The organism is Sediminimonas sp., from assembly GCF_024637375.1.
Taxonomy (GTDB): Bacteria; Pseudomonadota; Alphaproteobacteria; order Rhodobacterales; family Rhodobacteraceae; genus Sediminimonas.
Window position 1 is genome coordinate 57672 of the sequence record NZ_JAGXFK010000051.1, and the last position, 49813, is coordinate 107484.

Annotated in this window: 71 protein-coding genes and 2 tRNA genes (2 of these 73 only partly in view); 34 read left to right on the forward strand and 39 right to left on the reverse strand. The window is 64.3% G+C overall.

Annotated features, from left to right (window positions below; all coding sequences use genetic code 11):
* The 18 genes from Q0L89_RS08130 to Q0L89_RS08215 all read right to left on the reverse strand — a co-directional run.
* Positions 1-313: the 5' portion of a DUF4214 domain-containing protein gene (locus Q0L89_RS08130; RefSeq protein ID WP_296763703.1), read on the reverse strand. Its footprint begins 1463 nt before the window's first position; the window shows 313 of its 1776 coding nt (coding positions 1-313); its start codon is at positions 311-313; its stop codon lies beyond the left edge, outside the window.
* Positions 314-323: 10 nt separating this feature from the next.
* Positions 324-977: a hypothetical protein gene (locus Q0L89_RS08135; RefSeq protein WP_296763705.1), complete on the reverse strand. Its 654-nt coding sequence runs from the start codon at positions 975-977 to the stop codon at positions 324-326.
* A 26-nt stretch (positions 978-1003) separates the two neighbouring features.
* On the reverse strand, positions 1004-1717 hold the full coding sequence (locus tag Q0L89_RS08140; RefSeq protein ID WP_296763706.1) for a DUF6682 family protein: 714 nt from the start codon (positions 1715-1717) through the stop codon (positions 1004-1006).
* A 24-nt stretch (positions 1718-1741) separates the two neighbouring features.
* Entirely contained in the window at positions 1742-2194 is a 453-nt protein-coding gene (locus Q0L89_RS08145) for a hypothetical protein (RefSeq protein WP_296763708.1), read from the reverse strand.
* Positions 2195-2278: 84 nt separating this feature from the next.
* Positions 2279-2719, reverse strand: a complete 441-nt coding sequence (locus Q0L89_RS08150; protein WP_296763709.1) for a hypothetical protein — start codon at positions 2717-2719, stop codon at positions 2279-2281.
* 80 nt (positions 2720-2799) lie between these two features.
* Positions 2800-3903: a N4-gp56 family major capsid protein gene (locus tag Q0L89_RS08155; protein ID WP_296763711.1), complete on the reverse strand. Its 1104-nt coding sequence runs from the start codon at positions 3901-3903 to the stop codon at positions 2800-2802.
* Between the two features lie 81 nt (positions 3904-3984).
* Positions 3985-4203: a carbon storage regulator gene (locus Q0L89_RS08160; RefSeq protein ID WP_296763712.1), complete on the reverse strand. Its 219-nt coding sequence runs from the start codon at positions 4201-4203 to the stop codon at positions 3985-3987.
* A 20-nt stretch (positions 4204-4223) separates the two neighbouring features.
* Positions 4224-5249, reverse strand: coding sequence for a hypothetical protein (locus Q0L89_RS08165; RefSeq protein WP_296763714.1), 1026 nt, complete (start codon positions 5247-5249; stop codon positions 4224-4226).
* A 60-nt stretch (positions 5250-5309) separates the two neighbouring features.
* The gene (locus Q0L89_RS08170; protein ID WP_296763715.1) at positions 5310-5561 is read right to left on the reverse strand and encodes a Gp49 family protein; all 252 of its coding nucleotides are present in this window, start codon (positions 5559-5561) and stop codon (positions 5310-5312) included.
* Between the two features lie 40 nt (positions 5562-5601).
* A complete protein-coding gene (locus Q0L89_RS08175) occupies positions 5602-6129 on the reverse strand; it encodes a RyR domain-containing protein (protein ID WP_296763717.1) in 528 nt (175 codons plus the stop codon).
* Between the two features lie 3 nt (positions 6130-6132).
* Complete coding sequence (locus tag Q0L89_RS08180; RefSeq protein ID WP_296763719.1) at positions 6133-8475, reverse strand: hypothetical protein; 2343 nt, start codon at positions 8473-8475, stop codon at positions 6133-6135.
* The gene (locus Q0L89_RS08185; RefSeq protein ID WP_296763720.1) at positions 8468-8908 is read right to left on the reverse strand and encodes a hypothetical protein; all 441 of its coding nucleotides are present in this window, start codon (positions 8906-8908) and stop codon (positions 8468-8470) included. Before Q0L89_RS08185 ends, Q0L89_RS08180 begins: the two co-directional genes overlap by 8 nt.
* Entirely contained in the window at positions 8905-10533 is a 1629-nt protein-coding gene (locus tag Q0L89_RS08190; protein ID WP_296763722.1) for a hypothetical protein, read from the reverse strand. The genes Q0L89_RS08185 and Q0L89_RS08190 overlap by 4 nt, the downstream gene beginning before the upstream one ends.
* A 14-nt stretch (positions 10534-10547) precedes the next feature.
* Complete coding sequence (locus Q0L89_RS08195; protein ID WP_296763723.1) at positions 10548-11012, reverse strand: hypothetical protein; 465 nt, start codon at positions 11010-11012, stop codon at positions 10548-10550.
* Positions 11009-11341, reverse strand: a complete 333-nt coding sequence (locus tag Q0L89_RS08200; RefSeq protein WP_296763725.1) for a hypothetical protein — start codon at positions 11339-11341, stop codon at positions 11009-11011. The genes Q0L89_RS08195 and Q0L89_RS08200 overlap by 4 nt, the downstream gene beginning before the upstream one ends.
* Entirely contained in the window at positions 11325-12260 is a 936-nt protein-coding gene (locus Q0L89_RS08205) for a terminase small subunit (protein WP_296763726.1), read from the reverse strand. The genes Q0L89_RS08200 and Q0L89_RS08205 overlap by 17 nt, the downstream gene beginning before the upstream one ends.
* Positions 12261-12309: 49 nt before the next feature.
* Positions 12310-12564 (reverse strand): hypothetical protein, encoded by a 255-nt coding sequence (locus Q0L89_RS08210; protein WP_296763728.1) that lies wholly within the window; start codon positions 12562-12564, stop codon positions 12310-12312.
* 55 nt (positions 12565-12619) lie between these two features.
* Positions 12620-12826, reverse strand: coding sequence for a hypothetical protein (locus Q0L89_RS08215; RefSeq protein ID WP_296763729.1), 207 nt, complete (start codon positions 12824-12826; stop codon positions 12620-12622).
* An 86-nt stretch (positions 12827-12912) separates the two neighbouring features.
* On the opposite strand from Q0L89_RS08215, the gene Q0L89_RS08220 reads away from it, so the two are divergent.
* The gene (locus tag Q0L89_RS08220) at positions 12913-13398 is read left to right on the forward strand and encodes a hypothetical protein (RefSeq protein WP_296763731.1); all 486 of its coding nucleotides are present in this window, start codon (positions 12913-12915) and stop codon (positions 13396-13398) included.
* Between the two features lie 168 nt (positions 13399-13566).
* Positions 13567-14076: a hypothetical protein gene (locus Q0L89_RS08225; protein WP_296763733.1), complete on the forward strand. Its 510-nt coding sequence runs from the start codon at positions 13567-13569 to the stop codon at positions 14074-14076.
* A 24-nt stretch (positions 14077-14100) separates the two neighbouring features.
* On the opposite strand, the gene Q0L89_RS08230 is transcribed toward Q0L89_RS08225, so the two are convergent.
* The 11 genes from Q0L89_RS08230 to Q0L89_RS08280 form a co-directional block, all read right to left on the reverse strand.
* Complete coding sequence (locus Q0L89_RS08230; RefSeq protein ID WP_296763734.1) at positions 14101-14262, reverse strand: hypothetical protein; 162 nt, start codon at positions 14260-14262, stop codon at positions 14101-14103.
* Between the two features lie 12 nt (positions 14263-14274).
* Positions 14275-14649, reverse strand: coding sequence for a replicative helicase loader/inhibitor (locus Q0L89_RS08235; protein WP_296763736.1), 375 nt, complete (start codon positions 14647-14649; stop codon positions 14275-14277).
* Positions 14636-15598: a DUF1376 domain-containing protein gene (locus Q0L89_RS08240; protein WP_296763737.1), complete on the reverse strand. Its 963-nt coding sequence runs from the start codon at positions 15596-15598 to the stop codon at positions 14636-14638. Before Q0L89_RS08240 ends, Q0L89_RS08235 begins: the two co-directional genes overlap by 14 nt.
* Entirely contained in the window at positions 15595-16005 is a 411-nt protein-coding gene (locus Q0L89_RS08245; protein WP_296763739.1) for a hypothetical protein, read from the reverse strand. Before Q0L89_RS08245 ends, Q0L89_RS08240 begins: the two co-directional genes overlap by 4 nt.
* 60 nt (positions 16006-16065) lie before the next feature.
* A complete protein-coding gene (locus Q0L89_RS08250) occupies positions 16066-16269 on the reverse strand; it encodes a hypothetical protein (RefSeq protein ID WP_296763740.1) in 204 nt (67 codons plus the stop codon).
* A 65-nt stretch (positions 16270-16334) separates the two neighbouring features.
* The gene (locus Q0L89_RS08255) at positions 16335-16748 is read right to left on the reverse strand and encodes a DUF1064 domain-containing protein (protein WP_296763742.1); all 414 of its coding nucleotides are present in this window, start codon (positions 16746-16748) and stop codon (positions 16335-16337) included.
* Complete coding sequence (locus Q0L89_RS08260; protein ID WP_296763743.1) at positions 16745-17455, reverse strand: hypothetical protein; 711 nt, start codon at positions 17453-17455, stop codon at positions 16745-16747. The genes Q0L89_RS08255 and Q0L89_RS08260 overlap by 4 nt, the downstream gene beginning before the upstream one ends.
* A complete protein-coding gene (locus tag Q0L89_RS08265; protein WP_296763745.1) occupies positions 17448-17768 on the reverse strand; it encodes a hypothetical protein in 321 nt (106 codons plus the stop codon). Before Q0L89_RS08265 ends, Q0L89_RS08260 begins: the two co-directional genes overlap by 8 nt.
* Positions 17769-17948: 180 nt before the next feature.
* Positions 17949-18773, reverse strand: coding sequence for a DNA cytosine methyltransferase (locus Q0L89_RS08270; RefSeq protein WP_296763746.1), 825 nt, complete (start codon positions 18771-18773; stop codon positions 17949-17951).
* Positions 18774-18849: 76 nt separating this feature from the next.
* A complete protein-coding gene (locus Q0L89_RS08275; protein ID WP_296763748.1) occupies positions 18850-19155 on the reverse strand; it encodes a hypothetical protein in 306 nt (101 codons plus the stop codon).
* Between the two features lie 133 nt (positions 19156-19288).
* Entirely contained in the window at positions 19289-19543 is a 255-nt protein-coding gene (locus Q0L89_RS08280; protein WP_296763749.1) for a hypothetical protein, read from the reverse strand.
* 74 nt (positions 19544-19617) lie between these two features.
* Between Q0L89_RS08280 and Q0L89_RS08285 the strand changes: the two genes are divergently transcribed.
* The 26 genes from Q0L89_RS08285 to Q0L89_RS08410 all read left to right on the forward strand — a co-directional run bounded on the left by Q0L89_RS08285 (position 19618) and on the right by Q0L89_RS08410 (position 31741).
* Positions 19618-19986, forward strand: a complete 369-nt coding sequence (locus tag Q0L89_RS08285) for a helix-turn-helix transcriptional regulator (protein WP_296763751.1) — start codon at positions 19618-19620, stop codon at positions 19984-19986.
* A gap of 175 nt (positions 19987-20161) precedes the next feature.
* Positions 20162-20461 (forward strand): hypothetical protein, encoded by a 300-nt coding sequence (locus Q0L89_RS08290; protein WP_296763752.1) that lies wholly within the window; start codon positions 20162-20164, stop codon positions 20459-20461.
* Complete coding sequence (locus tag Q0L89_RS08295) at positions 20458-20676, forward strand: hypothetical protein (RefSeq protein WP_296763754.1); 219 nt, start codon at positions 20458-20460, stop codon at positions 20674-20676. The genes Q0L89_RS08290 and Q0L89_RS08295 overlap by 4 nt, the downstream gene beginning before the upstream one ends.
* Complete coding sequence (locus Q0L89_RS08300; protein WP_296763755.1) at positions 20666-20932, forward strand: hypothetical protein; 267 nt, start codon at positions 20666-20668, stop codon at positions 20930-20932. Before Q0L89_RS08295 ends, Q0L89_RS08300 begins: the two co-directional genes overlap by 11 nt.
* On the forward strand, positions 20932-21303 hold the full coding sequence (locus Q0L89_RS08305; RefSeq protein ID WP_296763757.1) for a hypothetical protein: 372 nt from the start codon (positions 20932-20934) through the stop codon (positions 21301-21303). The genes Q0L89_RS08300 and Q0L89_RS08305 overlap by 1 nt, the downstream gene beginning before the upstream one ends.
* Before the next feature lie 8 nt (positions 21304-21311).
* Positions 21312-22073: a hypothetical protein gene (locus tag Q0L89_RS08310; RefSeq protein ID WP_296763758.1), complete on the forward strand. Its 762-nt coding sequence runs from the start codon at positions 21312-21314 to the stop codon at positions 22071-22073.
* Between the two features lie 32 nt (positions 22074-22105).
* Complete coding sequence (locus Q0L89_RS08315) at positions 22106-23308, forward strand: hypothetical protein (protein ID WP_296763760.1); 1203 nt, start codon at positions 22106-22108, stop codon at positions 23306-23308.
* Between the two features lie 524 nt (positions 23309-23832).
* On the forward strand, positions 23833-24105 hold the full coding sequence (locus Q0L89_RS08320; RefSeq protein WP_296763827.1) for a DUF2312 domain-containing protein: 273 nt from the start codon (positions 23833-23835) through the stop codon (positions 24103-24105).
* A 2-nt stretch (positions 24106-24107) separates the two neighbouring features.
* A complete protein-coding gene (locus Q0L89_RS08325; protein ID WP_296763761.1) occupies positions 24108-24299 on the forward strand; it encodes a hypothetical protein in 192 nt (63 codons plus the stop codon).
* Positions 24296-24460: a hypothetical protein gene (locus Q0L89_RS08330; protein WP_296763763.1), complete on the forward strand. Its 165-nt coding sequence runs from the start codon at positions 24296-24298 to the stop codon at positions 24458-24460. Before Q0L89_RS08325 ends, Q0L89_RS08330 begins: the two co-directional genes overlap by 4 nt.
* On the forward strand, positions 24457-24693 hold the full coding sequence (locus tag Q0L89_RS08335) for a hypothetical protein (RefSeq protein ID WP_296763764.1): 237 nt from the start codon (positions 24457-24459) through the stop codon (positions 24691-24693). Before Q0L89_RS08330 ends, Q0L89_RS08335 begins: the two co-directional genes overlap by 4 nt.
* On the forward strand, positions 24690-25016 hold the full coding sequence (locus Q0L89_RS08340) for a hypothetical protein (protein ID WP_296763766.1): 327 nt from the start codon (positions 24690-24692) through the stop codon (positions 25014-25016). Before Q0L89_RS08335 ends, Q0L89_RS08340 begins: the two co-directional genes overlap by 4 nt.
* Positions 25013-25489 (forward strand): hypothetical protein, encoded by a 477-nt coding sequence (locus Q0L89_RS08345; protein WP_296763768.1) that lies wholly within the window; start codon positions 25013-25015, stop codon positions 25487-25489. The genes Q0L89_RS08340 and Q0L89_RS08345 overlap by 4 nt, the downstream gene beginning before the upstream one ends.
* Positions 25486-25668, forward strand: a complete 183-nt coding sequence (locus tag Q0L89_RS08350; RefSeq protein WP_296763769.1) for a hypothetical protein — start codon at positions 25486-25488, stop codon at positions 25666-25668. Before Q0L89_RS08345 ends, Q0L89_RS08350 begins: the two co-directional genes overlap by 4 nt.
* On the forward strand, positions 25665-26051 hold the full coding sequence (locus Q0L89_RS08355; RefSeq protein WP_296763771.1) for a hypothetical protein: 387 nt from the start codon (positions 25665-25667) through the stop codon (positions 26049-26051). The genes Q0L89_RS08350 and Q0L89_RS08355 overlap by 4 nt, the downstream gene beginning before the upstream one ends.
* Positions 26048-27727 carry a DEAD/DEAH box helicase gene (locus tag Q0L89_RS08360; protein ID WP_296763772.1) on the forward strand — a complete coding sequence of 560 codons (1680 nt, stop codon included), beginning with the start codon at positions 26048-26050 and terminating at the stop codon, positions 27725-27727. Before Q0L89_RS08355 ends, Q0L89_RS08360 begins: the two co-directional genes overlap by 4 nt.
* Positions 27724-27975 (forward strand): hypothetical protein, encoded by a 252-nt coding sequence (locus Q0L89_RS08365; RefSeq protein WP_296763774.1) that lies wholly within the window; start codon positions 27724-27726, stop codon positions 27973-27975. The genes Q0L89_RS08360 and Q0L89_RS08365 overlap by 4 nt, the downstream gene beginning before the upstream one ends.
* A complete protein-coding gene (locus Q0L89_RS08370; RefSeq protein WP_296763776.1) occupies positions 27972-28238 on the forward strand; it encodes a hypothetical protein in 267 nt (88 codons plus the stop codon). The genes Q0L89_RS08365 and Q0L89_RS08370 overlap by 4 nt, the downstream gene beginning before the upstream one ends.
* A complete protein-coding gene (locus tag Q0L89_RS08375; protein WP_296763777.1) occupies positions 28235-28498 on the forward strand; it encodes a hypothetical protein in 264 nt (87 codons plus the stop codon). Before Q0L89_RS08370 ends, Q0L89_RS08375 begins: the two co-directional genes overlap by 4 nt.
* A 346-nt stretch (positions 28499-28844) precedes the next feature.
* Positions 28845-29138 (forward strand): hypothetical protein, encoded by a 294-nt coding sequence (locus Q0L89_RS08380; RefSeq protein ID WP_296763779.1) that lies wholly within the window; start codon positions 28845-28847, stop codon positions 29136-29138.
* Positions 29139-29152: 14 nt separating this feature from the next.
* Entirely contained in the window at positions 29153-29299 is a 147-nt protein-coding gene (locus Q0L89_RS08385; protein ID WP_296763780.1) for a hypothetical protein, read from the forward strand.
* A 17-nt stretch (positions 29300-29316) separates the two neighbouring features.
* Positions 29317-29523, forward strand: coding sequence for a hypothetical protein (locus Q0L89_RS08390; RefSeq protein WP_296763782.1), 207 nt, complete (start codon positions 29317-29319; stop codon positions 29521-29523).
* A 247-nt stretch (positions 29524-29770) separates the two neighbouring features.
* A complete protein-coding gene (locus Q0L89_RS08395) occupies positions 29771-30058 on the forward strand; it encodes a hypothetical protein (RefSeq protein WP_296763783.1) in 288 nt (95 codons plus the stop codon).
* A 404-nt stretch (positions 30059-30462) separates the two neighbouring features.
* Positions 30463-30894 (forward strand): hypothetical protein, encoded by a 432-nt coding sequence (locus Q0L89_RS08400; protein ID WP_296763785.1) that lies wholly within the window; start codon positions 30463-30465, stop codon positions 30892-30894.
* Between the two features lie 2 nt (positions 30895-30896).
* Entirely contained in the window at positions 30897-31550 is a 654-nt protein-coding gene (locus Q0L89_RS08405) for a hypothetical protein (protein WP_296763786.1), read from the forward strand.
* Positions 31547-31741: a helix-turn-helix domain-containing protein gene (locus tag Q0L89_RS08410; protein WP_296763788.1), complete on the forward strand. Its 195-nt coding sequence runs from the start codon at positions 31547-31549 to the stop codon at positions 31739-31741. Before Q0L89_RS08405 ends, Q0L89_RS08410 begins: the two co-directional genes overlap by 4 nt.
* Before the next feature lie 144 nt (positions 31742-31885).
* On the opposite strand, the gene Q0L89_RS08415 is transcribed toward Q0L89_RS08410, so the two are convergent.
* Positions 31886-33127: an N-acetylmuramoyl-L-alanine amidase gene (locus Q0L89_RS08415; RefSeq protein ID WP_296763789.1), complete on the reverse strand. Its 1242-nt coding sequence runs from the start codon at positions 33125-33127 to the stop codon at positions 31886-31888.
* A gap of 199 nt (positions 33128-33326) precedes the next feature.
* Here Q0L89_RS08415 and Q0L89_RS08420 point away from each other — a divergent pair, with 199 nt between their 5' ends.
* Genes Q0L89_RS08420 through Q0L89_RS08430 form a run of 3 tightly spaced genes read left to right on the forward strand, consistent with a single transcriptional unit; the run spans position 33327 to position 35948 of the window.
* A complete protein-coding gene (locus tag Q0L89_RS08420; protein WP_296763791.1) occupies positions 33327-34664 on the forward strand; it encodes a M48 family metalloprotease in 1338 nt (445 codons plus the stop codon).
* 3 nt (positions 34665-34667) lie between these two features.
* On the forward strand, positions 34668-35417 hold the full coding sequence (locus Q0L89_RS08425; protein ID WP_296763793.1) for a DsbA family protein: 750 nt from the start codon (positions 34668-34670) through the stop codon (positions 35415-35417).
* Positions 35418-35948 carry a glutaredoxin family protein gene (locus Q0L89_RS08430; protein ID WP_296763794.1) on the forward strand — a complete coding sequence of 177 codons (531 nt, stop codon included), beginning with the start codon at positions 35418-35420 and terminating at the stop codon, positions 35946-35948.
* 189 nt (positions 35949-36137) lie between these two features.
* On the opposite strand, the gene ispG is transcribed toward Q0L89_RS08430, so the two are convergent.
* The 3 genes from ispG to hemA all read right to left on the reverse strand — a co-directional run bounded on the left by ispG (position 36138) and on the right by hemA (position 39893).
* Positions 36138-37268, reverse strand: a complete 1131-nt coding sequence (gene ispG, locus Q0L89_RS08435) for a flavodoxin-dependent (E)-4-hydroxy-3-methylbut-2-enyl-diphosphate synthase (protein WP_296763796.1) — start codon at positions 37266-37268, stop codon at positions 36138-36140.
* Between the two features lie 76 nt (positions 37269-37344).
* Entirely contained in the window at positions 37345-38556 is a 1212-nt protein-coding gene (locus Q0L89_RS08440; RefSeq protein ID WP_296763797.1) for a helix-turn-helix domain-containing protein, read from the reverse strand.
* A 113-nt stretch (positions 38557-38669) separates the two neighbouring features.
* Complete coding sequence (gene hemA, locus Q0L89_RS08445; protein WP_296763799.1) at positions 38670-39893, reverse strand: 5-aminolevulinate synthase; 1224 nt, start codon at positions 39891-39893, stop codon at positions 38670-38672.
* A gap of 250 nt (positions 39894-40143) precedes the next feature.
* On the opposite strand from hemA, the gene Q0L89_RS08450 reads away from it, so the two are divergent.
* Both Q0L89_RS08450 and Q0L89_RS08455 read left to right on the forward strand, forming a co-directional pair.
* Positions 40144-41517: a M20/M25/M40 family metallo-hydrolase gene (locus tag Q0L89_RS08450; protein WP_296763800.1), complete on the forward strand. Its 1374-nt coding sequence runs from the start codon at positions 40144-40146 to the stop codon at positions 41515-41517.
* A complete protein-coding gene (locus Q0L89_RS08455) occupies positions 41514-42389 on the forward strand; it encodes an alpha/beta hydrolase (protein WP_296763802.1) in 876 nt (291 codons plus the stop codon). Before Q0L89_RS08450 ends, Q0L89_RS08455 begins: the two co-directional genes overlap by 4 nt.
* Positions 42390-42588: 199 nt before the next feature.
* Here the strand turns inward: Q0L89_RS08455 and Q0L89_RS08460 are convergent.
* A tRNA-Asp gene (locus tag Q0L89_RS08460) sits at positions 42589-42665 on the reverse strand.
* 106 nt (positions 42666-42771) lie between these two features.
* On the opposite strand from Q0L89_RS08460, the gene Q0L89_RS08465 reads away from it, so the two are divergent.
* Positions 42772-44013 (forward strand): leucine-rich repeat domain-containing protein, encoded by a 1242-nt coding sequence (locus Q0L89_RS08465; RefSeq protein ID WP_296763803.1) that lies wholly within the window; start codon positions 42772-42774, stop codon positions 44011-44013.
* Positions 44014-44237: 224 nt separating this feature from the next.
* Here Q0L89_RS08465 and Q0L89_RS08470 read toward each other — a convergent pair.
* From Q0L89_RS08470 to soxA, 5 genes are all read right to left on the reverse strand, one after another.
* Positions 44238-44314, reverse strand: a tRNA-Asp gene (locus Q0L89_RS08470).
* Positions 44315-44539: 225 nt separating this feature from the next.
* Positions 44540-45748 carry a c-type cytochrome gene (locus tag Q0L89_RS08475; protein ID WP_296763805.1) on the reverse strand — a complete coding sequence of 403 codons (1209 nt, stop codon included), beginning with the start codon at positions 45746-45748 and terminating at the stop codon, positions 44540-44542.
* A complete protein-coding gene (soxC, locus tag Q0L89_RS08480; RefSeq protein ID WP_296763807.1) occupies positions 45732-47003 on the reverse strand; it encodes a sulfite dehydrogenase in 1272 nt (423 codons plus the stop codon). The genes Q0L89_RS08475 and soxC overlap by 17 nt, the downstream gene beginning before the upstream one ends.
* Positions 47004-47127: 124 nt before the next feature.
* Positions 47128-48825 carry a thiosulfohydrolase SoxB gene (gene soxB / locus Q0L89_RS08485; RefSeq protein WP_296763808.1) on the reverse strand — a complete coding sequence of 566 codons (1698 nt, stop codon included), beginning with the start codon at positions 48823-48825 and terminating at the stop codon, positions 47128-47130.
* Between the two features lie 141 nt (positions 48826-48966).
* On the reverse strand, positions 48967-49813 hold the 3' portion of the coding sequence (gene soxA / locus Q0L89_RS08490) for a sulfur oxidation c-type cytochrome SoxA (RefSeq protein WP_296763810.1). It continues 5 nt past the right edge of the window; the window shows 847 of its 852 coding nt (coding positions 6-852); the start codon falls outside the window, past its right edge; the stop codon is at positions 48967-48969.

Consider the following 49813-nt stretch of genomic DNA (forward strand, 5'->3'; position numbering starts at 1 on the left):
GATACTCGGTCCCGGCCGGCATTACCTTGAGATATGGATCAGCGCCGGCCTTCGAGATATACAGCCGGTCCGCGACGGTTGGCCCGGGCACGACATCAACGCTTGCGGTGAAGGTCAGCCAATCGGTTCCCTTGTGCAGGTAGAAATCGGCCGGCACTGTTGCTGCGGTATGAGCGGTCACATTCTTCCGGATCGGCTCGATTGCCCCGGACGAATGATCGGCATCGACAGACGCCTGTGCATGCCCGTCTGGCAGCAGGGTCTTGTTGACCCTCGGTATCTCGCCTTTGAAGGTGTTGAGGCGCAGTCGCATTGTGTCTCCCTCAGACGTAGTGCCCGCGGGTGCGAACCGGCGCGCGCTGCTGTCCTCGGATGCTGTGCCCGAAGTGGCTGTTGCATGCCGACTCGAACCGCTCGTTGAACATCGTGGCGAGTTGCGGGTTCGTGAAATCCTGACCGGGCATGGTGAGGATGCGCACGAGCGCGCCGGCGGCGATGGTTTCAGCGTGGTTGGTGTAGAGGAAGCGCGGCACCTGGTCGTAATCGTCGGCCGGGTATTCGCCGGACTCCGAGTAGATCGCGTGCCCCTCGACGGGCTTCAGGAACAGGGTCAGGTCCAGTTTCCCGGCTGCGAACGGCAGCAATCGCACGGTGTTGGGGGCTTTCTGGGTGATGTAGCGCGGCGGCGCGCCGGTCTCGTCCATCATGCCCTGCCCGTCAGTGAATTGCAGCGGCGTCAGCGGTTCGCCGTCGAACTCCGCAGTCTCGAACTCATGGATGGCGGCATAGAACGGCGCCACGACGATGCTGTCCTGATCGGTGATCGGCATCGACACGACATGGCGCCAGCACCGGGTGCGCTCACAGAACTCGATCGCGGCACGGCGCAGTTGCGCCATCATGCTGGGCCACGGTGCGCTGGCAGCGTAGACCTGCACCAGGGAGGCGAATTCGGACAGGTTGACCGTTCGCGTCATAATGGGCTCTCCCTTTTCTGGTCAGATCACGAATCCGGCTGCGATTGGGTCGTGTTGACGTTGGCGCCCGCTTCGATCTGCTGGCGCAGGTTGAGCGCGTTCATGAAGTTCTGGTAATGCGCGACGCTTCGCTGCGCGCTGCCAGCCATCTGCATGTCCTTCGAGAAGGCGCGATACAGGATGAAGTCCAAAAGCGGGTCCATGTAGATGGGGCTGATCGGCAGAGCGATGTTGTAGGATGCGATGTCGTTGACGTCGTCGCCGCCTTCCACGGCAATGGTGGTCGGTTCCCTCGAGACTGTGGCCTCGATTTTGCCGGTGCCGTCGTTGCCCGGGTAGACGTAGAAGATCCTCGGGTCCATGATGTCGGACATGATGTGCCGTACCGTGGCGCTGAACGGCACGGCCGTCGTGTCGTGCCAGTTGGGCTGCTGGGCGTCGAGGATTTCACGCGCGATCGGGGTGATTACCGGGCCACCAACGCGCGGCGTGGCCGCGACAAGGCTGGTGATATTGCGGGTGGCCCGCAGGAGTTGCTGGCCTTCGGCCAGTTCCTGGTAGGTGCCCTCCGCCAACTCAAGCACCTTGGTCTCGGAGATTGCCGATGGCTTGTAGAGCGCGACGCTGCGCAAGCCATCGTTGAGCCAGTCCAGGAGTTCAGGCAACAGCCAGCGAGTGGACCCCGCGTCCTGCAAGACGACGCGGGCGCGGGAAAGTACGTCCTTCGCGGTGAGTGCCATGTGATCTACTCCTGACAGTCCGGGTTACTTGCCTTTGGCGGGTTTCGCCTTCGGGGCGGCGGGCACTGGCTCGGGCACTGGCTCGGGCGCGGCGCCGTTTTCGGCGCGTTTCTCGCGGATTTTCGCGATCACGGCCTCATTGGTGGCGCGCGAGTTGGGCTTGCGATCAAACAGATCCTTGAACTCGGCGTCGAGTTGCGCCCGCGTCGCGACTTCCAGCCCGTCAGCGTCGGCTGCGTCCTCGGCGTCCTGCGCCTCCTTCTCGGCGGCCTTGGCCTCGGCTTTCTGCTCGGCGGTCTTCTGCGTGTGAATGCAGAACCCGTCCTTGATCGACAGAAGGCGCGCGCGGTGCGCGGCGTTCTTGACGTCGCAGATATGAGCCTCGGGCTCGTCGGCCTCGGGCTTGAAGTGGTATTCCGTGTCGTCGAGCACGACCTTGGTGCCACCCTCACGGAGAATTTTCGACCGGATGAGCATATCACTGTTCCTCGTTGATGGTCGCAAGATGGGCGTCCGCCGCGCTGCCAGAAATCAGGCGCGCGGCGGACACGGTGAGTGTCGTCAGTAGACGTATTCGATCACCAGCGTGATCTTCTTGCCGGCGCCGGCGACGACGTTTGCCGACAGGACAACGCCAATGCCGCGGTGCTTTTGCTCCGGCGTCAGCGCCAGGCAGGTCTTGACCGAGGCGGCGGCCTCGTTGTCGTTGACGCTCACGTCGTCGAACAGTTCGATCCCGGACGTGCGGGTCTCGTCGTTCTCGCCGGCGTCGCCGGTCATGATGCCGATATCGGCGGTGGTGGCGCCAAGGCTTTCGCCGATGACGGTGGCGCCAAGAACCTGCGCCCCGGCCGGCAGCATCCCGATTTCGAGGATGTCGTCGGCGGCGGTGAAGTCCTTGTTGAAGGCGTAGGTGAAAACGGCCGCAGCCTTGACCCCGGCCTGCTGGGGCACTGGCGGCGTGTGGCGGCGTTTGGCGGTGGCGGATTGAAAGAGTGCCATTTGTGGAACCTCGTTGTTGCGCGTGCTGTTTGCTCAGGCTCGGCGGGGCGACATGTCAGCCGCCCCGCCGGGTGTTAAGATCAGGCCGCCTTGGGCGACTTGGCGTAGGTGTCGAGCGCCATCACCCCGAAGTCGCGGCTGTTGAACCGGGTCTTCTTGTGGCCGACGATGGTGCCGGCGATGACGATGGGCTCGTTATCGCCGTCGACGCGCTTCTCGAACCAGGAGAACTTGGCGCCGCCGGGCACGCCGTAGGCGCACACTGCGGCCTGCCGGCCCATGAACATCGCGCGCGACGCGGGCAGGTCGGTCCCGGCCCCGTAGTCGTTGAACCGGATCGTCGACTTGTGGCTGTGCAGGATCACGTTGTTGACCATGCCCATGCCGCCCTTGAAGATCTTGTTCTTGTTGCCTTCGGCGCCGGATGCGGCTTTCTGGAGTTCCAGCCAGCCGGTGGCGCCGACAGCGGTGCGCAGGTCGTGCTCCTGGAACGGCGACATGACGGTAACGTAGTGTTCCTCGCCGTCGACAGTGACCGGCATCATGTTCGCGGTTTCCGGATCTGTCGCGCGCATCATGCTGGCCTCGGTGGCCGCCTTTTCGATCAGTTCGCGATTCATCTTGTCGCTGGAGGTGATGGTCGCCTTGGACGTGGCGCTGCCACCGTACAGGATGTGGTTGCTGTCCGGGGCTTGAAGGGCGTTGCCGGCATGGCCGGTGTAGCCCTCGGGCTCCAGGAAGTCCTCGTTCATGCCGCGCGCTCCGCCGATATACATGAACATCAGCTGGTCGAGGTATTCGGACCAGTAGTCGCCGAGACGGTCGCGAGCCACCTTGCGCAGATCGTGCGCGGTGCGCTTGCGCGTCATGCGACCGCCGGCCGAGACGCCCTTGCGGGTCTGATCGACGATTACCTCATCGGTATAGAACCGCAGGTTTTCCTCGTTGCCCTCGACACGGTTGTCGCCGGTCGTGGGCTGGCCGCGAAGCTGCACCGACAGGTCGAACGACACGCGGTCGCCCTGATCGGATTCGACGTCCGTTTTCATTTCGATGACATTGTTGGGACCGACGCCGACGAACTTCTTGGAGAAGTAGGATTTCGTCAGAACGTCGACCGCGAGGTTGGCGGACCACTTCTTCTGGGCTTTCGGGTCGCCAAAGGGGATCTGAGTCTGAGCCATGATGTTTCCTCATGATGGTCGGATTGATAACCAGCATAAGCACATCATGCGCTTCACTATCGCTCGGTATACCACATGTGGTCAGGCATGGGAAGCCCCGGACGAGTAGCCCGGCGCCTCCCCTTGTTGTTCTGCATCATCGACCACTGTACCGGCGCGGGCGTGGGTGATTTCGTGGTCATCTGGCGCAGCGATGGCAAGGCGCAGCGCGGCTTCTGTCGCCTGCTTCACGGTCAAAACCGTGCCGTCTCCGATCGTCACACAGTCGCCGGCCTTCAATCTCAGGACTAGCACGGTCATTTCTCCTTCGGTCCTGCCGCTCAGGCCATGGACGAATACTGGTCGCGCTCGTCCGGCGACAGCCGGGCAACCGCGGCCTCGTATTCGTCGGGCGTTGCGTTCTTCTCCATCTGGCGCAATGCAGCGAACTTGTCATCGCTGCCGCCGGTGATCTCGCTCGCAGGAGCCCTGGCCAGCGTTTGCGGCGCATCGCCCAGCCCGTCGTTGGTGGGCGCTTCATCAGCGGCGCGCTGCTGTGGCTTCGGGTCCGGCTTCGGGTCCGGCTTCTTCTGCGCCTGTTCGGCTTTCTTCTTCGGCGCCACCTTCACGTCGGGCACACCCTCGACGCCCAGAGCCTGCGCTTTGACGGCCCACTGTGCGTGGGCGTGGGCAAGCTGTTGCGCATAGGTGAGGTGCGCAAAATCAGGGTCGGCCGTGACTTGGCGAACGTGCTGATCAAAGCGTTGCAGCAGTTCCTGGTTGCCCTTGATGTCGGGGTATTGGTCCAGATAGGCGCCAACTGCCGAATTCCACCGTGCTTCTTCCTTGCGCTGCTGATCCTCGACCATGCGCTTGTTGACGGTGGCCTCGACACGCTCGTCATCCAGCGCCGTCATCTGGCTCTGGAATTCCTCGCGGGTCATTTCGCCGTCGTCGAACTTGTCGAGGATTCCCTTGCGCTTGTCCTCGTAAGCGCCAAGCACATTCTCGACCTGCTCCATGTCGACATCCGGCGCCGGGGGTGCCGCGGCTTCCTGCGGTGCCGGTTTGGGTTCAGGATCGGGTTCGGGCTGGGCGCTCGCTTCCTCGCCCTCCGCCGCGGCCGGCTGGGTATCGTCGCCAGCGGGGGTCGTGTCCTCCCCGTTGGCGCCGGCCGCATCGTCGTCAGGCGTGGTGTCGTCGCCGGTGGCGACCGCATCATCAGCGTCGGTGGTGGCATCGGCGGCGGTGGCGTCGCTCTGCCCCTCGCCGCCAGCATTTGCTGCGCCTGCGGTGTCGCTGCCTTCGTCTTCTGCGAAAGCGGCGCGTTCTTCTTCGGTCAGGAGCTCTTCTTCATAGGCTGCCATTGGTCTGGTCCTCTTGGGTCAGGTGTGGTGGGTGTGGTGGGTGTGGTCAGAGGGTGCGCGTCACCAATTCGTGCAATCACGCTTCATGGCATAGCCTTCGAGCTGCCATATCTTGGCAAAAGCGTCCTTGTAGGCCATCTCGCGACCGATCTTGGCGTCATAGTTGTTCGGGTCGATCACGTTGCTCTCGCCCGTTACCATGGCGCCGCTGTTGAGCGTCATCACGCAGATCGTCAGGGTGCCGTAGGTCAGGTAGTCGTGATGATAGATCAGTGCCTCGATCGCTTCGGGGGTCAATTTCTTACTGGCCATTCATGTTCTCCATGGGTTGCTGGGGTTGAGGTTGACGTGCTCAGTCCCTTGGCGGGTTGTTCAGGCACATGAGGTTGACGATGGTGACGAGCAGGTGGTCCTTGACCTGCTGCGCGATCGGCAGGTTCTCATAAGGAAGCATGCAAGGGTGTTCCTTGCGGGCGGCGTCCTTGACCGGGCCCAGCTTCCAGCCGGCGGCCTTCTTGTCGGCCATCCAGTTCTCGTGGGACTGCGCCGGCGTCATGGCGGGGTTCTTGAGCAACGCGCGAACACCATCCATCGCGCTGTCTTGCTGCCATTCCGGCGCTTTGTCCCACGGCACCTGGCTGTGATCACCGATCGCCTCGCAGTAGGCGCGGTTGATCTCGTGCGCATAGCGGGCGGTTCTGCGCAAAAGCCCCTCGTGCTTGCGCTCGTCCTCGATCTTTCCGATTTCAGCCACGGTGGCGCTCAGCTGGCTGTCGGAAAGCCGGTAGATAGCTTGCTCGAACAGTATATCGCGCAAAGCCGGGGCCTTGTCGGCGATCTGGGCCATTATGGCCGTGTGTGAAGGGGTGGCGTTGTACATGGCCTAGAATCCTTCTGTTGCCATTTCAGCGGGTTGTTGGTTCGGCGCCTGCTCTTGCGGCATGGGCTCGGGCGGCAGTGCTTGCTGCTGCTCGGGCGGCAGTGCTTCGGGCTGGGCGGCCGTGGGCGGCGCGGCGGCGGGCGCCTGGGCGCGGTCCTGATACCCACTCTCGGCAAGAACGGTGTCGGCAACGCCGGCAAGCCCGGGCGCCCCGCGAACGATCGACGCGGCCGCTTCCAGCGCGCGCACCTGCGTATCGACGTTGCTGCCGGCGGTTTCGGCCAGGATGCGGCTGATCTCGGCGGCCAGCTTTTCGGCCTCGATCTGGGCCTTCTGCGCCTTGGCTTGCTTCTCGGCAGCGGTGGCCTCCTTGTCGGCCAGTTCCGCCTCTGCCCCGCGCATCTGCATCTGCTGCTGGATTTCCTGCATCTTCTTGCGCTGCTGGGTCTCCGGGTCCGGGTTTTCCGGGTCGGCGTCCGGATCTTCGGCGCCGGTGATTTGGCGAATGCGCTTCACCAGTTCTTCCTGCATCGGCACATCCATCGTCTCGACCACCAGATCGAGCGTCGCCATAACGATTTCCGGGCTCGTAGCGCCGAACTGCGTCATGAACTCCATGAGTTGCTCGACCTGCGCCTGCCGGTGGCTGGCGTGGAAGTCGTCCTCGCTGATGATGAAATCGGCCTTGGTCTTGACGATATCGTTCTCGGGCGTGCCGTCGTTGACGGTCAGGTATTCCGGGTTGCCGCGCATGTTGGTGACGCGGAACTCCTTCGCATCCGAGACGAACTGCTCGATGAGGCTCAGCTTCTTTTCGCCGTGTATCTGGCGGGCGAAGCGCAGGGCGTCGAAAACGCCGGCCGTAGCCAGTGCGCCCTGATCCTGCCGGGCGATGATGGCCTTGCCGGACGTGGCATTGGTGGTGCGGCCCATACTTTCGTCGGTGATGCCGCTGATCTGCTGGATCATGCTGATAGAGCGCGACATGAGATCGAGGTGACCGGCGGCCAGTTCGCGGTCGGCATCCATGGTCAGTTCGAGGCCGCGCTTCTTGACGATCACGGCGTCGGGACGCGCCGCTTCCTCGCGGAATTCCTCAAGGTCGCTTACCGCGCCCTCGTCCATAATGGTCTTGGACGTCGACAGGATGTGCAGGGCCTTGGAGGCGCGCTTGTTGAGGTCGCTCTGCGGATCGCGCATGTTGCGAATAATGCCGTATGGCATGTTGTCGTTGTCGCGGCGGTAGCACCAGATCGGCGTAAACGGAAAGCGGTTGTGCCGGTATGGGCTCTTTGACAGGTGCACCAGCCCCTGTTCGGTGAAGATCGCCACATGGACGCGCATGCGCACCTTGGTGATGATCTCCGCGTTGCCCATGGCCACGTCTTCCATGTGGCCGCGGCTTTTCTTGTCGAACAACTCGCCGGCGAACTGCCCGCCTTTAAGGTAGTGATCCTCAGTCGGCACGCGAAACCATGCCTCGATCATGCGGATGCGGTTGCGCACGCCGATGTGATTTTCGGGGTCGGACAGGTAGGAGCCCTCATAGGCCATTTCCGTGCTGTCCATGGCCTCGTCGCCGGTGTGGCCCATAGATTGCTGGAGGTCGTAGCCCACGGCCGTTGATGTCTCCAGGACGCCGGTGCGCTTGGGAAACATCTTGGCGGCGATATCCTCGTCCATCCATTTGGTGCGGAAGACGTAGCGCGCATCGGACAGGTCGAGTTCCTGCGCCATGCTGTCCCAGAGCATGTTGCGCCAGCTTTCCCGGCGCTCATAGAGCGGCTCGCCCTCGTCGTCGTCTTGCACGCCCGATTCCAGCCAGCCCACGCCTGTCTTGACCGCGTCCGCAAAAGCCTGGCTGACGTGGAATTCCGCCCGGTTCACGTCGGACATGTACTTCATGATCTTGGTCTTGCTCTCGGCCGCCTGCGCGCCGTCCTTCTTGCGTGGCAGGATGCGGTGATCCGTGCGGCCGCGCTTTTCGGTGCCGAGAAGCCAGTTGATCGCAGTAGCGATGACGTTGAAGACCAGCGCCTGCTGGCCGCGCCCCTCAACTACGGCCTTGTCGGCCGCGTCCCACTGGATGCTGTCGTAGAAATCGGCGTCGCGCGACTGTTCCTCGCGGTTTTCCTGCTGGCGCTGCAACTCGATCCGGTAATAGCCGAGGATCTTGCGCCACAGCCCCGTTGCATACTCGCCATCCAGATCGGACGGCTTGCTCACCACCTGCGTATCTATGGCCGGGGCGTGATCCAACCGATCGACGGGGTCATTGGGCTTCTTGCGCCCCGTGATCCGCATCTGCCCCGCGTAGGCGGGATCATCCTTGTCGTTCTCAAACATCGCTGAGGATCTCCGCTTCCTGGGTTTTGCCGGTGTCGAGGTCGGTCTTGATCACGTCCGCGACGGCGCGCTGCTCGGTCTCCGGCATGGGCGGCATGGTGAGCAAATCGCCCAGATGATCGCGAATGATCGAGGTCAGGCGGATCAGTTCGCGCGGCGCGTAGGGGTTGAAACCCAGCGCCTGGGCAAACATCACGGTCGTTTCCACGCAGTGCTGCGCATCGCCGGTGGTCTCGTCCCACATCCACGCCATATCGAGCGGCACCAGGCAGGGGGTGACGCGATCATGCGTCGGGCGCAGGACGGTCGGCACTAGAGCCATGACGGGGCGGCTGGTGGCCAGAGACCATGTGCCGATCACGGTAACGTCGCCATAGGCGTGCTTGAAGTGGTAGCGGCTCAGGTCGATGACGGGATCATGCTCGGTGCTCATGCGCTCATACCTCCGCGCGGCTGTCTGCTCCGCGCTTTTTTCAGTGCTTCGTAGGGGTTGCGGTAGATGCTCGACGGATCAAAGCCCTGCGCCCATTGGCGGAGGGCGTCGGCGGCCTCTGAATGGCCGTCCAGCTTCTCGGGTTCCTCGGAATAGGCGCCGACGCGGGCGTTCCATTTCTTGTGGTAGAGTTCGAGGTGATCCAGTCCAGCGCGACACCCTTGCTCGTCGAAATAGGCTTCGGAGAACTTCGATCGGGTCAGGTTGATTCCGTGAGACAGATCGGGCACGCGGTCGACGACATACCAATCCCAATCGGGGGCCAGGTCGTGCAGCATGTCGAGCGGTGATGCGATGGTGGTGGCCATCTGCCGCTGGTGCGTCGCGTCGTGGGGCAGGTGCATGCGGCCGAACAGCCAGCCGGTGTCGCGCAGGGTCTTGACGTAGTGCTCATATCCACGCGCCCAATCTTCGATATAGGCGATGAACCGATGCTGAACGCCGACATACTGCATGCACCAGATGCCGGTGCCATCGCCGGCGCCGATATCCCAGAACGTGTGGACCGGCACGTTGGACACATGGCGCACGACGCCGATGCGCCCCTCGACGCGGGCGCGAGACACCTGCGGCGCATAAAAGCTGCCCTCGGTGGATTTCTGCCAGCATTCAGAGGGCGTTGAGGGGTACTCCCGCCACATGCTTTCCTGATCGCCAGATTGCTCATACTCGCGCTTGGCGACATACCAGGCACGCTGCGCCAGGCTGAGGCGCACGCCCATGTCGCGCTCGACGCCATCGAAATACTCGTGATCGGTCGCAGTCATGGGCGGGTGGTCGCGCGGGTCTTGCAGGGCGTATTCCGGCGTCACGAACCACGGGAAGAAATGGAAACGATACTCGGCGACACCCAGAGGCGGGCCGTTGACGTTGGCGGCACGCTTCTCGGCCCGCGTTGCAATCTCGAAAAATTCACCAGCCTTGCCTTCGGCGGTGCTCTCGATGACGGCGATGCCTGTTTGCGGCACGGCGGGCAGCGAGCCGTTGGTTATTTCCTTGGCCTTCTGCGGGTACTTTGCGCCGATCTTGCCCATTTCGGATATGTGCAGACGGTGGATCGTGCCGGATCGCATGGACGTCGCCACGCGAATGCTGCTGTTATTCCAGAAATGGATTTCGCTCTTGTTCTTGGTCTTGATCGGGCACAACGCCTGCACCTCGTCGGGCAGGTTTTCATAGGCGAATTTCACCTTGTCGCGGAAGATCACGCCGGCGTCTTCCAGCGAGTGCGCGATAATGCCGACGCGCTGGTCTGCGGTGAACATGGCGTGATCCAGCCACAGGATCGCGATCAAGGTTGTGAACCCCGCTTGGCGCGCTTTGAGAATCACGTTGCGGTAGTGCAAGCGGCTGATGAATTTGCGCTGCGGCCCGTTGGGGATGAACGGAACGACGGAACCCTCCTGGTGCTCGTCGTCCTTGGTCATGATCTTGTAGAGGCGCCCGGAGAAGATGCGCCAGCGCCACGATTGCAGCGCCGCTTCCCATTCCTCGGCCGTCTCGGGCGCAAATGTCTCGTCGATCTCCGCCGGTGCGGGGATCATCCTATCCGAAGGTCCAGCCATGGTGGCTGCTGCTGTCATACCTCCGCTGTCTGGCCTCCCTCGATCGTGAACACGCCGCGTCCGAGATAGATCGACATGCGCAGCGCGGCGGCGATGGCCTCGGGTGTCAGGTCGATGGCGGCGCAAAAGCCGGTGGCGATGAATAGCCCGCCCCCGTCCATGTCGGCCAGATCGAACCGCATGACGGTGCCACCGGCGTACTCGTTCCACTCGATCAGCCAGTCGCTGGGCGCGTCGCCGTCGAGGATACCGATCGCGCGGCGCTCCAGGTCAGCAATGGACGACTCGCCGTCGTCTTGCGTGATGATCTTTGAAGCTACGATATTGCCGCCGTCGATCAGAGCGGCATCTGTCCAGTCCGCGTCGATTTCAGGCTCGCCTTCATGATCCGGCGCCGCCTTGAGGTGGTCCCAATCGGTCTGGCTTTCCGTTCTGCGCGCCTCGTCGAGCGACATGATCGTGGTGTTGTGTTCGCTCATATCCGCACCTCCGCAGCAGGGACGTCGACGCTGTTGATCGCGGCTTCGGCCAGCTTGCGGGTGCGGAAGAAACCCTTGAAGCGCGGGTTTTCGTCCTCCCACAGGTGCGCATAGCGGCTGGTGTAGTTGTTGTTGATCTTGACCGGCTCGCCTGCGGTCTTGACGTGGGTTTCCCAACGGATGCGCTCGATGATGGCCTTGGACGATCCGCGCTTGTGGCCCGCGGCGACCAGCTGCCCGGCGAACAGGTCGAACAGCCGGTAAACCTCCGGGTGCTGGCGATGGAATTTCAGGAAGTCCCGGTCGATCTGGTTATGGGTCGACGTCATCGTGATCGTCCTCCATCTTGTCTGCTGGGATTGCGCCTACTGTGCGGCCCGGCAGTTCCTCGTCGGGCACGACGGGAACGGTCTGGGCGCCGCTCATGATCCGCGCGGCCAGACGTTGAAGCGGGTTGATCGCGTCATCGTCGTCCTGTTCGCGGAACATGCCGATGTGCTTGGCCAGGTTCTCCAGCGCCTTGCCGCGGTCCTGCATCAGGATTTCGATGCCGTGCTGGGTTTGCTTGACACCATCGTAGAGCAGCCTTGCCTGATCGCTCATGTCGTCAGTGTCAGTGATCTGCATCGTTGGCGCCCCGCCGCGCCCGTCGCACTCGGGGCAGTCAGGGTGCGGCGGCAGGTCGGCCGAGTAGCCATACCCGCCGGCGTCATCAGGCATGAGCGGGTCGATGATCTCGCCGGCGTCGATCTTCTCGGCCATGGCATTGGCTTGCTTGGCGTCGAGTCCGGCCAGAATCTTCGCCTTGGCTGCCTCGAATGCGTCGCGGAACTCGCGCTGCGTGCGCCACTGGAATTCGTGGCCTTCGCCGTAGCAGTAGCGGCAGGGAGGTGTGTGCAGGGCGACGACATCGGCCACGTTCGCCGTGGCGATCTGCCACCAGCGGCGCGCGATATCCTCGTGGGTGATATTCAGCTTTTCGGCGATGCGCTGCTCATCGAGGCGCACGATTTCCTGGATCACAGGGGTGCGCATTGCGCGCGATGCCTCGTGCCGTGCGTATTGCGGCTGGCAGCGATAGCCGGCGCGCCGATAGGCTTCGGCGCCATTGCGGCAGATCAGGTAATGGCGCACCAGCAGTTGCTTTTTCGGTGGCAGATGCTGCATCAGGTCTTCGATGCGCTCGTCGATTGACCGCGGCGCGCCGATATCCCGCTGTTTGTCGTCTACCTTCTTCCGGCCGCTCATACGCGCGCCCCGCGATGCCAATGTGTTCGCGGGGCACTGTAACGTGTTACTACATGTTCAGCAAGCCGGGTCGTTGTGGGGCGCCCTTGATCTCGCGCATGTCTGCCTCGGCCTGCCCCCGATGAGGGCACCAGTCGGGGGTGTCCTCAGCGTTTGGGATATGCCGCGACGGGGTGTGGGCCGTGCACACATTGCCGACAAGGAACGCGCAGCGCAGATCGCTCACAGTGCAGCGGGTGCACAGGGTGCTGATATCGCCTTCATCGCTTTGCCAGATCACAGGGCCAAAGGTTTTAGTGGTCATCGTCGTCTCTCCCTTTATTCGCCGGTTGGCGGTGGTGCCGAAGCCCCGCCAGTGGTCACTCGCGCAGCGCGGCCTGCGCCTGCACCCATTCGACGGCGGCGAGGTCGTTCATCGTGTCAGCGGCGGCGATCTGCTCTATGGCGCCTGCGATGTGCTCCGCGAAGTCCGGGCAAGGCTTTCTGCTGTCGTTGTTGTCGAACTCCGCGTCTTGCGCGGTCTTGAGCAGCGCGTCGCGGACGATGGTGAAGGCTTGGTTGGTCATGCCGTTCTCCTTGGTGTTCCCGTGTGTTTCTTTATCTTGACAGATGTTGCTACATGTTGCAACCTGTTATTGCACACCCGATACCAATGGAGGACACCATGGGCAGCACGTCTTACAAAACCCGCGACACTCTGCTTGAGATCGTCGAGGATCAATTCCACGCCGATGGCCAGGACATCGTCGCGGTCAGCCTGGGCGACGGGCGCACGCAGGGCGTCGCGCTTCGCATCGACCTGAACCGCGCGGCCGGGATCGACCCGCGCCTGGCCGACCTTTTGCGCGAAACCTACATCGCTGACGCTACCAGTTGCGTTACGGTGGGGATGGTCGTTCTGGTCGATGGCTGGCGCTCTCCGGTCCCTGAGCGGACGGTGACGGTGAAGGTGTTGGCCGAATGGATGGGCCCTTACCACCACCCGCGCGGTGATTTCCTGCTGGATCGTCTGTCGCCTGTGCGTGGCGATGCGCACCCTGCGATTGCGGACTCGATCGCGACGTGGCGCGAGTGCTGCGCGGAGAAGATGCCGCCGATCAAGCCTCTTTCGCCTGAGCCTGCCACGCTGCTGGTGTGATGCGCTGCTGCGGCTCGGGTTTCTGCCCGGCCGCGACCCCTTCCCGATTAAATCTATGAACGACAGGAGTTTACCATGGCTACTCGCGCCACCTACAATATCGACGGAGCGACGTTTTACTGCCACTACGACGGGCACAAGGCGGGCGCGGCTGCGCGCTTTGCCGGGATGATCGCGGCGCAGAATGTGCCGATCACTGGTGGCCGAAATTTCACGGAACTGACCGAGGTGAGACGCGGCGGCTGGCCTTTCGCGTTCATCCGCGGCGCCATGGATGCCGAGGCGAGCGATGGTCACCGTGCACACGCTGACACCGAATATCGCTACGACATGTTCGAGAACCCCGGCCTTCCGCCTCGCGTTGGCGTCTTGGTTCGGGATGGTCGCGGGGAATGGCGTCAGGGCTGGCATGGCAAGCTGGCGGATTTCGTCTACGAGTTCGGCGCGCCACTGGGTGCTCCGGTGATCGTGCAGGCGGCCATTCCCCGGGATCGCGGGGCTTTCCGGTATGAACTGGCGACGCTCAAGCATGCGATTGTGATCGAGGAAATGGCGCGTGACGCGGTCGACCGATTTGACGGCACGAACCCGAACCGGGCGATCTACCGCGACATTTCGGATGCGTGGGCCGACGGTATCGCGGCGGTGCGCGATCGGCGGGCTCTTGCCATGGCGTGATGTGCTGGCCAACCTCTGTCTCCATCACTGGCCCGCTGGCGTCTCGCTGGCGGGTTTTTGTTCGTCCGCAATCCTCTTGCGTAATTCGGCCCATGATCCGCAGTTATTGAGCCAAGCGACGATCCGTTCGGCGCGCTCATGGCTCACGCCTTCGCCTTCCGCGATGATGGGCGGCGCGCTCGTCAATGTCGTCGAGGGTCATTCGGTTGGCGCCTTTGGCATGCGCAGTGATGGATAGCCAGCGGCCTCCACAATCGCATTCGCTTCTTCTGGCGTGGGCTTTTTGTCCTGCGCCGCTGTGGGCGGCTCTGACGGCAGGTTGCGCCGGAACTCTGCGACCCTGCGGGCGCGCTCGGCTTTGATCAGGCGCAAGATGTCGCCCTCTGTCGGCATCTTGCGATTGGCGTTTGCCACCCATTGCCGGCAGGCTGCCTGAACCTCGTGCAGCGGATAGTCTTGCAGCATGTCCATCCAGTCGGTGATCATCCTGTCGTGTGCCGGCGAGCCCATGTCACGCTCCCAGCCGAAGCGATCGAACTTCTTAGCCATGACCTCCTGCTCAAGCGCCACCATCGCCCTGTGGCGCTCCAAGTCGCGCCAGTCGAGCAATGTTCTCAAGGGCGGCGTTAGGCCGGTTCTGGGGTCTGTGGGGTATTGCTGGTTGCTGCCCCTGAACGGTGTAACCTTGTTGTCCGACATCTGTGCCTCCTTCGATCGGCTGGAGTTTCGGTGCTGCCTTTTGGGCTGCCAGGTCACGCATAGCAGGCGTGTAGTATTTGAAGCTGTTGGGCGGTCCGAGTGTCCGCTTTGCGGCGACCTCGCGAACCTGTCGCAAGATTTCCATCTTCGTCAGTCCAAGATCGGTTTCCCATTTCCGAGCCTCGAACATGTCGGACTGCGAGCCGGCGATGCGCCCTCCCGGTGTCAGGCTGGTCGGATCCAGCCTCATGGCCTCACACAGCTTTTCACGCCATGTGTCGGCCTGCGGATCGGGCTGATCGGAGGGCGCCACCTCGCGCGCGGGCAGGTGTTCGGGCGCGCGCGCGTCATCAGCGTCACTCTTATGTAGGTAGTTGGGTACTTGGGAAGGATGTTCCGCGGCTGTATCTGTGGTTTGTTCCGTCGGTTTATCCGCGGTTTTACCCTGTTTGTTGTTTTTCAGTGGGTTAGGCCGATTTTTTCCTTTTTTTCTGTCCGATTGTTTTGCGCACAGATTTTCCGTATACACCGCTTCTTTTTGCAAACGCTCGGAAATCAGAACGCCGTCACGCGCCAGAAGGAACTGCCGAATTGCGGGGCCTATGCGGCGCCGCCACATGTGCGTGGAGACGCGGCAAATCTTAGCCAGGCGCCGGTCATCGTCCGGCAGATCACAAGAGGGGCGCGTCCACATGGCCATGAGGATCAGCATGTAGGCGCCCACCTCGTCGGCTTGCAGATGTTGAGTGTCCCGGTGGAAGGCGTCGACCCACAAGGGCATCGGTCTCTTTCCACGGGCCCTTTTCGGATCGAACTCCCTCATCGCTGTTTCCTTTCGCATTCCGTCCGCCACCTGCGCGCCACCTCGATCTCGCGATACTGCGCCATGGTGATGGTCCGATATCCTCGCGGACGCGGCTCCAGCCCCATCATGCGGTATCGCTGGTACACGGCAGACGTTCCGGAATATCCAAGCATCACCGCCATATCTCTGGTGTTGACGCCGGCCTCCCAGGCGCGCCGGAATTCTTCGTCGGAACACTTCTTGGCCGTGGTCCTGTTGTCCTTGCGGCTTGGAAGGCCGAGGCTCTTTGCCTTCCAGGTAAGCGCCTGATGCGTCACACCCAGCCGCTTCGCCGCCGTGGCCAGGCGGATATCGCGCCGCATCCACAGCTTCGTGAAAGCCTCGTCGTCTATGCCGGAAAGGGCGCCGGGCGGTGCCATGATCATGCTCCCATGTTCAGCCAGGACCGCGGCAGGCATCATGCTCACCACGGCCCTGGTCGTCGCTCATTCGTCGCGCACAGCCGCGATCAGCAGTTCGGTGTAGCGATGGATGTCGGCGAGTTCGGCTCGCACATCTAGGGGCTTGTCTCCTTCACGGAATTGGAACAACGCTGCCTCAACATCGAAAGCCGACGCCTGAATTTCACCCAGGATTCTGCAGATCAACCGGTCTCCCAAGTCGCGTCCTCCGCCATTTTCTTTCGACATATCAATTCTCTCCCTTCAAAGTTGTGGAATATCCACGCTTCACACAGAGGTTGTTTTGTCCACCCTCACACCTCAACCACCTCGACGCCCTGGGCGCGCAGCATCGCCTTTTTCAGCTTGAACACGCGGGTGCTGATTCCCTTGGAATCCTCGACAACGCGGCGCCCATCGTCGTCGCGATAGGTGAAGTCGGCCAGGTAATGCAGGACGCGGCCGCTATCGCTTTTCAGCGGTGCGCCGTCAGCGCCGATCAGGTCGATCCACACCTGCCTTTGGAGGTGGGTGATCACGCCGCCGCGCTCCAGCATCAGCAGCTGGTCGTAGCGGTCTGCCTCGCGCTTGCTGTCGAACGTGATTCCGCCGCGCGTCACCTTGGTGGCGCCGTACTTGTTGGCCGCCGGCGTGGTCTTTGCCTTCTTGCCGGTCTTGCCCGCCAGTTCAGCCCGGTAGACGGCGGCGGGAATGCGGTTCTGGGTCATAGGTCAAAACCTCCTTGCCGCTCATCACCGTTGCGATCGAGGAAGCGCATGACGGTCTCGCCGGTGTGGTCAGCATCCCACACAAACCATCCGTTGCGCTGTGGCGGCGCGCCTCCGCCGCGGAAGTCACTTTTCCAGCGGCACAGGTAGGCGCGGCTGATCGGGTGCGCGGCCAGCAACTCGTCGAGGCCGTTCTTGCGCGCCGCCGGCCAATCCCAATTCAGCAGGAACGCGACGTAGCGCACACCCGGAAGCGATATCGCATGCCTGAGCCAGCGCCCGTGGCCATCTCGCGCGTTGATCTCGCAGTACGGCGGGTTTGTGATGATGATCGGCGACGGCGCCTCGTCGTAGTCGTAGAAGCCGCGCAGGATCACGTCAGGGCAACCTCGATCCACGATATCGGACGCGACGACGCTGAACCCGTACTCGATCAGCGGGCTCACCATGTGGCCACCGCCCGCCGCCGGCTCCCATACCGCGCCGCCGATCTGCCTGATCCGGGGGGCTTCGGCGGCCAGGAATGCGCGCGATGCCTCGGGCGGGGTCGGGTCATAGTCCAGCGTGTCGCGCTCGGTGCGCCGCGGGGCGCGCAGATCGGGCAGGTCAGCAAATGCCTGCGCCTGCCGGGCGTCCCGCACCGGCTTGGGCTTGGTGGCCAGAAACAGCGACGTTGCCGATGGCGCCGCCTTGCTGCGGTCAGTCATGGTAATCGTCCCGCAAAAAGAATGAGTGCTTGCCCTCGGGCTTGATCTGCCGGCCGGGCACGAGGATCGTGATCGGGTGATTGTTGGCGTGGTCGAACACGAGGAAGTGCCAGCGCCCGCCCAGCCAGAACCGCCACAAGCGGCGCCCGCCGCGCGTCAGGCGCGCGACGAACCGCAGGTATCGAGGGTCTGGCGCCGCCATCTGCTCGATCAGGATGCTCCACAGTTCCGCGCCGTCGGTCTTCGGCGACACCCGCTCCCGCACGCGGCGGATGAAGTGGGCGCGGCGGCACATGTTGAATTTTTGGCTCATGGGTGCGCCTCCGTTACAACAGGCTCATCTGTTCGGGCTGCGGGCTGTCCTCCGGCGGCTTCCATATCCACGGGCCCGAGGCCGTGGGCAGAAGCGAGAGAGCGCCACGCATATCCTGCTGCCAGCGGGCAAACTCCGTTCCCGATGATGCGCAAAGCGCGTGGCCGCTGGGCCAGCCCATCAGTTGCTCGACAAACGCGGGATTGAGCCTCCGCTTCCGCCACCCCCCCCCTGCGCAACCATCTGCGCACAGTGATCGGCGAGACGCTTGACATCGCCGACCGAAAGAGTCGGCGCGAGATCGGGCGCCACTCTGAGGACTCCGGCCCATGCGGCGCTGTCTCCGGGTCCGGGCGGGAATAGAGGAAGGCAACCGCGTTCGGCAGTTGATCCGGGCTGTTCTCGCCCTTGTGGTCGCGGGCAGCTGGCGTCGGCCATGCCTTCACCGCCACTTGCAGAGACGTGATCGCCGTTCGGTTCGCGTTTGTTCCGTCCCGCTCTCCCATCCGCTTCTTCATCGCCAGATGGGCCTCGGGCGTCTTGTTGTCGTCGTTTGCTACTGCGGTAGGCCACGATGAACACGCGCTGCCTTTCATGCGGCGCGCCTGTTTCGCCCGCCGAGAATATGCCAGCCGCAGGCGTTCGGCCCATGCCCCATAAGCCTCGCAGCACGGTTTCAAGGCCGAGGCTGACGTGACCTGCGACGTTTTCGAGGAATACCCACTCTGGATCGACCTCACGGATGATCCGGGCAACCTCGGGCCATAGGTGGCGCTCGTCGGTGTCGCCGCGGCGCTGTCCGGCTGCGCTGAAAGGCTGGCACGGATACCCTGCAAGGATGGTGTCGATCGCGCCCCGGAATGGCCGCCCGTCGAAGGTGGTGACATCATCCCAGATCGGCGCCGGGGTGAAGTATCCAGCCCGTTGTCCTGCGATGATGGTGTTGCGCGGGTGTTCTTCCCATTCGACCCAGCATCGCGTGTGAAATCCGGGTTCTGCGAGCATGAGTCCAAAATCGAGGCCGCCGGCCCCGGCGCAGAGGCTGAGCCCGTTTCGCGGTCTGGAAGGTACGCCCACGCCATCACCGGCCATCGCCGTTCTTCATGCCCTGAACCTCGCGCTCGGCGTCGTCCTTCCAGCCGGCGCGGCCGGCGATCGCGTCGACGAGGATCTTGCGGATCCGGGTGATATGCCGAACCTTGTTGTCGTGGTGTTTGCTGATCCTGGCGAGATCGTTGCGCTGGCGCGCCAGCTTGCCCTGCAATGTGGCGTTGGCTTGCTGAAAGACCTCGATGCGGCGCTCGGCGGCCTTGATCTTCGCGGTCAGTCGGTCGATCCGGGCGAGTAGGTCATTGGTGTCGTGCTTCTGTGGCACCTGCGCCTCCATCTGGTGTCTTGAATGTCTGCCCTGCCGCACATGGCGGCTTACGGACGGGCCATCCGAACAGGGCACGCCGCGCATTCCATGGTCATGTTGTATGAGGCCCAACACACCGGGCTATTGCGCGCGACGGCCCCGATCAGGGTTCGACGTATTCCTGCTCGGTCTCCGGCTCGGGCACGGCCATCGGCGGCGCGTCCGGGGTTTCCTCGAACCACGACTGCGGGGGCACCGCGCCGCCGGTCTTGTCGCGGATCACCTCCATGAGGCCGTGCGACGGGTTCCGGCGGCCAGCGCACAGGTGGATGAAGTGCGTCCGGCTGATGCCGAACAGGCGCCCCCATTCCTCCTGCTTGCGGTCAGGAAACTGGCTCACATATTCGACGAGGTGCATTACCTGCTCTCCTGCTGATTACCCGGCGCAGTATGCAACCTGTTGCAACAGGTGTCAACGAGACAGGGAGAAACATGAATATTTATTTTTGCGAGACGCGCTGCTACAGTGTGAGACCCGTTCACCAGACAAAAAGGCTGACCATGAAGGTGCTGATCGCTGATCTGCGGCGGAAAACCCGCATGACGCAGAACGCGCTGGCCGATGCGGTCGGGATCACGCGCCCCTATCTTTCACAGATAGAGCGCGGCGACCGACGCATGACGCCGGAACTGAAAGAGCGTATTGCCAAGGCATTGGGCGTTGACGCCAATGACCTGGTCGATGTGTCAGCCCGTGGACGCGAGGACGAGGAACTCTTGCTGGAGGCGTTCCGACAGCTTTCAGACGAACAGCAGGACGTGTGGATCGACATGGCGCGGGCGGCCCTGCGCCGCGCCTGAGTCTGGATCACAGGTTTGAAAGGCCCGCTTCGGCGGGCTTTTTTTATTTCCATTGCAACATGTTACAGGATTTTCAACCCCGCCCGTGATTTTACCTGTTGCCACATGTTGCAAGAAACCCTAAGCTTCATGTCGTTATCCGTGGTCACGATGACCGCAGAAAACGGGGGTTGGCATGAACATGACTTTGGCCCGTAAGGAATTCACCGTCGAGTCCGCGACGGGGTCGTGGGTCTATTCCGCATATCGCGAAGACGGCAAGCTTTTCCACCTGGCCCACCGGCCCGGCGCGACAGAGGATTTCGTCGATATCGACTACACCTCCAGCCAGTTCATCCCGCTGGACGTGTTTCGGATGTTGGCCGACATGGGCTTTCCCGGCCGCCGCGACGCGCGTTGCGACCTGATACGGCCGCTGCGCGCGCAGGATGTGCGCATGATGCACGACCTCTGGAAGCTGCGGGGTGCGGCATGAGCAAGACCCGCACAAAGATCGAGGATCGACCGGTCACCGCTCGCGGTCCCGTGTTCGTGGCTCGCATCGACGGGCTCGCGATGGATTTCATCGGTGAGACGAAGATGCAGGCGATCCGCAAGGCGCGGGAGTTTCAGGAAATCGAACCGGCGAAAGCGCGTCGGTTCATGGGTAAAGCCGCACCTCAGGAAAATGGAGTTGAAGATGGCGAATGAACGCGCGTGCTACGGCATCGTTTTGGAGGCGGCGACAGAAGGGCCGATCCTCATGGAGGCCGAAGGGCAGACGACAAGCAGGGAGCAGGCTGTGCGCCGCTTGCGTCAGATGATCGACGGTCGTCGCTGGTTTCGGGGCTGCGTTGTCCGCTTGATCTACGAGGAAGGCAATCGCGCAACCCTCGACGCCATGGCCGGCATGCAGTCCGGCCCACAGGACCGCGACGACCGCGAAGAAGGCTTCGGGTCTCTCTGATGCGACAGCCGACCAGCGAACACGACGCACAGGCATGGTGGCGCGCTGCTCTGCGCGACCCCAAGACGCCGCGCCACGATGGCGATCCGAAGTGCGGCTTCTACCGCATGCGCAAGCGCAAGGGTGGGCCGTGGCTTCCGGTCGAAATCACCCTCGACCAGGATGTCGATTTTCGCACCGGTGAACTGGCGGCCGATGAGCGCGTCGTTGCTCTGGTCGAGGGCATCCCTGACGACGCGGCGCGCATCTGGACGTATCTGACGCCGATCACCCGCGAGGAATTCGAGCGGCTCTTTGCCGCGCGCGTCGCACAGACAGCCGAGGACCGCGACACCCTCCCAGACCTGACAGAAAGGGCGATATTGCCATGAATGACGACATGATCGACACAGCCGAAGCGCCGGCCGCGGGGCCGGGGCACAACTTGCCCCCGCTCCCCACACCGGAAAGCGCCGAACCCTGGGGGCCGAAGGTGCAGGAATTCACCAATGCTGCGCGCGTATGGGCCGAGTTGAAGGTGATCGAGGACGACGAGAAGTCCGAAAAACTGGCCGATTTCATCACCGGCATTCGCGGCCTGCGCAAGAAAGTCGAGGATGCGCGGAAAGACGCGAAGAAGCCATGGGATGATGGCGCCGCCGCGGTGCAGGGCGCATTCAAGCCGATGGTCGATCGTCTCGACGCGGCCGGCAAGCACCTCCAGAAGATGCAGAGCGACTATCTCGTGAAAAAGCAGGCCGAACTGGAGCGCCAGCAGGCCGAGGAACGCAAGCGTGCCGAGGAATTGCGCCGCCAGACCGAAGAAGCCGCCAAGGCGACCGAGGACACCTTTGATCCCGACGCCGAGGCCGAAGCGGAGCGCCTCGCCAAGGAAGCGAAGGCCGCGGAAAAAGCGTCATCCAAACCTGCGCGCGCGCAGTCCAAGAGCGCCAGCGGCGCCGGGCGCACCATGTCGATGCGCACGACGTGGGAACCCGAGATCACCAACATCCGCGCTGCCTTCATGGCCTTTCAGGATCATCCCGAAGTAGCGGAAACGCTCACCCGGCTGGCCGCGCAGCGCGCGCGCTCGGCTGAATTCGACCCGGAAACCGAGACGATCCCGGGTTTCACGCTCCACAAGCGCCAGTTCGCCATCTGAGGCGGCGGCAACACATCCAGCGAGGAAACGCCATGAGTAATGCACTGACCACGAAACCCGCCGCCGGGGGTAATCCTCTTTCGAACATCCCCATGATGAACCCGGATACCTTCGACCACATGTATCGCGTCGGCAAGATGATGGGCATGTCGCCGCTCTTTCCCGATCACCTGCGCCGGGGCGGCCAGGAAGCGGCGATCGCCAACGGCATGCTGGTCGTGAATATGGCCATGCGACTGAACGAAGATCCGCTGACGGTCGCGCAGCAAATCTACTTCGTCGGCGGCAAGCCCGGCTGGAACACGACCTACATGATTGCCCGCGCGAACCAGAGCGGTGTCTTTCAGGACCAGATTGATTGGGAAATCAGCGGCAAAGGCGGCGACAACCTGTCCGTGACCGCGTTTGCCACCCTCTCGGGTACCGGGCGCAAGGTGTCGGTCAACTGCGACATGGCCATGGCCAAGGCCGAAGGCTGGACGAGCAACAAGAAGTACCAGACCATTCCTGAACAGATGCTGCGCTACCGCTCGGCCGCGTTCCTGATCCGGCTCTACGCGCCCGAGGTCATGATTGGCGTGCCCGCGGCGATCGAGGTCGAACTGGCGGAAAGCGAGTTTCGCGACGTGACGCCGCCGCAGGAACAGCCCGCAGAACCCGAGCCCGAAAAGGAGCAACCCAAGACCACCAGCAAGCGCGGCGGCGGGGCCCGGAAGGCGCCGGCAAAGGACGCACAGAAGGCGCCGGATGAGTCGGAGGTGACCGACGCCGCGCCCGAAGACGGCGAGGACGCCGAATACAAGCGCCTCGAAAGCGCGGCCGAAGACGTGATCAACGACATCCGCGACGCGCCCAGCGTTGATTCTGCGCTGGAGTTCCATGCCGAGGTGCTGGCGCGCATGAAGAAGGTCGCGCCCGATCTGCACGCTTGGATCACGAAGGAAGCCAAGACGGCGCGCGAAGCCGAGGCTGAAGGCGACGACGAGGGCGGCGCGCCCCAGCAGACCGGGCGCCCGAAGCAGGATTACACACCGGATGAAAAGCCCGCCGACGATAGCTGGGCCAGGCAGATGGTGGCGACGATCAAGACCGATCTTGCCGACTGCGTGGGCGGCGAGGCCGTCGACGAGGTGCTCGACGTCTACGGCGCCGAGGTCTCGAAGATGAAGGACAAGTTCCCCGAACATCATGCCGAGGTGATGGAAAAGGTCGAGGAACGCCGCGACGCCGGCTGATCCGACCTGCCGAACCGCGCGTCCCGGAATAATCGGGCGCGTGGCAGGTGGGGCGCGTGCGAGACACCCCCCTCAAGCGCGTCCCGCCACTCGATTGAAAACGGAGAGAGACAATGCTGGACGAGAAGGACGATATCCGCTCTGCGCTGGAACAATGGGCCGCGCGCGGCGACTGCGGCGCATCGGCCAAGGCCATCGCCGCGCACCTGGCAGCCTTCGGCGAGTGCGATGGCAGCTACCCCGGGGACGTGGGCGACTTCGGGCGGTGCGAGGCGCTTCTCGATGCAGTGCCGCGCCTGCGCGAATATTTGCCTCTGATGGCCGAGGTTAACGCCTATTGGGCGGCGCTGGCCTCGCGCTGGGAGGAAATCCGCGCCGCCAAGGATCGGCAGGCGCTGATCGAGGAAATCGTGAAGCCCATCCAGCAAGCCGACCCCGGCCATATGCCGCTGGGCAAGGGTGCATCCCTGCGGGTCGGCGCCAACACCTTCCAAGGGACTACAGCAAAAGGAACGCGGGACATGATGAAACCCGACCCGGAATTCGATCAGGCGCGCGACAACGCCTACCGCGTAACGGCCGACGAGTTGCGCCAGTTCATCGAGCGGTTCGAGCGCCTTGATGCCGAAAAGAAGGACATCGCCGAACAGCAGAAAGAGGTGATGGCAGAGGCCAAGGGCCGTGGCTACGACACCAAGGTGATGCGCAAGGTCATCGCGCTGCGCAAGCGCGACCGCGACGACATCGCCGAAGAAGAAGCGGTGCTGGAGATGTACCGCGAGGCGCTGGGGATCTGATCATGAAATCCAACGTCACCGATTACGACCTGATCGTGGTTCACAGCACCGACTTCGCCGTTCTGGTCAAGGACGACGAGGATGCCGATCCCGTCTGGCTACCGAAATCCCAGATCGAACTGGATCACGACGACACCGGCCCGTGCTGCGTCACGATTCCTGACTGGCTGGCAGAAGAAAGGGGGCTGGCATGAGCAGCATCGAGTTGATTGGATTTCTCGCTGAGATCACCCTTCGCGCTCTGAGCGTCGGGTTCGTATTCGCTGCATGTTGGCAGAACGTGCGCGGGCGTTCCGACTTGGCACAGACTTCATTGCTATGGGCCATCCTGTTTGGCGTTTGGGTGCAGTCATGACCGATGTAATCGACAACGGCGGGCCGGCGTTTCCCGACCCAAGAAGATCGGTATCTGATGGGGAAAGGGGCATGTCCCTGCGGGACTGGTTCGCGGGGCAAGCTTTGGTTTCCATGGGTGATCGTCGCTGGAATGGCGATCATTCCGAAACCGGCACCGAGAAGCAAGCGCGAGCGGCGTATCGGATCGCCGACGCCATGCTCGCGGCCCGCGAGAAAGGCGGTGCATCATGACCAATGCAAAGCACACGCGCGAACCCTGGCAGGCCATTGGCCTTGCCATCTACACAGATCGCGGGACGCCTGGAATTGAAACATGGGTCGCGAACATAAAGCGCGGTCGGGCAGACAGTGTTGAAGTCGCCGATGCCCGCCGCATCGTCGCCTGCGTCAACGCCTGCAAAGGCATTCCAACCGATGCGCTGGAAAGCGGCGTGATCAGGGATCTGTTGGAGGCGCTGGAAAACCTTGAAAACGACGATGGCAAGGCAATGCCACCGAGTGCATGGGCCTTGGTGCAAACCGCCATCGCCAAGGCGAAAGGCGGTGCATCATGAGCGGGCAACACCCCTGCCCGGCGGGCGAATACACCTGGTGGGCGGCAGCGCACGAAGAAGGGCCTTTCAGCGACACGAACTGCACCAACAAGGACGAAGCAATCCGCGAAGCCGTCCACATCGGCGCCGTGCAGGAATTGCCGCCACATAAAGACGGTGACCCGTGGGAGTTCGGGGCCTACATCGGGTGGGCGCGCCACAATCACGTTAACCTGAGCGGGTATTTCGACGCTGAGGACTGGATAGACCGCCTTGGCGATCACATGGAGGACGAGGACGGCCCGGACGAAAATGGCTGCAATCACCCTCTTGAGGACGTGAGCGGGGACGATGTCCGCGCGCTTGGCGAAGCTGTCCGCTCTGCAATCTGGCACTGGCAGAACCGGCGCGCGATCAAGTGCAAATCGTACTGGCTCGACATGCCCTTCGGGTTGGAATGGGTGAGGGTCGAATATCCGGATGGTGCATCATGATCGAAGCACTCGGATACGCGGCAGTCCTGCTCGGCGGCGGATACCTCGCCTTCATGGCTGGCTTTGTCCTGGCGCTGTGGGTGGGGAGTTTCGCCCTGGAGGACGCCTTGCCCGCACTGTCGGCGGGCGGTGCCGCGCTGGTGCTGTGGGTGATCGCGTTCATGTGGTGGATCGTATGAGCAACACGTCCGAAATCGGCGCCCACCCCTCGCTTCACGCTCGCAGGATCGCACAAGCGATAGCTTCCGCACGGATCAATCTGACCAGCGAGGCGACGGCCCATCGTGATGTTCTGGCAGTGATCGAAGCGGCCGACATGGAGTGCCAGACCGAAGCTCGCCTGAGTGCATCAGAACGCATCGACATTCTGTGTGGGAGCGTTGGTGTGGAAGTGAAGGTTGGGCATCCCCGCCGGGCAATATGGAAGCAGCTGCGCCGCTATGCCGCGCTGCCGGAAATATCCGCGCTGGTCCTGGCGACCGGAACTCCATGGCCGGCGAGCATCAAGGATGTGGATGGCGTGCCCCTTTTCGTCGCAGACCTTTCGAGGGGGTGGCTATGAACGGCCAACTGCAATTTGCCGGGGACCGGATCGAACCGGGCTGGGTCGTATCGAATTTGAAGCCCCATGTGTCCATGAGGTTCAAGGACGTATTCAAGGGCATCCCCTTCGGATCGGTTCCGCCGTTCTTCTTGCGCGACCGCCCGTCCATCGCGGCCGATCTCGACTGGTTCATGCAGAGATACCCGTTGAGCATGGACCGGGAAAGCGAAGGGTGGTTGTCGGTTCAGTTGAAAGCCTATCGCGACGCCCAGGCGCGGATCGAAGAAATACACTCTACGGAATACACGCCACCAGTGTTGACCGGGTTTCGTGACGGCGAAGAACCTATGACCTATCAGCGTCGTGCGGCCGATCTGTTGCGAACGACGGGCCGCTTGCTGCTGCTCGACGATGTGGGCTTGGGCAAGACGGTTTCTGCACTGGCCGCGATCTCGGACGGATGGGGGCTTCCCGCGGCTGTCGTCGTCCAGCCCCACCTGTCCACGCAATGGGTGGTCCAATACATTGAGCGGTTCACGCATCTGCGAGCGGTTGAAATCAAGGACCGCAACGCACGTCAGGTGCAAGTCGCAGATATCTATGTGTTCCGGTACTCAAACATCGCGGCCTGGGTCGACATGATCGAGCCCATGGGTGTTCGCACCGTGATCTTCGACGAGATTCAGGAATTGCGCCACGGGCAAGCGACGGAAAAGGGTCGCGCCGCGGCATCCATATGTTCGGTTGTGGAAAACCGCCTCGGGCTCACTGCCACGCCGATCTACAACTATGGGTCCGAGATATTCAATGTGGTCGAGTACATTGCGCCCGGCGCGCTTGGCACTTGGGGAGAATTCCTCACCAACTGGTGCACGTCGCACGGCACCCACTGGATCGTGAAAGAACCCGAGGCGCTGGGCGCATTCCTGCAAGAGGAAGGGGTCACGCTGCGCCGCACCAACGAGGACGCGGAGGTCGCATCCGTGTTGCCGGGGCTATCCAAGACCGTGATCGAGGTCGATTGGGATGATGGTGCGGTGCAGTCCGACCGCGATCTGCAAGAAAAGCTGGCCCTGCAAGTCCTGAGCGGATCGTTTCACAACCGGGGTGTCGCGGCCCGCGAACTCAACATGATGCTGCGCCACGAAACTGGCGTCGCAAAGGCGCGCGCGGTAGCCGCTTACATCCGAACGCTGGTTGAGGGTGGTGAGCCGGTTCTGGTCGGAGCCTGGCATCGCGAGGTCTACGATATCCTGTTGGATCGCTTGGCTGACCTTCGGCCCGCCATGTTCACGGGCTCGGAAAGCGCAGCAGCCAAGCGGCGAGCCCGCCAAGCGTTCATCGACGGCGACACGAATATAATGCTCATGTCCCTGCGATCCGGCGCCGGGATCGACGGGCTTCAATCGCGGGCTTCGCATGTGGTTTACGCCGAGCTGGACTGGTCGCCGCAGGTCCACGTCCAGTTCACCGGGCGCCTGCATCGCCATGGTCAGGAGCGCCCGGTAATCGCGCATTTCCTGCATGTGAACGGCGGCTCTGATCCAGCGATCATGTCCACGCTCGGCCTCAAGGCGTCGCAAAGCCACGGCATCCTTAACCCCTACGGTGGCCAGGGCGACGCGACACCAGTGGATGAAAGCCGGATCAGGCAGTTGGCCAAATCCATCCTGGAGCAGGAGGCGCGCTCATGAGCCAAGACCATGACCCCATCCATGCCGAGAACCTCGACGCGCCCGCGCCTGCGTCGCTGGGCAAGCTGTCGATCGAGGGCGACATGGGCGTGATCCGCATCCCGCTGTCCGAGATCCACGCCCTGCGCGTCGCGCTCCAGCCGTGCCCGTGCCGGGCCACAAAATCAACGTCCACGTCCGAACTGCGCCAGCGCCTGGAAGTGGCGCTCGCCAAGCTGCAATCGAAATCAGGAGCGAGGAACTCATGAGCAATCACTTGTCCGCCGCTGATCGTCATCTGATCGAGAACTACATCGCGCGCAATGGCGTGACCGAATGCCCGCGCGGCGCATCTGGCGAGATACCGGAATATGTCTGGAAGCCGTCGCGCAGTGGCGAAGGCGGCGCGCTGGTCGTGTTGGACGGTCAAGGCGCCTTCGGCAAGGAGCGCATCAACGCGCGCACCCGCGGCATGATCTCCGAACAGGCCCGGCAGCGGCGCGTGATGAGGGCCGAGGGGCGGCTGCCATGACCCCCTACTACTCCGAACGCCAAGCCTGGCACGGAGCCTGGCGCCCGCAGGTCACCGACGGCCCGCCGCCTGAGCGCACCGCGGACGGCCGGCGCCACACCCTGCGCCGCGTCCAGCCGCTGCCCGTGGAACTGCGCGGCTTGCCGCTGTCCGAAGTCGCCTGCGAGATCGACGCCCACGAAGCCCACGCGGCGCGGCTCGCTGTTGAGGCGGAGACCGAAGCGGATGGTTTCGTGACCGTGTGGCCGGAGGGGCTGTGATGGCCAGGTTGATAGATGCGATTGGCCCTCCTGAGCTGCTATCCGTTACCATCGTTCGGAACAAGAGCCTGGACGACGGGACACCAAGGCAAGAGAAAGGCTATCGCGCGATTTTTGAGTTTCGCGGGCCGGGGTCGCATCCAGTCTTTGCCAGGCCGTGTTTTGCCGCAGACGAACGAGTCACTCAGAAACGCTATCAATGGTCGCCTCTTTTCAAAACCGAGGCTGAGGCTCGCAATTGGCTGGCGCCTGCGCACCCCCAAGGCGTCGTCATTGATAAACCCAACTCACCGGCGGCCGCTGGGGTGCGATCAAGCGCCGGTCCACCTAACCCGCAGGAGGGGCCATGAAACCCGAACAGATCATTTCCGATGAAAGTGTCGAGGAGGTCCACGCCAACGCGAACTTCGAATCCATGACGAAGCGCGAAGTGGTGAACGTCGGCGTCGTTCAGTCAGTGCTGGGCTTCTCGATGGGTCATACCATGCACCAGATCATCCTCGAACACGGCCTGGTGAAAAAATCGAGCGGCGTTTGCCCTAAGCTCACGGCGAAGGGGCAGCGATACCTACACGCGATCATCGGAAACCGCGCCTCGGAGATCATCAGCTACATCGCCGAAGGCGACCAATCCACCTAACCCCGGAGGCCAGCATGGCTGACATTGAAGACGATCACTTTCCCGGCGATTGGGACGATGAAGACGACGATGGTTTTGACGAGTGCGGGCTGCAAGATGACGGCACATGCTTACTCGCCGGGACCGAACACTGCGATTGGGATTGCCCCCACTCGCGATGAATCCAGAAGGAGGCCCCATGACCACCCTATCCAAAATCTCAGCCGAAGCCGCTGCCTCCACTCACGACGCGGCGCTGTCCGACGCCCGCGCGGTCCTTGCCGACATGCCCCACCACGCCGACGAGCGGATCCTGACCGCATGCGACGTGCTGGAGACCTATGGCGAGCTGCCGGAGCGCCGCCGCATCTGCGACATTCGGCAGATGATCGAGAGGACGAGGTGATGCCAAGAGTGCAATCAATCCAAATAGGAGCGTGTGATGGCGAGGACAACGGTCGACAGCAAGACGTATGAGACGACGCACCGACGCGGACTCCCTGCGATCAGGCAAGTGAACAAGAGCGGAGGCACGGTGCGGTGGATCGCCTTGCAGTCAGAAATCGGCCTCAAGGTGATGCGCGCTCTGGATTTGGAGCCGGCGATGGCTCCGGGGTTCAGCGAGTCCAGATAGGAGATTGACCATGCCCGACATGAAAACCGAAATCGAACGACTGACTGCCGAAAACGAGCACCTAGGAAAAGCCTGCGCCAGATGGGCAGAGGTTTCCCAAAACAACCGCCAGCGGGCGAAGACGGCAGAGGCCGAGCGGGACAGGCTGCAAAAGGCTGGCGACAGGCTGTCATTCTGCGCGCAGGCCAGTGGTGGGAGCGCAGGGCAGGACGCTGATCTGGTAGACGCCATCAACGGCTGGGCCGAAGCCCGATCCGCCCTACAGACCGACACGGACACGGAAGGGAAGGCCGATGATTGTGACTGAATTCACAAAGCAAGCGCTGAGGAAAAGGCGGGACAGGCGCGACCGTCTTGCTGACGGGTGGGAATACGTTGGCGAAAATGGCGGCAATCTATGGGAACTGGAGCGTGGAACACGATGGAGGGAGCGGATAGCCGAAGTCGCCATATCGGCCTGCGGAAAAGGTGTTTGGGTCAAGACGACGGACACGGGAGGCTGACCATGTTGACGAAAACCTACCCCCAAGACCGCCCCAAAGACTTTCTCAAAGAAAACCCGTCGGAAAAGTGGCGGTGCGATATTTGGGTAGGTGACGGCAGTGATCATCATGGGGTCGGAGCCACAGAAGCTGAGGCGCAATATAACGCCAAACTTGCGTACATGAAGTACCGGCGCACTCCTAACGCTTCGAGTATGGGAGACTGACCATGCCGATCCGGCCTGAAAACCGTGACCGCTATCCGCCCGACTGGCCGAAAATCAGCGCCCGCGTGCGCGAGGAAGCGGGGCAACGGTGCGAGTGGTGCAGCGTGCCAAATGGCGAGTGGATCAGGCGTGGTACTTGCGACGGGCTAGATGTTTGGTCGTTCTCTGCATCGGCGCATTGCGACGTGTTCTGCGCTTCCACTGGCGACAAGCTGGACGGAGAAAGTCATGACACATGCGACCTTGGCAAGCCCGTCCGTGTGGTCCTGACTACCGCACACCTCGACCACACCCCCGAGAACTGCGCCCGCGACAATCTCGTGGCCCTCTGCCAAAAATGTCACAACCGCTATGACGCGCCGATGCGTCGTGCTGGATTGGCTGCGCGTCGTCGCGCCGAAATGGCTGACGGCGATCTTTTCGAGAAGGACTGACCATGCCGATCCGCCGTCTGCCCCCGATCTTTGCCAAGGTCCGATTCCGGCTGAGGCCCGCCGATGTTCCGCCAGTCGTTTTCCGCTTTTCGAAGCAGCACATCAACGATGCGCGTGAGACAATCCAACGTATGTGGGATGAGGTCCCGCTTTATACTTATTCGCATTGCTGGATGGAAACGCCCTATCTCGGCATCATGGCCTACTGCCCCGACGAGGAATGCGTGCACGTCAGGGCATGGAACAAGAATGGCAAGCACGCGACGAAATTTCAGTTTCGGTCCTTCGATGAGGGCGGCTTGTCAGATATGGAAAAGGTCGTGAAGGCTCAGTATTTTCAGGCGGCCTACGCCTTACACCTATATACCGAGCGTGCCGCAGAAGTGTCGGTCAACACCTTGTCCCGCAATTCGCCATCCGCGCACCGCAGGGAAGGCGACACGCTGCGATATGCCCAGCTTGACGATCTTGCCAGCGCAGCGGGGCAGTCTCGCCAGCGCGGGTATGCGCGGCCGTGCGAAGTATCAGGGATCAAGATGCGGGAGCACGATGTTCGCGGACACTGGCGGACGTATCCGAGTGGCGTTCGGGTCTGGGTAAAACCGCACAAGCGAGGTGATGTAGGGTTAGGCCGCGTGCAAAGGGTGATGCAATGAAAAGCCTCGAAGATTACCCCGCCGCCACCATCACATGCCGCCCCAGCCAGGCGCCGCAAGTGTTCGGCGTGTCTCGCGCGACGATCTACCGCTGGGCGAAGGCGGGGCACATCACGCTCTACCACCGGGGAGGAATGGCGTTCGTGCGAGTCGACGACGTCCTCGCCTACATCACCGGGGTGAGGGACTAATTGAGGGACCGAGAGGCAGAAAGCCGTATTTTCCCTTTAATATCAATAGTGATTGGTGCTCTCCAGCAGCACCATACGCCCGTTTCCACCCTGCATATTCCGATCCTCGTTCGCGCCTGGTAGCGTCCGCCCGGCATGGCACGGTCAATCGCTCGATGCGGCCTCGTCGATCCGCCACGCATCGAGCCCGGCCCGGATACCGGCGGCCAGGCCGGCGCGCCAATCGGGGTCGCGCAGGTTTTCCATGTCGCGAAGGCTGGTCATGAATCCCATCTCGATCAGCAGCGAGGGGATGTCGGCCGCCTTGAGCACCGAGAATGCCGCCTGCCGGATCGGGTGTGCGTTGAGCGCCCCCACCGTATCGCCCATCCCCTGCACCAGGGCCTGCGCCAACCGTTCGGCGCGCGGCCGGGTTTCCTGGCGCGCGAGGTCCAGCAGGATGCCGGCGATCTGGTCGTCCTGGCCGCGCAGGTCGACCCCGGCAAGGATGTCGTCACGGTTGTGGCGCTCGGCCAGCAGGGCGCTGGCAGTGTCGCTGGCGCTGTCCGACAGCAGGTAGACCGCGGCGCCATGGGCCTGGCCCTGCGTCAGCGTATCGGCGTGAAGCGAGATGAAAACGTCCGCCGCCAGTTCGTGTGCCAGCGCGACACGCCGCTCAAGCGCGACAAAGCGGTCGTCGGTGCGCGTCATCACCACCTCGTAGCCGCCGGCGCGCCGCAATTCCTCGCGCAATTCGCGCGCGAAGGTCAGCACCAGGTTCTTTTCGCGCAACCCGTCGCGCGCGGCGCCGGGGTCGATGCCGCCATGGCCCGGGTCGAGCAGCACGCGCAAGGTATCGCCCGCCTCCGGCGCCGTTTTCCGGCCCGCCCGTGCGCTCGGGCGGGGCAGATCCCAGCGCGGGTCGTGCGGGGCGCCCGACCGCTCGGCGAACTCCTGCGCCCCGGCGCGGCGCAGCCGGGCGCGCAGCCGCGCCTTGCCGGTCTCGGGCGCGATGTTCATCACCACGCTGTCGATCACCATCGGCCCGGCCAGATCCACCACCATGCGCGACCAACCGGGCCGGAACCCGCCGAAGCGCACCGCCTGCGCGTTGTCGGCGTTGAGCATCACCGCCTCGTCGAGGCCGGTCCAGTCGACCTCGCGGAAATCCATCACCAGCCGCGCCGGGGCGGTCAAGGTGTAGGCGCGCCAGGGCACCCCCTGCGACAGCGCCAGGTCCAGCTTCAACCCGTCGCCGGTATCGGTCAGCAGCGTACCGGCCGGATCGACCCGCGCCAGCGCGCTGAACTGCACATCGCGGCTCCCCTGCGCGGCCACACCCGCCGCGGCGGCGACTGCCACCGCCAGCATGAAGGCCAGAATTGCCCCTGTCGCTGCCCTGCTCATGTCCTGCCCGTCCGTTTTCGGCCGTTGTTGCGCCCAAACTAGCGCAAGCGCCGCCGCGATGCACGCGCCATCGAGCGCGGTCCGATCACCCCCAGCCTTCACATTCGCGCAAGCTGCGCGCGGCCCCGCTTGAAGCGGGACGCGGTTTCACCCATGCTGCCCACACGGACGCGAGTGTTTGGGGTAACGGGCCGGGGCGATGCGCACAGCAACAAGGCTATGGGCCACGATCCTGGTGGCGGTGTCGCTGATCTGGACGCCCCCCGCGGCGCGGGCCGCGGTTCTGATCCGCGACGCCGCGATCGAACACGCCCTGTCGGAACTGGCCCGCCCGGTACTCAACGCCGCGGGGCTGTCGCCGGGGCGGGTGCAGGTGCTGGTGGTACGCGATTCCTCGCTCAATGCCTTCGTCGTCGACAACCGCCACATCTTCATCCACTCGGGCATGCTGCTACGCATGAAAGACGCGGAGATGCTGCAATCGGTGATCGCGCACGAGGCGGCGCATATCGCCAACGGCCATATCCTGCGGCGCGGGCTGAACGCGGGCATGGCCAACACCGTGGCGGGGCTGGGCATCGCGCTGGCCGCGGCGGTAGCGATGGCGGGCCAGCCCGAAGCGGCGGCGGGGCTTGGCGCGGGCATGTCCGGCTCGGCGTCGCGCGTGTTCATGTCGCACACCCGCGCCGAAGAAAGCGCCGCCGATGCCTCGGGCCTGCGCTACATGGCGCGCGCCGGCGTACCGCCCGGGGCTTTCGCCGACGTGATGGAGATGTTCCGCGGCCAGGAGGTGCTGAGCAGCGGGCGCCAGGACCCGTACGCACGCACGCACCCGCTGACCCGCGACCGGCTGCGCGCGATCGAGGCACGGGTCGCCGCGCTCGACCGCCAGACCGCCGCCCCCGACAGCAACGCCGATTACTGGTACGCGCGCGCGACCGGCAAGCTGTCGGCCTTCCTGCGTGCGCCCGGCTGGACGTTGCCGCGTCTCGACGACAGCCTCACCCCCGACATCGCGCTGATGCGCAAGGCGGTAGCCTATCACCGCATGCCCGATGCCGCCCGCGCCATCGCCGCCGTCGACGAGCTGGCCCGGATGCGCCCGCAGGATCCGTTCGTGCACGAATTGCGCGGCCAGATCCTGCTGGAAAGCCGCCGCACCGGCGCGGCTGTCGCGGCATACCGCCGTGCCGCCGAACTGGCCCCGGAAAACGCCATGGTTCTGGCGGGGATGGGGCGGGCGTTGCTCGCTGCGGGCCGGCCGGGTGCGGCGCTTGACGTGCTCGAACGCGCCCGTGCGCAGGATTTCCGCGACCCGCGCATGCTCCGGGATCTCGGCGGCGCTTATGCGCAACGCGACAGGCCCGGCATGGCCGCCCTGATCACCGCCGAGCGCTACGCGCTCATCGGGCGGCTGGAAGACGCCGAAATCAACGCCCGCCGCGCCGAAAACCTGTTGCCGCGCGGCTCCTCCGCTTGGCTTCGGGCACAGGATGTGGTCTCTGCTACCGAGGCCGAACTCGACAAACGGAGATAGGACATGAAAACGATTCTCGCCGCGCTCGCCGCCACAGTCATGTTGGCTGCGCCGGCCACCGCGCTGGACCTCACCGATCTCGACGATGCCGAGCGCCAGGCGCTACGCACCGAAATCCGCGCCTACCTCCTGGAAAACCCCGAGGTAATCATGGAGGCCGTCGCGGTGCTTGAACAACGCCAGACCGCCGAACAGGCGCAGGGCGACGCGCAGATGATCGCCACCAATGCCGAGGCGCTGTTCCGCGACGAAGATTCCTGGGAGGGCGGCAACCCCGATGGCGATCTGACCCTGGTCGAGTTCATGGATTACCGCTGCGGTTATTGCCGCCGGGCGGCACCCGAGGTGAACGAACTCGTCGAGGGCGACGGCGACATCCGCTTCATCGTCAAGGAATTCCCGATCCTGGGCGAGCAGTCGGTGCTGGCCTCGCGCTTCGCCATCGCGGTGCGGCAACTCGAAGGCGACGCGGCCTACAAGCAGGCGCACGATGCCCTGATCGCCTTCCGCGGCGAGATCGGACGCGACACGCTCGCCCGCATCGCCGAAAACCTGGGCCTGGAGGCCGCCCCCCTTCTGGAGCGCATGGACAGCGACGCGGTGAGCGACGTGATCGCCCGCAACCACCAACTGGCAAACCGGCTGCAGATCACCGGAACGCCGACCTTCATCTTCGACGACCGGATGCTGCGCGGCTACGTGCCGCTGGACAAGATGCAGGAGGTCGCCGCGCAGATCCGCCAGGACGGGTAGATGCGCACCGCCATCGCCGCGCTGCTGGCGGCGGCGGTCATGGTCACCTCGGTACCGCGGGGAACGGCACAGGCACTCGATGCAACCTCGCGCGCGGTGCTGGGCGCGGAAATCCGGCGCTTGCTGTCGGCCGAGCCGGAAATCGTGGCACGGGCGCTGGCCGCACCACCGGTCGTCGCCAGCCCCTACCGCGACGAGATCGCGCGCGACCTCGACACCATCGGCGCGCTTTCGGCGCGGCTGTTCTCGCCCGACAGGCCCGGCTTCGGCCCACGCGGCGCACGGGCGGTGATCGCGCTGTTCACGCGCGCCGACTGCGCCCGCTGCGCCCGGGCCGAGGCAGAATTACGCGCGCTTGCCGAAGAAATCGGCGTGCGCGCGACGCTGTTCGACATCGACGCCGATGCCGATCTCGCCACCCGGCTGGAGCTTGACGTCGCGCCGTCCTACGTGATGGCCGACCGGATGCTGCGCGGGCACATGCCGGCCGTGGTGCTTGACCGCTACCTGCGCGAGGCGCGGGGCAACTGACGGGCACCCCCCCAGACCGGGGTACTGGCGGCACCGGCACACGTGTTTTCGGCAAGATGACGGGGCGCGCAGGCGCCGCACCGGGGGCCTCTCTCTGAAAATATCTCGGGGGGAAACGCCCGGGACGGGCGACGGGGGGCAGTGCCCCCTCTTGCCGATCACGGGTGGCGCGGCCACATCATCGCAAGGTCACTCGGCCGCCTCTGATGCGGCGTTGCCCGCCTCGATCTCGGCGGCGCGCTTTTCGACCTGTTCGACGATATGGTCGATCATCTGGTCGTTCGACAACTTGTGGCTCTGCGCCCCCGCCAGGTAGACCATTCCCGATCCAGCCCCGCCGCCGGTGAACCCGACATCGGTCAGCAGCGCCTCGCCGGGGCCGTTGACGACGCAGCCGATGATGCTCAGGCTCATCGGCGTCCTGATGTGTTCCAGCCGCTTTTCAAGGGTCTCCACCGTCCCGATCACGTCGAAGCCCTGCCGCGCGCAGGACGGGCACGAGATGATGTTCACGCCCCGGTGGCGCAGCCCGAGCGCCTTGAGTATCTCGTAGCCGACCTTCACCTCTTCCACCGGATCGGCCGAGAGACTCACGCGCACGGTATCGCCGATCCCCATCCACAGCAGGTTGCCGAGCCCGATGGCGCTCTTGATCGTGCCGGTTGTCAGGCCGCCGGCCTCGGTGATCCCCAGGTGAATGGGCGCGTCGGTGGCCTCGGCCAGGCCCTGGTAGGCAGCGGCGGCCATGAACACGTCCGACGCTTTCACCGAAATCTTGAACTCGTGAAAGTCGTTGTCCTCCAGGATGCGAATATGCTCCAGCCCCGACTCGATCATCGCGTCGGGGCACGGCTCGCCGTACTTTTCCAGCAGGTGGCGCTCCAGGCTGCCGGCATTCACCCCGATGCGAATCGAGCAGCCGTGATCGCGCGCCGCCGCGATGACCTCGCGCACGCGATCCGCGCTGCCGATATTTCCCGGGTTGATGCGCAGGCAGGCGGCGCCGGCCTCGGCTGCCTCTATGGCACGGCGGTAGTGGAAATGGATGTCGGCGACGATGGGCACCGGGCTTTCGCGAACGATGTCGCGCAGCGCCCGCGCGCTGGCCTCGTCGGGCACCGAGACGCGCACGATGTCGGCGCCGGCCTCGGCCGCGGCCTGCACTTGCGCGACGGTGGCGGCGACGTCGCGGGTATCGGTGTTGGTCATCGTCTGCACCGATATCGGAGCATCGCCGCCCACCGGCACCGGGCCGACATGGATCTGGCGGCTCTTGCGGCGGTCGATACTGCGCCACGGGCGCACCGGATTGAGCAACATGGAAACCCCTAAGCTTGACGGTTATCTGTCTGTCAGAGATAGAGCGCCACAGCCCGGCCCGCAACGGGGGGCGGGGTTACTCTTGCGCGGCGTCGCCGGCGCGCAACTCCGCGACCATGCGCGCAAGGTCGCGGTCCTGCGTGGGGTCGGCGGGGGTGTAGCGGGCCGTCAGGTCGTCAGCGGCCAGCGCGAGGCCGCTGGTGACGGTACCGCTTTCGCCGGCAGGGCCGTAGTGCTGCCCGGCAACGGCGAAATAGACCGCGCCCGATTCGCCCACCCGCAGGTTTGGGGGCTGTTCGTTTGCCGGCACGGTATAGCGGTCGCCGGCGTTCATGATACCCTCGTAAAGCACGGTGCCATCGGCGGCGCGCACGCGCACCCAGGCCGGGCGAACGGCGACCATCTCGACCTTCGGCGCCGGGTCTTTCACCACCTTGGGACTGGGCGTTTCCGGGGCCGGCACATCGGCAGTCTGTTCCAGGGCCGCCGCGACGGCGCGTTTCATCCGCTCCGCATCGGATGCGCCGGAGTGCAGGAAGTTGCCCCGCTCACCGGGCTCCAGCGTGGCAATGGGGGCGTCGCGGGCCACCAGAACCGGCACATCCAGCGCTTGCGGGCGGTAGAGCCGATCCAGAGCATCCTCGCGGCCCGCATCCATATCGGCCACCCCGACAGCGGGCGCCTCGCTTGCGGCCAGCGGATCGAGATCGGCCAGCACCTCGGGGCTCTTCTCGACCGGCTCGACCTGCACGCGCTGGATTTCGCGCACCACGCTCCAGCCGCCATAGCTGAGCGTTGCGATCAGCGCCAGAAGCACCGCCAAGGACCCCACCGCGCGCAACTCGATACGCCCGAGAAGAGAGTCGCCGACATGGGCGAACGGCGTCGCGCCGGCGGCAAAGGGGTCGCGATCGGCCGAAAGGGTCACCGCGGCCGGCGCCTTGCGCACCACCGACGCCTCTGCCGACATGCCATGCGCGGTGGTAAAGCCGCTTTCGGCGCAGAAAGCCTCAAAGGCCCGTTCGGGATCCATCCCCAGGTAGCGCGCGTAGGAGCGCACATATCCCGCGATGAAACCGGGCGTGTCGAATGTTGACGGGTCGGCGTTCTCGATCGCAGCGATATAGGCAGCCTTGATCCGCAATTCGCGCTGCACGTCCAGCAGCGACTTGCCCATCGTCGCGCGCTCGCCGCGCATCATGTCCCCGAGCCGCAGATCGAAGTCGTCGAACCCCTTGGGTTCGACGTTGTCCTCCTGCGCCCTGCGGGAAAACCTGCGACGAATCATGCTCGCTGCCCCATCTTGCCAAGGGTTGCGCGACGACCAGCGACGATTCGCACAATCCCGTGATTTGTGATCAGATTAACACAGCGAAAGTATTTTCACAGCCCCCTAGAGGGTTAGCCCGCGAGTTCGGCGCGATTCAGCGCACATTGCCCCCACAACTCGTCCATCGCGCGTACCAGCTTATCCATCTCGCCGGGGCCGTGCACGGGCGACGGCGTGAAGCGAAGCCGCTCGGTACCGCGCGGCACGGTGGGGAAGTTGATCGGCTGCACGTAGATTCCGTAATCCTCCAGAAGCATGTCGGACAACTGCTTGGTGTGAACCGGGTCACTCACGATCACCGGCACGATGTGGCTGCCGTGGTCGATGATCGGCAGGCCCAGCCCCTTGAGGCGCGTCTTGAGGATCTTCGCCTGCGTCTGGTGCCGGTCGCGACGCTCTTGATCGTGCTTGAGATGCGCGACGCTGGCCGCGGCACCGGCCGCCACGGCCGGTGGGATCGACGTTGTAAAGATGAATCCCGGCGCGTAAGACCTTATTGCATCACACATTTTCGCGCTGGACGCGATATAGCCGCCATGCACGCCATAGGCCTTGGCCAGGGTTCCATTGATGATGTCGATACGGTGCGCCAGACGGTCGCGTTCGGTCACGCCGCCGCCGCGGGGCCCGTACATGCCGACCGCGTGCACCTCGTCGATATAGGTCAGCGCGCCGAATTCGTCGGCCAGGTCGCAGATCGCCTCGATGGGGCCGAAATCGCCGTCCATCGAATAGACCGACTCGAACGCGATGAGCTTGGGCGCGCCCGCGGCGTCGGCTTCAAGCAGTTCGCGCAGGTGATCCACGTCGTTGTGGCGGAAGATACGCTTGGCCCCGCCGTTGCGGCGCACGCCCTCGATCATCGAGGCATGGTTGAGCGCGTCGGAATAGATGATCAGGCCGGGGAAAAGCTTGGGCAGGGTCGAAAGCGTCGCGTCGTTGGCAATATAGGCCGAGGTGAACAGCAGCGCCGATTCCTTGCCGTGCAGATCGGCAAGCTCGGCTTCGAGTTGCTTGTGGTAGATGGTCGTCCCCGAGATGTTGCGCGTGCCGCCCGACCCGGCGCCGGTGGACTCGAGCGCGCCGTGCATGGCCTCCAGAACGACCGGGTGCTGCCCCATGCCGAGGTAATCGTTGCCGCACCACACGGTGATCTCGCGTTCGCTGCCATCGGGGTGCAGCCAGCGCGCGTGCGGGTAGCGGCCGTTCTGACGTTCGATGTCGATGAAAGTGCGGTAGCGCCCTTCCTCGTGCAGCTGGTTGATCGCCTGCTCCAGCCTCGCCGAATAGTCCATGCGCGCGTCCTTTCCTCTCTCTCCGCCGTTCTTTCTACACCAGTAGCCCCTGATGCGGAAACACCCCGCGAACGGATATATTCAATTTTCAGGGACTTTATCGCATTTTCCCCGCCGCAACAGGCTACAAATTGCCGCTGTCGCGGTCCTTGATGCATGTCAAGCTGCTGGCGGGCTGGACAGTCGCGGCGGCGCTGTTACCCTTCGCCGCAGCCAATCAGCCGCATCCAATCACCGGAAAGGACCAAAGATGTCACTCGATGACGTTCTCGCGCGAATCGATGCCGAGCTACCCAACGCCACGCAACGCCTGATGGAGCTGTTGCGCATCCCGTCCGTATCGACCGATCCGGCCTACGCGGCACAATGCGACGCCGCCGCCGATTGGCTGGTTCACGATCTGCAAGGTTTTGGCGTCACCGCCGAAAAACGCGCCACACCGGGGCATCCGATGGTGGTGGGCCATGTCGAGGGCGACGGGCCGCACGTCCTGTTTTACGGCCATTACGACGTGCAACCGGTCGACCCGCTGGACCTGTGGGATCGCGACCCGTTCGACCCCGCGGTCGAGACCACCGCGCATGGCGAGGTGATCCGCGGGCGCGGCGCCTCGGACGACAAGGGGCAGCTGATGACCTTCATCGAGGCCTGCCGCGCCTGGCAAGCCGTACATGGGCGAATGCCATGCCGGATCACCTTTTTCCTCGAGGGCGAAGAGGAGTCGGGCTCGCCTTCGCTGGTGCCGTTCATGCGCGACAATGCCGACGAGCTGAAGGCCGATATCGCGCTGATCTGCGATACCGGCCTTTACGACCACGACACGCCCTCGATCGCCACCCAACTGCGCGGCCTGCTGGCCGAGGAAGTCGTCATCACCGGCCCTGACAAGGACCTGCATTCGGGGCTCTACGGCGGGCTGGCGATGAACCCGATCCGGGTTCTGTCGCAGATCGTCACCGGCCTGCACGATGTCACCGGGCGGGTCACCCTGCCCGGCTTTTACGACGACGTGCCCGAATTGCCCGAAGAGGTACGCGCGCAGTGGCAGGGGCTGGGGTTCGACCATGCCGAATTCCTGGGCGCGGTGGGGCTGAGCGTGCCCGCGGGCGAGCAGGACCGCACGCCGCTGGAAATGCTGTGGTCGCGCCCGACCTGCGATGTCAACGGCATCTGGGGCGGCTATACCGGTGACGGGTTCAAGACCGTGCTGCCATCGCAGGCGGCGGCCAAGATCAGCTTTCGGCTGGTCGGGCAGCAGGATCCCGACAAGATACATCGCAGCTTCGTCGATTACGTCCACGCGATGCTGCCCGCCGACTGCACCGCCGAGTTTCCGAACGGCAAGGGCTCGCCCGCCAGCCAGATGTCGATCGACCACCCCGCCTTCGAGCAGGCGCGCCAGGCGCTCAGCGCCGAATGGCCCAACCAGGCGGTGTTCGCCGGCATGGGCGGGTCGATCCCGATCGCCGGCTATTTCAAGGAAATCCTCGGCATGGACGCGCTGTTGATCGGGTTCGGCAAGGACGACGACCAGATCCATTCGCCCAACGAGAAATACGACATGCGCAGCTTTCACAAGGGTACGCGAAGCTGGGCCCGCATCCTCGACGCGATCGCACAATGATCGCGGGCTTCACGAACGCGGTCGCGCGCCCGGCGGGCGGCGACGTGGCCTACAGCATCGGCGGCCCCGAGGGCGGCGCGCCGGTGCTGCTGCTGCATGGGTTTCCGCAGACTCGCGCCATGTGGGGGCACGTCGCGCCCGCCCTCGCCGCGGCGGGACATCGGGTGATCTGCGCCGATATGCGCGGCTACGGCGACAGTTGGAAACCCGACGCCATCGCCGATTACAGCTTTCGCAACATGGGCGCCGAGATGCTGGCGCTGATGCAGGGGCTGGGGTTCGCGCGCTTCGATCTTGTCGGCCACGACCGCGGTGCGCGCTGCGCGCACCGGATGGCGCTGGACGCCCCCGACCGCGTGCGCAGCCTGGCGGTGATGGATATCGTGCCCACCCACCTGCTGTTGTCGCAGCTCACCCGCCAGGTGGCCGCCGCCTATTACCACTGGTTCTTCCTGGCCCAGCCGGCGCCGTTTCCCGAAACCCTGATCGGCGCCGACCCGGATTACTACTTCGAATCCTGCCTGCTGGGCTGGGGCGCCGCGCGGCTGGCCGATTTCGACGCCGGACAGCTTGCCGCCTACCGCGCGGCGTGGCGCGACGCGGACACCATCCGCGGCATGTGCAACGACTACCGCGCCGCGCTCGGCCCCGACATGGACGACGACGCCGCCGACCACGCCGCCCGCCTCGCCTGCCCCACGCTGGCGCTTTACGGCGCCAATGGCGTCATGGCGCGCGAATACGACATGCACGCGGTCTGGGCGGCACGCTGCCACGAGCTGCACACGCAGGCCCTGCCCGGCGGGCATTTCTTTCCCGACACCGCGCCCGGCGACACCGCGGCCGCGCTGGCGGCCTTCCTCGACGCCTGATCCTTCGTCTTTCCGGAAATACTCGCAAAGCCCGCCCCACCGTTTTATGGGGCATTGCGCTGGACTGGATTCACCCCGCTGCGACCACAGGGCATGCGCGCCTGGGGGGCGGGCGGGCGCGTGCCCGTCGCAGGTGCGACGGGCGGGGGAATGCGATCAGGCGCACCATGCCGGCGCTTGCAAATCGAAGGCGGGAAAATGGCGCGGTTGACGGGGCTCGAACCCGCGACCTCCGGCGTGACAGGCCGGCACTCTAACCAGCTGAGCTACAACCGCGTGCCGTGCCTGATACGTCGGCCCGCGACGGCCGTCAATCACGAAATCGCCGGGCTTGCGCCCCCGCGCATCCCGGCCCAATCTGCGGGGCACACAAGGAGGCCCCATGAGCGACGCGCAAAAGGCTTACAAGGCCGCGGAACAGATGATCGCCGAAGCGCGGGAGCGCGGGGACGACAGGCTGGATTTCACTGGCGAGGACTTCCGCGCCCTCGACCGCCTGCCGCCCGAGATCGGCACGCTGGACCGGTTGGAGTGGCTCGACCTCGCCCGGACACAGATCGCCGACATCGCCCCGCTGAGCGGCCTCGGAAACCTGCAGACGCTTTTCCTCGCCGGGACACGGGTCGCCGATACCACCCCCCTGCAGGGCCTCGACAAACTGCAGACGCTCAACCTCCCCGGAACACAGGTCGCCGACATCACCCCACTGAAGGGCCTCGAAAACCTGCAGACGCTCAGCCTCACCGGGACACGGGTCACCGACACCTCTCCCCTGCAGGGCCTCAAAAATCTGCAGGGCCTCGACCTCGACAGGACACAGGTCGCCGACATCGCCCCCCTGCAGGGCCTCAAAAATCTGCAGGGCCTCGACCTCGACAGGACACAGGTCGCCGACCTGCGCCCGATCGCCGATCTGCTAGAGCTCGGAGACGGGCCATTGGGCGGCCTGCACTTCGCCGACACCCCCGCCGCCCGCGCCACGCCCGAGCTGACCCGCCTGTCGCAAATCGAGCACGACAAGTACCGCACCCGCGAAACCCAAGCCTATCTGAAAACCCTGCCGCCCTGGCCCGAACCGCTGCCGTGGGGGGATACCGGGAAATCCCCTGACAGCGGCGGGGGTGTTGAGGCGCGGACCGCGCAGGCGCAGATCGCCTTTCTGCTGGAACATGCCGCCGCTTCGCAGGTCTCCGCCAAAACCACCGCCAGCCAGATCCGCTTTGCGCTGCGCGATGTGCCCGCGACCGACGGCAACAAGCTGCCCCCGGTGCTGCAGACCATGCTCGACGTGGCGCAGGTGCTCGAAGGGCTGGCCACGGCCCCCATCGGCCCCGACAACCCCGAACGCGAGGCCGAACTCACCGCGCGCATCGCGGAGCTTGAGGACAAGGTCCGGACCCTGACCGCGCAACTCGCCGATGCCGAGGCCGCCCGCGAGGCCGCCGAGGCGCTGGCCGGCGCGACCGGCTTCTTGCCCAGCTTGCAGGTTGCCGCCGGCACCTCCATCGGTGAACAGGCGGGCCGACTGATCCATACCGGCATCCTGAGCGGCACGGTTTATTTTCTGGGCAGCAATCACACGTTTGTTCAGGGGCTCCTGCGGGCAATCGAGGCGTTGAAATAGGCCTGACGCCGAACGTGCCCCCCGCCCTTCTGCCCGTCGCCGTTACCCCGCGCCTGCCCCGTCGCGCGCGGCGTTAACCGGGCGCGGGGCCGGTTTCGGCACCGACGCGATACCGACGTGATACCGACGCGTTACAGAGCAGGAAAATTCGGCGATTCCAGCGCGTTAACCATCGATTCGCGTGGGGGCCGCACGGGAGGGCTTGTCGGGGGCTCAAGCAGCGGTGGCGCGGTTGACGGGGCTCGAACCCGCGACCTCCGGCGTGACAGGCCGGCACTCTAACCATCTGAGCTACAACCGCCCGCTGCGCGACGGGGCCCGGGGCCCGGTCGTGGGGGCGTGTTTAGGCGCGCGGCGCCACGCCGTCAAGCGGATGATGGCGCAAATCATCCCCCTTGCGGAGTTTTTTGGGCCCCGCGCCGCAACCGCGGCGCCGGGCCGGGCCGGGTTCAAACAAACGGGGCGCGCCGATACCCGGCGCGCCCCCGAAAGCCCTGAAAACCCGGCAAAGGCCGGCGCTTTTCACCTATTGCGAAAAGGACTTGAGGTATTCGGTCACCGCGGCGATGTCTTCGTCCTTGCGCAGCCCGGAGAAGCCCATCTTGGTGCCCTTGACGTAGTCGCGCGGGCTGGCAAGGAAGGCCGCGAGCGCCTCTTCGTCCCAGACCTGGCCCTCTTCGCCCATCTTTTCCAACGTCGATGAATAGCGGAAGCCCTCGACCGCGGCCATCTGCGCGCCCACGACGCCGTTGAGCGCCGGCCCGACGCGGTTCTGGGCGCCCTCGCCGACCATGTGGCAGGCCTTGCATTGGCGGAACACCTTTTCACCCGTGGCCACCAGCTCGGGGTCGAGCGCCGCCTCCTGGGCGGGCGCGGCGTCGTCGCCGGCGTCCTCATCGGCGGTCGCCTGCTCGTCGCTGGCGGTGTCGTCCGATTGCGTCTGGGCGGGCTGTTCGGCCGCTGCATCCTCGGCCCCGGCGGTATCTTCCTCCGGGGTCACGTCCAGCACCGCGGCGCGCATGGTGATCTCGACCTCGTCCTTGCAGTTCTCCACGCAAGGCTCTTTCGAGAAGCGCCCGTATTCCGTTTCCGGGCGGTCATCGACGATGAAGCCGTCGGCATTGGGCATCTCGACGTCGAGGAAGTTCTCGTTCGAGAGCACGAAGTCATCCTCGACGATGTAGTTCGAATAGAGGATGTAGGCGACGATCGCATAAACCTCGTCGGGGTTCAGCGTCTGCGCGTTGCCGTAGGGCATCGAGCGGTGCACATAGTCCCAGGCGGTGGACAGGTAGGGCCAATAGGAGCCGACGGTCTTGACCGGATCCTCGTCGGCCAGCGTGCCCTCGCCCCCGGCAAGCGACGGCCAGTTGCCGACACCCTCGGCGAAGTCGCCGTGGCAGACGGCGCAGTTTTCCACGAAGAGTTCCTCGCCGGTCCGCACGTCGCCCGAGCCCTCGGGCAGGCCGCGGCCGTCGGGCATCACGTTGACGTCCCAGGCGGCGACTTCCTCGGGCAGCGCCGGGCGGCCCAGCCCGAACTTGCCATCGGCGTCGGCGTCGCTGGCTTGCGCCGCCGCGATCAGCATCGAGTCGATGTTGCCCTCGGCCGGTGCCAGGGTCTTGGCAGTCTCAGGGATCGGCGTGACATTGCGGTCGGCGAAGTTGTAGGCGCCGGTCAGCATCACCGCCGCGGCAACGGAGACCGAGCCGTAAAGCTTAAGAGATTTCGACATTTTCGGCCTCCCCGTCGGACTTGACCCACCAGGTCTGGATGCAGTTGTTGTGATAGATCGAGTTCTCGCCGCGCACCTCGCGCAGCGCGTCCTTGGTCGGCTGCACGTAGCCGGTTTCGTCCATGGCACGCGATTGCAGCAGCATTTCCTCCCCCTGCCAGACGTGGTCGAGGTAGAAGCGCGTCACCGCCTTGTCCTGGGGATCGGCGGCCAGGCGTGCCTGTTTCCAGGTCTTGCCGCCATCGACGGTCACGTCCACGCGGGCGATCTTGCCATGGCCCGACCAGGCCAGCCCGGTAATCACCAGCGGCCCGTGGCCGTGGGTGATGGGCGATTGCGGCGAGGGCGAGGTGACGACCGATTTGGCGTCCATGACCCAGGTCCACTTGCGCGACGTGCCATCGGCCAGCGTGTCGGTGTACTTGCTGGTTTCCTCGCGGCTTTCGACGGCGGCGTCGGTGATCTCGATCCGGCGCAGCCACTTGACCCACATGTTGCCTTCCCAGCCCGGCACCACCAGCCGGACCGGGTAGCCGTGTTCCTTGCGCAGCGCCTCGCCGTTGGCCTTGAAGGCGACGAGCACGTCGTCCATCGCCTTTTCCAACGGGATCGAGCGGCCGTTGGAGGACGCGTCGGCGCCCTCGACATAGACCCACTTGCCCTCGGGCTTCACGCCGGCCTCCCGCAGAAGCGTCCCGAGCGGCACGCCGGAATATTCCATGTTGTGGATCATCCCGTGGGTGAACTGCGCGCCGTTCAACTGCGCGCCGGCCCATTCCATGCCCGTGTTGGCGGCGCATTCGCAGAAATGCACCTTGTTGACGCGCGGGAACCGTTCAAGATCCGCGTAGGTGAAGACCAGCGGCGTATCGACCAGCCCGTTGATCATCAGCCGGTAGTCTTCCTTGCGCAGTTCGATGGCGCCCGAATGGTGCCGTTCGAACCCGCAGCCCTGCGGCGTGATGGTGCCGTCGAGGGCATGGATCGGCGTGAAGTTGATCGAACTGATCGTGTCTGCGGTCAGCCATTCCACGTTGCGCCGCACGACATCCGACTCGAACCGGATCGGCAAGCCGTAAGGCGTTGCATCCACCCCCTCGCCCAGGCCCTGTGCCCAGGGCTGCGTTTCGGTGATCAGCGGGTCGGGGCTTGCCGCGCGCGCCATGGTGGCGCCCGCCACCGCGCCGCCGGCTGCCAGCGCCCCCTTGAGCACGGCGCGCCGCGAGGGCTTCTTGCCATTGAAGCTGACCGTCATCTTTCTTGCCTCCTGTCAGATCGTCGCATCGATTGCATGAATTCGATGGGTCCAGCGATTTCCCCCGGTCCATGGCGCGGCCTCGGTCCGGGGGTGCGGGCGGTGCCCCGCCCGCGGATGTAAATCAGGTGCCCGTCACCTTGACGTTGTCATTGGGTTCAAGCGTCACCGTGCCCTGCTTGCGGATGTGGCTCTCGACCACGTCCCAGATCGGCGGGCCCTCAGTGCCCTCGTTGACGCTTGCCCACCCCGCGACGACGTAAGAACGCGACGGATCGATCGCCTCGCCGGTGCGCAGCAGGGTCATGTCGCTGATGCGTTCGCCCTGCGGTTTCCCGATATCGATGCGATAGCCCATGCCGCCGATGCGCACCATGTCGCCGCCCTGCTGGTAATAGGGGTCGGGGTTGAACAGGTTGTCGGCGACGTCCTCCAGCACGACCTTGATGAACTCGCCGGTCATCTCGGTGCGGTAGGCCTCGGGGTAGGTCATCGAGGTGACATTGAAGATGTCCTCGCGGGTGATGTCCTGGCCGGGGATCAGGCTGGGCCCCCAACGCACGCCGGGCGACATGGCGATGTCGGCGTCGCGCTCGGAAATCAGCGCGTCGCAGATCAGGTCGTCCCAGGTACCGTTGAAGTTGCCGCGCCGGTACAGCAGGCTGTCGGTCTGGCCGATCACCTCTTCGAGTTCGGATTTGAACGGCGCACGCTGCTGGTCGATCACGGCGGCGACATCCTTGTCGGGTTCGATCACGTCCGAGAAGACCGGAATCAGCTTGTGGCGAAAGCCCATCATGCGGCCATCGCGCACGTCCAGGTCGACGCGGCTGACGAACTTGCCGTTCGAGCCGCTGGCGATCAGGATCGTGTCGCCCACCAGCACCGGCTCGGGCAGCGCGTCATGGGTGTGCCCGGTCAGGATCACGTCGATCCCGTTGACCTTGGCGGCCATCTTCTTGTCGACGTCGAAGCCGTTGTGCGACAGGCACACGACCAGTTCGGCGCCCTTGCCGCGGACCTCGTCGACGATCATCTGCATGTTCTCGTCGCGGATGCCGAAGCTGTAGTCGGGGAACATCCAGCCGGGGTTGGCGATCGGCATGTAGGGGAACGCCTGGCCGATCACGGCGATCTTGACGCCGCCGCGCTCGAAAAACTTGTAGGGCGCGAACTCGGCCGCCGGTTCGTCCCACATCTTGTCAAAGATGTTCTGGCCGAGTGCGGCGAAGGGCAGGTCATCCACGATCTCGCGCACGCGCTCTTGCCCCAGGGTGAATTCCCAGTGGAAGGTCATCGCGTCGGGCTTGAGCGCGTTCATCACGTTGACCATGTCCTGGCCTTCGGTGTGATAGCAGGTGTAACTGCCGTGCCAGGTGTCGCCGCCATCCAGCAGCAGCGCATCAGGGCGGTCGGCACGCATGGCGTTGATGACCGTCGCCATGCGGTCCAGCCCGCCGACGCGGCCGTATGCGCGCGCCAACGCGGTGAAGTCACCCGAGCTGAGCGCGTAATGCGACGGGCTGCCGTCGTCGATCCCGTACAGACGGCGGAAATCGGCGCCGGTGACGTGGGGGACCTCGCCCTTGTTGGCGCCGACGCCGATATTGATCGACGGTTCACGGAAATAGATCGGCTTCAACTGCCCATGGATGTCGGTAATGTGAATCAGCGAGACGTTGCCGAATGTGTCGAAATCCAGCAATTGATCCTGGGTCAGTTTCTGCTGCGCGGCCAGGCGTGCCCACTGGCCGAACCCCGAGGCGCCGTAAAGGGCCGAAGCCGCCATGCTGACCTGAAGAAAATCGCGGCGTGAGATCATGTCTCGAAGCTCCAAGAAGGTGATGTGTCGGGTGGCCTGCCATCCAGCCGGCGCGGCCGCCCCGGTTTCGGCTGCCGCACCGCGCGCAAGCCCGCGGGGTGCAGCCCCGGGGGCGCGAGTGGCGCCCCCGGGGAGTTCAAGTCAGTTGCGCACCGACGGCCCCTCGACCGACAGGCCATTGCCACGGCTGGCGACGTAAAGCTCCAGCGCGACGAACTCGTCGCTGCCCGGCTTGAACGTCTCGGCGCGGGTGTCGCGCACGCAGCCCTTGAAGCGCGCATGCACGGTGTTGAGCTTGGCATTCTTCATCCGGTATACCGGAAAGCCGTTGATCTGTCCCTGGCTGAGGTGGTCGGAGCGGATCCTGTTGCCGTAGTTCTGCTCGTGGCAGTTGGCGCAGCTCAGCTCCAGTTGTCCAAAGCGGGTATAGTAGATCTCCTTGCCCTCTTCCCACGTCTCGCGCACCGGGCCGTCGATGGCCACGTCCACGGGCATGCCGCGCGACTGCAGCGCGATCAGCGCCTCCATGTTGGCCATCTCGGTGCTGGTGTAGCCATAGGGCTCGGCGCCCATGTTGTTCTCGCGGCAATCGTTGATCTGCATCGCGACGGTCTGCACCTCGCCCGCGTCCTCGTCCCACTTGGGGTAGGTCGCGCGCACGCCCTCCATGCTGGACGGGTCTTCGTGGCACGAAGCGCACGACTTGCCTTCGGACCCGGCGACCTCGTTCCACTGCGCCCGACCCTCATCGACGAAGATCATGCCGGAATTGTCGAAATCGTCCATCTGCAGGGCTTGCGTTTCGTCCGCACGAAAATGCCAACCCGAAATGATCTCGGGCAGCGCACCGTCGAGATGCGCGGGCGGCTCGGTCTTGGTGGTCATCTCGATCTCGCCGTTGATCACCAGCTGGTCGTCGTCGGCGTCGGCCGACACCAGTCCGGGGACCGAGAATAGCACAGCGGCGATAGCCGTCATTGCACTGATT

What these genes read in the sequence shown, in the direction of transcription:
- Q0L89_RS08285 (WP_296763751.1), top strand. Translation starts at nt 19,618, where the DNA reads ATGAATATTTATTTTTGCGAGACGCGCTGCTACAGTGTGAGACCCGTT.
- Q0L89_RS08235 (WP_296763736.1), bottom strand. Translation starts at nt 14,649, where the DNA reads ATGGTGGCGCTTGAGCAGGAGGTCATGGCTAAGAAGTTCGATCGCTTC.
- Q0L89_RS08355 (WP_296763771.1), top strand. Translation starts at nt 25,665, where the DNA reads ATGAGCAACACGTCCGAAATCGGCGCCCACCCCTCGCTTCACGCTCGC.
- Q0L89_RS08300 (WP_296763755.1), top strand. Translation starts at nt 20,666, where the DNA reads ATGGCGAATGAACGCGCGTGCTACGGCATCGTTTTGGAGGCGGCGACA.
- Q0L89_RS08425 (WP_296763793.1), top strand. Translation starts at nt 34,668, where the DNA reads ATGAAAACGATTCTCGCCGCGCTCGCCGCCACAGTCATGTTGGCTGCG.
- Q0L89_RS08310 (WP_296763758.1), top strand. Translation starts at nt 21,312, where the DNA reads ATGATCGACACAGCCGAAGCGCCGGCCGCGGGGCCGGGGCACAACTTG.
- hemA (WP_296763799.1), bottom strand. Translation starts at nt 39,893, where the DNA reads ATGGACTATTCGGCGAGGCTGGAGCAGGCGATCAACCAGCTGCACGAG.
- Q0L89_RS08385 (WP_296763780.1), top strand. Translation starts at nt 29,153, where the DNA reads ATGGCTGACATTGAAGACGATCACTTTCCCGGCGATTGGGACGATGAA.
- Q0L89_RS08405 (WP_296763786.1), top strand. Translation starts at nt 30,897, where the DNA reads ATGCCGATCCGCCGTCTGCCCCCGATCTTTGCCAAGGTCCGATTCCGG.
- Q0L89_RS08205 (WP_296763726.1), bottom strand. Translation starts at nt 12,260, where the DNA reads ATGAGCGGCCGGAAGAAGGTAGACGACAAACAGCGGGATATCGGCGCG.
- Q0L89_RS08345 (WP_296763768.1), top strand. Translation starts at nt 25,013, where the DNA reads ATGAGCGGGCAACACCCCTGCCCGGCGGGCGAATACACCTGGTGGGCG.
- Q0L89_RS08295 (WP_296763754.1), top strand. Translation starts at nt 20,458, where the DNA reads ATGAGCAAGACCCGCACAAAGATCGAGGATCGACCGGTCACCGCTCGC.
- Q0L89_RS08455 (WP_296763802.1), top strand. Translation starts at nt 41,514, where the DNA reads ATGATCGCGGGCTTCACGAACGCGGTCGCGCGCCCGGCGGGCGGCGAC.
- Q0L89_RS08265 (WP_296763745.1), bottom strand. Translation starts at nt 17,768, where the DNA reads ATGAGCCAAAAATTCAACATGTGCCGCCGCGCCCACTTCATCCGCCGC.
- Q0L89_RS08195 (WP_296763723.1), bottom strand. Translation starts at nt 11,012, where the DNA reads ATGAGCGAACACAACACCACGATCATGTCGCTCGACGAGGCGCGCAGA.
- Q0L89_RS08155 (WP_296763711.1), bottom strand. Translation starts at nt 3,903, where the DNA reads ATGGCTCAGACTCAGATCCCCTTTGGCGACCCGAAAGCCCAGAAGAAG.
- Q0L89_RS08290 (WP_296763752.1), top strand. Translation starts at nt 20,162, where the DNA reads ATGAACATGACTTTGGCCCGTAAGGAATTCACCGTCGAGTCCGCGACG.
- Q0L89_RS08305 (WP_296763757.1), top strand. Translation starts at nt 20,932, where the DNA reads ATGCGACAGCCGACCAGCGAACACGACGCACAGGCATGGTGGCGCGCT.
- Q0L89_RS08395 (WP_296763783.1), top strand. Translation starts at nt 29,771, where the DNA reads ATGAAAACCGAAATCGAACGACTGACTGCCGAAAACGAGCACCTAGGA.
- Q0L89_RS08160 (WP_296763712.1), bottom strand. Translation starts at nt 4,203, where the DNA reads ATGACCGTGCTAGTCCTGAGATTGAAGGCCGGCGACTGTGTGACGATC.
- Q0L89_RS08185 (WP_296763720.1), bottom strand. Translation starts at nt 8,908, where the DNA reads ATGAGCACCGAGCATGATCCCGTCATCGACCTGAGCCGCTACCACTTC.
- Q0L89_RS08275 (WP_296763748.1), bottom strand. Translation starts at nt 19,155, where the DNA reads ATGGAGGCGCAGGTGCCACAGAAGCACGACACCAATGACCTACTCGCC.
- Q0L89_RS08240 (WP_296763737.1), bottom strand. Translation starts at nt 15,598, where the DNA reads ATGAGGGAGTTCGATCCGAAAAGGGCCCGTGGAAAGAGACCGATGCCC.
- soxC (WP_296763807.1), bottom strand. Translation starts at nt 47,003, where the DNA reads ATGACGGTCAGCTTCAATGGCAAGAAGCCCTCGCGGCGCGCCGTGCTC.
- Q0L89_RS08335 (WP_296763764.1), top strand. Translation starts at nt 24,457, where the DNA reads ATGACCGATGTAATCGACAACGGCGGGCCGGCGTTTCCCGACCCAAGA.
- ispG (WP_296763796.1), bottom strand. Translation starts at nt 37,268, where the DNA reads ATGTTGCTCAATCCGGTGCGCCCGTGGCGCAGTATCGACCGCCGCAAG.
- Q0L89_RS08165 (WP_296763714.1), bottom strand. Translation starts at nt 5,249, where the DNA reads ATGGCAGCCTATGAAGAAGAGCTCCTGACCGAAGAAGAACGCGCCGCT.
- Q0L89_RS08450 (WP_296763800.1), top strand. Translation starts at nt 40,144, where the DNA reads ATGTCACTCGATGACGTTCTCGCGCGAATCGATGCCGAGCTACCCAAC.
- Q0L89_RS08320 (WP_296763827.1), top strand. Translation starts at nt 23,833, where the DNA reads ATGAAACCCGACCCGGAATTCGATCAGGCGCGCGACAACGCCTACCGC.
- Q0L89_RS08180 (WP_296763719.1), bottom strand. Translation starts at nt 8,475, where the DNA reads ATGTTTGAGAACGACAAGGATGATCCCGCCTACGCGGGGCAGATGCGG.
- Q0L89_RS08330 (WP_296763763.1), top strand. Translation starts at nt 24,296, where the DNA reads ATGAGCAGCATCGAGTTGATTGGATTTCTCGCTGAGATCACCCTTCGC.
- Q0L89_RS08375 (WP_296763777.1), top strand. Translation starts at nt 28,235, where the DNA reads ATGACCCCCTACTACTCCGAACGCCAAGCCTGGCACGGAGCCTGGCGC.
- Q0L89_RS08260 (WP_296763743.1), bottom strand. Translation starts at nt 17,455, where the DNA reads ATGACTGACCGCAGCAAGGCGGCGCCATCGGCAACGTCGCTGTTTCTG.
- Q0L89_RS08150 (WP_296763709.1), bottom strand. Translation starts at nt 2,719, where the DNA reads ATGGCACTCTTTCAATCCGCCACCGCCAAACGCCGCCACACGCCGCCA.
- Q0L89_RS08440 (WP_296763797.1), bottom strand. Translation starts at nt 38,556, where the DNA reads ATGATTCGTCGCAGGTTTTCCCGCAGGGCGCAGGAGGACAACGTCGAA.
- Q0L89_RS08225 (WP_296763733.1), top strand. Translation starts at nt 13,567, where the DNA reads ATGATCGCGGCGCAGAATGTGCCGATCACTGGTGGCCGAAATTTCACG.
- Q0L89_RS08475 (WP_296763805.1), bottom strand. Translation starts at nt 45,748, where the DNA reads ATGTCGAAATCTCTTAAGCTTTACGGCTCGGTCTCCGTTGCCGCGGCG.
- Q0L89_RS08390 (WP_296763782.1), top strand. Translation starts at nt 29,317, where the DNA reads ATGACCACCCTATCCAAAATCTCAGCCGAAGCCGCTGCCTCCACTCAC.
- Q0L89_RS08175 (WP_296763717.1), bottom strand. Translation starts at nt 6,129, where the DNA reads ATGTACAACGCCACCCCTTCACACACGGCCATAATGGCCCAGATCGCC.
- Q0L89_RS08465 (WP_296763803.1), top strand. Translation starts at nt 42,772, where the DNA reads ATGAGCGACGCGCAAAAGGCTTACAAGGCCGCGGAACAGATGATCGCC.
- Q0L89_RS08220 (WP_296763731.1), top strand. Translation starts at nt 12,913, where the DNA reads ATGGAGGACACCATGGGCAGCACGTCTTACAAAACCCGCGACACTCTG.
- Q0L89_RS08430 (WP_296763794.1), top strand. Translation starts at nt 35,418, where the DNA reads ATGCGCACCGCCATCGCCGCGCTGCTGGCGGCGGCGGTCATGGTCACC.
- Q0L89_RS08245 (WP_296763739.1), bottom strand. Translation starts at nt 16,005, where the DNA reads ATGATCATGGCACCGCCCGGCGCCCTTTCCGGCATAGACGACGAGGCT.
- soxB (WP_296763808.1), bottom strand. Translation starts at nt 48,825, where the DNA reads ATGATCTCACGCCGCGATTTTCTTCAGGTCAGCATGGCGGCTTCGGCC.
- Q0L89_RS08215 (WP_296763729.1), bottom strand. Translation starts at nt 12,826, where the DNA reads ATGACCAACCAAGCCTTCACCATCGTCCGCGACGCGCTGCTCAAGACC.
- Q0L89_RS08200 (WP_296763725.1), bottom strand. Translation starts at nt 11,341, where the DNA reads ATGACGTCGACCCATAACCAGATCGACCGGGACTTCCTGAAATTCCAT.
- Q0L89_RS08365 (WP_296763774.1), top strand. Translation starts at nt 27,724, where the DNA reads ATGAGCCAAGACCATGACCCCATCCATGCCGAGAACCTCGACGCGCCC.
- Q0L89_RS08210 (WP_296763728.1), bottom strand. Translation starts at nt 12,564, where the DNA reads ATGACCACTAAAACCTTTGGCCCTGTGATCTGGCAAAGCGATGAAGGC.
- Q0L89_RS08325 (WP_296763761.1), top strand. Translation starts at nt 24,108, where the DNA reads ATGAAATCCAACGTCACCGATTACGACCTGATCGTGGTTCACAGCACC.
- Q0L89_RS08280 (WP_296763749.1), bottom strand. Translation starts at nt 19,543, where the DNA reads ATGCACCTCGTCGAATATGTGAGCCAGTTTCCTGACCGCAAGCAGGAG.
- Q0L89_RS08190 (WP_296763722.1), bottom strand. Translation starts at nt 10,533, where the DNA reads ATGGCTGGACCTTCGGATAGGATGATCCCCGCACCGGCGGAGATCGAC.
- Q0L89_RS08350 (WP_296763769.1), top strand. Translation starts at nt 25,486, where the DNA reads ATGATCGAAGCACTCGGATACGCGGCAGTCCTGCTCGGCGGCGGATAC.
- Q0L89_RS08415 (WP_296763789.1), bottom strand. Translation starts at nt 33,127, where the DNA reads ATGAGCAGGGCAGCGACAGGGGCAATTCTGGCCTTCATGCTGGCGGTG.
- Q0L89_RS08270 (WP_296763746.1), bottom strand. Translation starts at nt 18,773, where the DNA reads ATGCTCGCAGAACCCGGATTTCACACGCGATGCTGGGTCGAATGGGAA.
- Q0L89_RS08315 (WP_296763760.1), top strand. Translation starts at nt 22,106, where the DNA reads ATGAGTAATGCACTGACCACGAAACCCGCCGCCGGGGGTAATCCTCTT.
- Q0L89_RS08140 (WP_296763706.1), bottom strand. Translation starts at nt 1,717, where the DNA reads ATGGCACTCACCGCGAAGGACGTACTTTCCCGCGCCCGCGTCGTCTTG.
- Q0L89_RS08255 (WP_296763742.1), bottom strand. Translation starts at nt 16,748, where the DNA reads ATGACCCAGAACCGCATTCCCGCCGCCGTCTACCGGGCTGAACTGGCG.
- Q0L89_RS08420 (WP_296763791.1), top strand. Translation starts at nt 33,327, where the DNA reads ATGCGCACAGCAACAAGGCTATGGGCCACGATCCTGGTGGCGGTGTCG.
- Q0L89_RS08145 (WP_296763708.1), bottom strand. Translation starts at nt 2,194, where the DNA reads ATGCTCATCCGGTCGAAAATTCTCCGTGAGGGTGGCACCAAGGTCGTG.
- Q0L89_RS08135 (WP_296763705.1), bottom strand. Translation starts at nt 977, where the DNA reads ATGACGCGAACGGTCAACCTGTCCGAATTCGCCTCCCTGGTGCAGGTC.
- Q0L89_RS08370 (WP_296763776.1), top strand. Translation starts at nt 27,972, where the DNA reads ATGAGCAATCACTTGTCCGCCGCTGATCGTCATCTGATCGAGAACTAC.
- Q0L89_RS08400 (WP_296763785.1), top strand. Translation starts at nt 30,463, where the DNA reads ATGCCGATCCGGCCTGAAAACCGTGACCGCTATCCGCCCGACTGGCCG.
- Q0L89_RS08360 (WP_296763772.1), top strand. Translation starts at nt 26,048, where the DNA reads ATGAACGGCCAACTGCAATTTGCCGGGGACCGGATCGAACCGGGCTGG.
- Q0L89_RS08380 (WP_296763779.1), top strand. Translation starts at nt 28,845, where the DNA reads ATGAAACCCGAACAGATCATTTCCGATGAAAGTGTCGAGGAGGTCCAC.
- Q0L89_RS08340 (WP_296763766.1), top strand. Translation starts at nt 24,690, where the DNA reads ATGACCAATGCAAAGCACACGCGCGAACCCTGGCAGGCCATTGGCCTT.
- Q0L89_RS08170 (WP_296763715.1), bottom strand. Translation starts at nt 5,561, where the DNA reads ATGGCCAGTAAGAAATTGACCCCCGAAGCGATCGAGGCACTGATCTAT.
- Q0L89_RS08250 (WP_296763740.1), bottom strand. Translation starts at nt 16,269, where the DNA reads ATGTCGAAAGAAAATGGCGGAGGACGCGACTTGGGAGACCGGTTGATC.
- Q0L89_RS08410 (WP_296763788.1), top strand. Translation starts at nt 31,547, where the DNA reads ATGAAAAGCCTCGAAGATTACCCCGCCGCCACCATCACATGCCGCCCC.